The sequence below is a fragment of the Nocardia sp. NPDC059195 genome, from assembly GCF_042754695.1.
In the GTDB taxonomy this organism is placed as follows: domain Bacteria; phylum Actinomycetota; class Actinomycetes; order Mycobacteriales; family Mycobacteriaceae; genus Nocardia.
The window spans coordinates 1-42,206 of sequence record NZ_JBHZBG010000039.1 but is presented as its reverse complement, the minus strand read 5'-3'; the positions used below and the strand labels follow the sequence as shown (position 1 = coordinate 42,206).

Sequence of the window (42,206 nt, the reverse complement as noted above, 5' to 3'; positions counted from 1 at the left end):
CCCGGCGCGGGCTTCGGTGTTTCCGCCGATCTAGTCGTGGGTGAGCGTCGCGCCGTTTCTGAAGAAAGGGGGTCGGCCTTTTGGGGGTGGCCTCAGGATGGGTCGCGGCTCTCATTGACCGCCTTGCCTGTCGAGGCGAGCTCTTCCCCGTGCACCCACGCGCCGCCGCCACGTCGCGGGGCGTGATCCACCCTAGGCCCTTCGGCATCTCGATCACGGGAGCCGCGCCAGCCACGATCGCTTCGAACGAATGGACCCGCCACGGCGCAATGACATCGTTCGACGGGTCTTTCCGCGGGCCGGCCGGTGCGCGACTCGGCGACGAACGATGAGCCGTGTCACAGCCCGCGTGTCGGCCGATCGCCGAGCGTGCTCGCTACGAACAACCAGGAGCTCTCAGATCCATCGAGTTAGGTGATCCATGACAACCACAGTGGGAATATCAGCAGAGTTCGCAGTCATCCGTGGGGTACTGCTGTCCAGCGCGCAGGCGGCACGACCCGAGGTCCTGCTGTCGGTCGAGCAGCGAGTCGACCAGGGCGGGTCGGTCGTCAGCACACTGGACGCCCTCACCGAGGCGGAGCCGTGCATCGCGGACGCCGCCGTGGCCTACCACACGCCGCAGGACCGGAAGAAGCTCGTCTCGCAGCTGGCATCCGGAAGATGGCAGACATCGTCGTTGGTTTCGACCCGATCGGCGATGTTCGCGCTGGTCGGTGGCACGCCGGAGCTGGACGAGTTCAGAACCGTGGTGTTACTGAACTTCGCCGATCGCACCGCGACCGCGGTAGTGGTCGGGGCAGATCGTGGGCAGATCCTGGCGTCGGACTCCTGGACCGCCCCGTTCGGCGTCGGCACCGCGCCCGATGATCCCACCGGGGCGTTCGACGCGGACCCGATGAGCGAGACGATCGGTCGGGTGCGGTCGATGCTCGCCTCGATTCCGACGCATCCCGGCGTGATCGCCCTCTGCGGCTCGGCGGCGGCCGAACCCGACATCGCGGTCTTGCGGGACGAGCTCGCCGCACCCGTTGTCCTCCTGCCGGACTTTGCCGATGCTACGGCGCGGGGAGCGGCGCTGATAGCTGCCGAACAGGCGCGTAACCAGTCCGCCGCACCATTGGCAGAGCCCCGGCACCCCAGACGGCTACCTCTCGCTGCTGCAGTCGCCGCGGCGCTGCTCGTCACGTCCGGATTCGCGGTGACACACGTACTCGACGACAGCCCATCAGCAATGAACGCAGGCTCTGCCGACACGACCAGACCTTCGCCGCCGTCGAATTCAGCAACAGTCATCGAGCCCACGACCGATGCGCAGGTTCCGATCTCGCCTGCGGACTCTGCGCCACCACCGGCTCCCATTCCGACTCCGGCACCACACCCCGACCAGGTGTCGGTCGCCCCCGCTACTGCGGCGCCATCAGCGACCGCCCCGCCCCCTGCTCCGCAGCAGAATGGGGAGGAACCCGCTTGGATTCCCACCCCTACCGCGAACCCGACAGCTCCATCCACACCGCTGGACTCACCGCAACCGACCACACCGAGCGACCCGACGACACCGACAAAGGTCGGCGCCCCCGACTCGAACGGGCTGTTCCCCGGAGAATCCCCGCGCCCGCCTGCGGGCGCGGACCCCGCAGTGGAACGCGCATGGTGGGACAACCACTGGAACCTGAAGCAACGTTGGTTGCACGGCGGCTGAAGTCGACGCCCACAGCACCCATCCATGCCTCCGTGCGCAGCGAACTCCGTCCGCCTTGCCCACCACCCGATGCGAGGCGGGTTCCACCGAGCATGCAGCGCAACACCCGCCCCGCCGCCCAACCCTGACGTGCTGCGCTCGACAACTGCTGCAACACGCGACCGCTGCTCGTCACCCACGACCGGCGACCGCGACAATATTCTTGGAGGATCTGTGAACAGCGAACCCGTCGAGCTAGCTATAGCCAGCACCGTCAAAAACGGCGACCGTGAGTTGCGCATCGAAATCGCCGAACCCCAACAGGACCACACGACGCGAAGCTGGCAGTGCACCTACCGCGTCGAGGGCGCCCGGGCACACATAGCCCACGGCCCGGACCGGCTGGCCGCCATCTACGCCGCGATGATCGACATCCCGAACGCAGCAGCCCGAGCTAGCTCGGGCCGCCCAGCCGAATCGGACCGATCACGAGTACGTGTAGGTCCGCGACAACGCGTCGGCAACTCCACCGGATCCGCGACGAAGGCGCGCGAGTTCGGCCCGCATCTGGCGGCACGGGCCGTCCACACCGCCGAGGGGCCGGTGGTGATCACCCTCGGACGCCCTCGCCAAGACCCCGATCGTCCGCATACCTACCTGTGCCCCTTCCGTATCGATGATCGCACCGAAGCCTTCGGGCAGGGCATGAACGAGGTCCACGCTGTGATGTCGGCGATCCGCGGTGTGGGCGCCATCCTGGGCATACCGCTGGACTGGCCCATGCCGAGCACGCCGGCTACGCGGGCGGCCGATAGGTAACGTCTCTGGCTATCGCTTCGTCGATCTGCTCAGGAGTAAGCAGACCCACGGTGTGCGACACCGCCGCACCAGCAGCCGCGGTGCGAATCGCGAGTGCCGCGGCCGAGACATCGTCCGGGACATCACCGATGACGAATAGGTCGTCGTCGCCGAACGCGAAATAACACGCTTCTACCCGACCACCCACGCTCTCCACCATTTCGGTGATGGCCGCGCGGCGGGCACTGCCGCCCTGGGCCAGCAGGCCTTGTGCCCCCTCTTGGAGATAGCTGACGCGCCACATGTATTTGGGCATACCTAACGGCCTCCTCTGATCCGGGCGATCTGGGCGAGACCGACCCTACGTGCCCGCCACCCCCTGAACGCTCCAGGTCGAACACCGTGGTCGCAATGATGCGGCAACGTAACTGCGGCGATATCGGAAATCACGGCGAGTATCCTCGGCGCGCCGGAAACCCTCCAGAACGCGAGGCACCTGCATCGCGGTCGTGCACCGCATCGTCGATGACGACGACAATGTCGTCAGCGCAGCCGCCGCATCGCTCGTTCTGCGGCATTGGCACCGCACATGCCGTGCGCCCCGGGGCCGGGCGGGGTCGCCGCCGAGCACAGATAGTGTCCGGGTAGGCCGATATCGTAGGGCTGCAAGGTTTTTCGTGGGCCGAATAGCAGCTGCGGGATGTTCTTGGCGCCGGTCATGATGTTGCCGCCGACGTAATTGGGGTTGTAGTCGGCGAATGCTGTTGTGGTGCGGGCGGTCAGGCCGACTACGCGGTCGCGGAAGCCTGGTGCGAAGCGTTCGATCTGGGCGAAGATCGCTGCGGTGGCGTCGCCGGTGTAGCCGTTCGGGACGTGCGCGTAGGTCCATATCGGGTGTATCGAGCCCACCGACCGTTGCGGGTCGGCGAGGTATTGCTGGCCTACCAGTACGAACGGGCGCTGGGGCATCCGTCCCGCGTGGATGTCGCGTTCACCTGCGGCGATCTCGGCGAAGGAGCCGCCGAGGTGTACCGTGCCTGCGCGGTGGGCGGACTCCGTCGTCCATGGGATGCCGCCGTCGACCGCGAAGTCGACCTTGAAAGCGCCTGGCCCGTAGCGGAACCGGAGGTAGGCACGGGCAATCCGCGTGGGGAGCTGATCGCCGAGGATCTCCGCGACCGCTGTCGGTGCGAGATCCCAGATGGTGATATCGGACAGTGGTAAGTCGGCCAGCGAGCGCACCCGGACGGAGGTCTCGACCTTTCCGCCGTGATCGGCCAATACCGCGGCCATGCTGTCGGCGATCTGCTGGGATCCGCCTGCCGCGACCGCCCAGCCGTATCGGTGTCCGGCGGTCAGAATGCCGAGCCCGATGCTGGCACTCAACGGGCGCTCGAGTGGGTGGAAGGCGTGGGCGGCAACGCCGCCGAACAGGGCGCGTCCCGCTTCGGTACGGAAGGCTCGCGCCAGCAACGTGGCGGGCGCGGTCGCCGGAATGCCGAAGCGCGCCAAGCGGATCGGGTGCCGGGGCATCCGCAGCAGGGGGCGCATGATGTCGGCGCCGATCTCGTCGTAGTTCGCGACCGGGCGTTCGAACAGTGTGCGCCACAGCCGTTCGTCGGCGCCGAGGCCCGTGGCGGTCTCGGCGACCGAGCGGTGCAGCACTCCGGCGGTGCCGCCGTCGAGGGGATGGACGCAGTCGAGTTCCGGCCACGCCCAACGCAACCCGTACCGTTGCAGGTCGACGCGCCGCAGGAACGGCGACCCCACGGCCATCGGGTGGATGGCCGAGCAGTGGTCGTGCAGCAGACCGGGCACAATCGCCTCACTCGAGCGGGTGCCGCCGCCGATCGTGCCGGCCGCTTCGAGGACCGTCACCTCCACGCCCGCCAGAGCCAGGGTGATAGCTGCGGCCAGCCCGTTGGGGCCACTGCCGACCACTGTCGCCGTTGTCATCGACTTTCCTTTCCTTGCTCGAGATAACTTGCGGTACCGAGCTATTCGGCCCGGACCACCGCGTCCTGGTGCGGCGCGCCGGTGACGTCTTCACGCCGCCAGGTCACCGTGAGGGGAATGGGCCCGTCCGGCAGCCACGGCATTGCCTCTACCGCGTCGGCGACCTCCCATGTCCCGCGTTCGATGACGCCCAGCGCCGCGTCGACCACCATGTACTCCTGAGTACTCTTGTGGACCGGTTGCGACTCCACCCACACCACGATCCATTCTCCCGGGGCGAACCCGACCCGTGCCTGGACCGCGTCGATCAGGTCGAGGTTGTGCAGGTGGCCGTCGCCGAAGTTGAAGCCGATCAGCGAGTTACAGGCGAACTCGGCCTCGCGCACGGTCCAGCGATCGATGTCGGGAAGATGCTTGTACAGCAGGGAGAACAAACCGCGGCCCTGACTGTGCATGGAACGCCAGGCGATGGTCTGCTGCATGGTGATCTCGGCGACCGCAGGCGGATATCCCATGGCCAGCAGTTGGTCGACCTGGTTGTCGGCGGGGCGGTGGGCGATGGTGTTCAGCTTCGCCTCCGCGCCCGGCGCGAATGCCCACAACGCCGAGGCCCAGTTGCCTGCGTACTGGCGCATGGACGGCAGGAACGACACCAGATCGGGGCGCAGATTGCCCAGCACCGGGAAGAAGGCGAGCCCAGCGGCTATCGCCACCGTCAGCCACGGAGACGACATGTCGAATACGCCGTAGCCGCCCGAATTCGGGAAACCGAGGAAAAGGAAGACTGTGAGGTAGGCGAACAGGATGTTCCACTCCAGCGGCACGGCCAGCGAGAAGGTGGAGGTGATGAACAGGTGGAAGATCACCATCATCGCGACACCGGCCAGGGTCAGCCAGTGGTTCGTCGAGAACAGCAACACGATCGGGGTGAGAACCTCCACGGCGGTACCACCGACGTGGGCCAGGTACGAAGCGACCCGTGAAGGTCGGATATCGCGCGGAAAGTCCCGGTAGTGGGCGCGTTTGATCGACCGGAACGGCATGGCCGGACTGTTGGACACCATCGGCGGCACCACATTGGTGAAATGCTTGCCGAACTTGGAAACTCCCGCGCCGACCCACACGATCACGATCAACAGCTTGGCCGCGACGATCATGTCGGTGAACGGCAGCACCGCGAAGAACAGCAGCGCCGGCAGGTACTGCTCGCCGCGAGCCGACAGGAAGATCGTCTTGTCCCGCAGCCCGCACAGGATGTAGAGCACAATCGGCGCGATCAACAGCGCGGGCCGAACCAGCCCGGATGTGTTGTGCGGCAGTGCTTCCAGTAGCGAGGCAGTCGTTCGGCCCGGTGCTACCAGGGCGACCACCAGCGAGGCGATGAAGCCGAGGTACAGGCCCACATCGACCACGGTGCGCGAGTCACCGTCGGTGAACGGCACCCGATACCACGGCCGCAGACGGATACTTCCCAACCGGGCGAAATACAGGATGCCGCCGGTCATCGGCTTGAACTTGCCCGCCAGCGGCCCCCAGGAGCCCGCGACTCCGACGGCTTCGAGCAGCACTGTCCACAGGACCAGCTTCTGGTACACGACCGGCTGGTTCCACCACTGCGCCACATCCCAGAACGGGCCGGTACCGGAGGTCGCCGTCGCGATCGCGACACCGCCGACGATATAGAGCACGAGCACTTTCGCGAGGTACACGGTGTGGATCATCTTCGGCGTGCCGAATCCGTATTCCGCCCAGTGCAGCGCCAGCGTTCGAATACGTTCGCGCAGTGGCAAATCCAAGAATGTCTCGGTGTCAACCGGCGGGAAATCTCCCGTCTTGAATCCCATGGCTCGATTCCTTTCTCCCTGCTTCCGGGCGCGAGCGACCGCGACCGAAAGGTGGTCCTTCGTTCGAATTGAGTTGCGGTGCAGAACAGCTCAGACGCGTACGGCCATGACCCGCAGCTGCCTCTTGTCGATCTTGCCCACCGGATTACGCGGCATCTCCTCGGTCAACACGATCGCGGCGGGGACCTTGAACGCGGCGAGCTCGGCACGGCAGTGCTGGGTCAGCTCTTCGACGGTGACCGTGGCCTGTGGCGCGGTCACCACGTGGGCGACCGGCACCTCGCCCAGCACGGCATCGGGCACGCCCACCACCGCGGCTTCGTGGACGGCCGGATGCCGGTAGAGCGCGTTCTCGATCTCCTTGGGGTAGAGGTTCTCGCCGGCGCGGATGATCATGTCCTTGATCCGGTCGACCAGGACCAGGTAGCCGTCGTCGTCGAAATAGCCGACGTCGCCGGTGTGCAGCCAGCCGTCCACCACGGTTTCGGCGGTTTCCGTCGGCTTGCCGAGATAGCCGCGCATCACATTCGCCCCGCGAACGACGACCTCACCGGGTTCACCGGGTGCCGACAGCGCGCCGTCGGCACCCATGATCGCCACCGTCTGGCCGGGCAGCGGCAGCCCGACAGTGCCCGGCTTCCGTTGGCCCGCTGGCGGATTGAGAGTCGACGCGCAGGTCCCCTCGGACAGACCGTAACCCTCGACGATCGGCACATCGAAGCGCTGCTCGAACCGGGCGATGAGCTCAGCGGGCATAGGCGCGGCACCGCAGATCGCCAAGCGCAACGAGGAACTGTCGGGGCGGGGACCTTCGGGCTGGGCCACCAGCATCGCGTAGATGGCCGGCACCGCGGAGAAATAGGTGGGCCGGACCCCTTCGACCGTGTCGAAGAACCCGGAGGCGGAGAACTTCCCGGCGATGGTGGCGCGCCCGCCGGCCAGCAGTGGCGACAGCACACTGACCACGATGCCGTTGACGTGGAACAGCGGCAGGATCAGCAGGCTGTGGTCGGTCTCGTGCAGACCGATCGAGTCGATGATCATCGCGCACATGGCGGCGAGATTCTCGTGGCCGAGTAGCACCCCCTTGGGCTTGCCCGTGGTGCCGCTGGTGTAGATGATCAACGCCAGGCCGTCGGCCGATGTGGCCGCGGCGATCATGCCCGCATGCTGCGATAGTGCCGCGACGTCGAGAGTGACTGCGGCCCTGCCGGGTTCGCCGATGACTACTTCGGCGCCCGAGTCCTCGATCTGGAACCGGATGTCGTCGTCGGTGAGCCCGGGATTCACGGGAGTGACCGCGGCGCCGAGCCGCCAGGCCGCGAACAGGGCAACCACGAGGTCAACCCGGTTGGGCAGCATGACCGCGACGACGTCGTCGGGCCGCACCCCCGCGCGGTGCAAGACCGAGGCGGCGGTGTCGACCCGAGCGCGGAACTGCGCGTTCGACAATGAGTCGGTGTCGTCGGCGATGCAGTGACCGTGCGGGTCGGCAGCGGCTCTGGCCTCGGGCAATTCGGCGATGTGTCGCATGATTCCTCACCGGTAGTGAATGTGATCTGAGTTACATCACTCACGGTAGGACGCGGATTCGCCGCCGACTACGGGCCCGCGGCCCAGCGTTGCGGCGCGGTGTTGTGCCACGAGCACAAACACCGCCACACAGCCGAGAGCCGGGGGTACTGTCTGCGGCCATGGCCCACGACAACGATCTACTGGTGCGTGCGGTGGCGGGCCGGATCAAAGCCGACCTGGACCACCTTTCACCACGCATGACCACGATGTTCACCGAGGTCATCCCCGAATTCCGGCACGACGACGAAGTTCGCAGGCTGATGGTGGCCAGCACCGAGTCCAACCTCTCCGCGATCCTGGACATTCTCACCCTGGCCATCGGCCTCGACGACATCACCGTCCCACCGGCCGCCGCCGAGTACGCCCGCCGCTTCGCCCAGCACGACCTGGCGCTCGAGGCGATGCTGCGCGCCTATCGGCTCGGCGAGAACATGTTCGTCCAGTGGACGATGGCGCTGCTGGCCGAGCTGAACCCGGCCACCGACGTCGCGCTGGCCACCGCCGCACGCATCGCCGATCTGGTCAACAGCTATATCGACCAGGTGATCGAGGGCTTGATCGACATCTACGAGAGCGAACGCCGCCGCTGGGACGCGCGCACCGACGCCGCCCGCGCCGCGCAGGTACGCGCTGTCGTCGACGCCGACGACCTGGATGTGAGCTCGGCCGAGCAGATGCTGTCGGCCTCCCTGCGTGGCTGGCACCAGTTCGCGATGCTGTGGACACCGCCCGGAACCCGCGATCCACGGGCGCCCCTGCGCGCGGGCACTGCCCTATTGGCGGCCGCGACCGGCAAGACACCGATGACCGTCGAGGTCGATGATCACAACCGGTGGGTGTGGATCTCGTCGGTGGCACGACCGGTGCTCGACACCGAACAGCTCGCCCGCGACCTGCGTGCCCATCCGAATCTGTCCGTCACCCTGGGTGATCCAGCGACCGGGCTCGAAGGATTTCGCCAGACCTTCCGCGACGCACAGCAGGCCCGTGCCGTCGCGCTGACCGTGCGGGGGCACGGACTGACCGTCTATTCCGACGTGGCATTGGCGGCCTTGTTCGCCGACCGGGTCCCCGAGATACAGAGATGGGCCGGGCGCGTACTCGGCGCGCTGATGGGCACCGACGACACGGCCGTACGGCTACGCGAGACCGTTCGCGCGTTCCTCGACGCCCGCGGCAGCTACACCGACGCCGCCGCCCGGCTGCACGTCCACAAGAACACCGTCCACTACCGGGTGCGCCGAGCCGAGGAGCTACTCGGCCATCCCATCAGTGAGCGCAGGCTCGACATCGAGGTGGCCCTGCTGACCTGCGCCCAACTGGGAATACCTCCTGGCGACCACCGCCGAGTCCCTCGCACCTCGGCCGAGACGAAAGCGGACGACGCAACCTGACATCGCACCCGGCAGAGTGCGGCAGCGCCGCCCTTTCGTGTGGGTCAGGGTTGACCGCTGACTACGGCGGTGACGGCGTCGAGGAAGGGCTGTCCGCCCATGGCATAGCCGCCGGCGATCGCGCCGAGGACCAGTCCGACGGGGCCGGTGACGATGCTGAGGAAGCCGAAGCCGAGCACGGTGCCGATGAGCCCGCCGAGGATGCCACCGGCGACCACGCCGACGACGTTGCGGTTGATCTCGTTCGTCAGCTGGGACATCGGGCTGATGGTCTGTATCTCGCCGATCTCGGTGGCGCTCGCCTGCGGGGCGAGGACGAGGTGGTGACCGTTGTCGGAGATCGTCTGCGCCACCCGCATTGTCGTGCCGGAGACCTGGTAGGTGAGCGGGATACGGGTAACCACGGCGCCGGAGTCGGAGGTGAGGGTGACCGCGGCGTTGTCGTCGGTGGTGGTGAAGGTGCCGCCGGCGACGGTGGTCAGCACGCGGGAGAACTCGGTGAGGGTGGCCTCGTAGTGCACGGACTGGTCGACCCCGGACGCGGTGACGCCCTGGGGAGTCGGCGCCACCGGCTGCGCGGCGGCGGCCCCCGCGCTGATCCAGACGGCGGTACCGACCACAAGCGCGGTGACAGGGAAGTGACCGAGATTCATCAGGGATTTCCTTTACGCATGACGAAGACTGCGCGGCCGATCGGTGTGCCGCTGTCGGGCACGAACCTTGTTGTCCGCGAGTGAGATCGGGCAGACCCTAGCACCCTTTTTCGTCGGATAGTGATCCCTGTCGAATTGGGCGATGGACCAACTTTTCGCTGTAAAAAGATGCGGATTCACAATTCGACACGCCCGTATGCGGGCGTGTAAGAACTGTCAGACAAGTGGGGTGTCGGTCGGGACGTCCAGCGGATGAGTAGGGACAACACAGATGGCGCGTCGGAAGAACTTAGCCGTGGCTGGCGTGTCGGTGGTGGCGGTGTTTGCCCTGGCAGGGACCTTCTACGGTGCGCTTTCCGTCATCGCGGGGTTCAGTGCGCGGGTGTCCGGACCGCCCGACAATGACTCTGCCGCAACAACTTCGCTGACCGAGGTTTCGGCAACCCAGCCGCTGGGTAGTTATACCGAGCTACCCGGCGGTGTCGCATCCACACTGAGTAAGTCGGTGACTCGGATTCCCCGGGTGGATCTCAGTGTCGGCGATTGCGTGAATTTGGGTGCGAGCTCGGCCGACATTCAGCAGGCCGCGTGTGGTGGCACCAATTCTCACTACAAGGTGACGGAATTGGCGTCCGCGGGCGGCCAGTGTCCGGGCGACGTCGACCGCTCACAAACTCGGACGCTTCCTGGCGGCGTGGACGAGACCCTCTGCCTCGACATCGATTGGACAGTCGGCGGCTGCATCGATCTGGCCGGTGGCGGGGTCAGGCACGTGGAATGCACTGCCCCCGTTCCTGGTCGGCTCCGCGTGCTCGAGGTCCGACACGACACCACGGACGTCAACTTCTGCACGGCGGGCGACCGCGGTGTCGTCTACGACCAGCGCCGCTACGTGGTCTGCGTCAGCTCGCGCTGAGTGTCGTAGACCTGCTACGCGCGTGCGGCTGACGCGCCGGGACGGCCCTTCGCACCTGGTTCATCGCGCCATAAACTCGCCGCATGCATCCGATGCTGTTCGCGCTCAGTCAACTGCCGCTGCGATGCGTCAACGCTGCGCTCGACCTGCATGTCGGCGGGCGCCACCGCGAGGTGTTCTTCGACATCGACAAGACCTACCCGGCGCTGCGGGAGATCGACCGCAATGCCGACAGCATTCGCGCCGAGCTCATACCACTGCTGTCGGACTGGCAGGAACTGCCGGAATATCACGAGGTCGACGCCGCGCAGACGCGCATTTCCTCGTCGACGCCGCATCGCTGGAAGGTGTTCCTTCTGTACGCGATGGGCGAGAAGCCGGCAGGCAACCGGCAGCGCTGCCCGCGGACCTGTGTGGTGATCGACGGCATTCCCGGCTTGTTCCAGGCCTTCTTCTCCATCCTGGAAGGTGGCAAATCGATCCCGGCCCATTGCGGGCCCTATCGCGGCTACCTGCGTTATCACCTGCCGCTGGTCGTGCCGGCCCGCAATCCACCGAGTATCCGGGTCAAGGACATCACGCATACCTGGCGCGAGCGGGAAAGCATCCTCTTCGACGACAGCTGGGAGCACGAGGTCCACAACGACGCGGATGATCTGCGCGTGGTCCTCATCGTCGACGTGCTGCGCCCGCTGCCGCTCCCCTTCCAATCCCTGAACCGGCTGGTCAGCGTGTTCATCCGCTACCTGTACGGCCGGGGTCTCGTGAAGAACCTCCGCTGAGGAGCGACATCGTCTGACAGGAAGCTCGACTCGGCGAGCCGACTGGAGGAGACTTTCCTGAATGGTATTCCTCGAAAAATGGTTTGCCTCGAATTCTGAACACCCGCAGCAGCGCGTGCGGCCCAGCTTTCACGCCGAGGAAGTACCGCCCGGAGCTTTTCCGCTCTCGCCGGCCCAATATGGGATCTGGTTCGCCCAGCAACTCGCACCTGAGGTGCCGTTCTGCATGGCCCACTATGTGGAATTGCACGGAGAACTGGATCCCGAGCTCCTTCGCGAGAGATCCGTGGTTGCCGGTCGCGAGTTCCAGTCGGCCTTTCTTCGCCTGATCGAGATTGATGGTCGGCCGTTCCAAATCGTTGACCAATCGCTCGATGCCACGATGGCCTTCATCGATTTCCGCGACGAGCGCGACCCGGTTGCGGCGGCACATCACTGGATGCGGCGGGACTGTGCGGCACCGTTCGACCTTCTTGCTGATCGCTTGGGCGCGATCTCGATCTTGCAGGTCGGCAACTCCGATTACCTGTGGTACGCAAGGGTTCACCACATCGCGTTGGACGGTTTCGGTGCGGCGGCGATGTTCCGTCGAGCCGCCGAGCTCTACACGGCCGCAGTCGAGGGCCGGGACGCCGGGCCGAACAAGGCGATGGATCTGCGTACCCTGTTCGAGCTGAATCGGAAGTACCGCGGCTCCAGCCGGTTCTCCGCCGATCGGGAGTACTGGGCGGAGCGGATCGCGGGCCTGTCGGACTGGGGCACACCGGAACACGAGATGGTTCCTGATGCTGTCCGAAACATCGTCGAGAGCCTGCCGCTGTCAGACACCACAGCCGCGCGTCTCGAGGACTCCGCGAGCCGGTTCGGTGCGACGTCGGCAGCCGTGGCTCTCGCCGGAATCGCCTGTTACCTGTCCCGGATGGCAGGCACCGACGAGATCCTGGTCAGCATCCCGGTCTCCGGGCGAACGACCGCTGCGCTGCGTCGTTCCGGCGGCATGCTCGCCAACATCGTGCCCCTGCGGCTGCACGTGCGGCCCGAGGACTCGGTCGGCGAGCTCGTGCGGCGAGTACAGGGCGAGTTGATCGGCGCGCTGCGTCACCAGGGCTGCAGCATCGAGGATATCCGCCGCAATGCCGGGGTTACCGGCACCGCGGCTCGATTCTCGGTGCCGCAGGTGAACGTGATGCTCTTTCACTCTGAAATCAAGGTCGGCCCGATCGTCGGGCACGTTCACGTCCTCAGCCGGGGTCCGGTCGGAGATCGACTGATCACTGTGTACCAGACTGGGACACCGGCGAAGACCGTCGTCGAAATCCGTGCGAATCCACATCGCTACCGAGACGACGCGGTACGCACTCAGCACACGCAGATCGTCGACCTACTCGAGGAGTTCATCGCGGCGGACGCCGACACCGCGGTAGGGACGATCCACGCAACCACTGCACGCGTGGGAGTACGCCTGCAGAGGCAGGCCTCTGATTTGAACTACTGGCGGCGTGCACTTGCCACTATGCCCGTATCGGCGTTGCCGACCGACCGGCCCCGCTCAGCGCAACGATCGCCGCGGCGTGAGCGGTACGAGTTCTCGATCGGCGCCGACGTGCATCGGCGGATCGAGGCCATGGCGCGGGAGTACCAGGCGAGTGTGTTCATGACCGTGCACGCGGGGTTCGCGGTGCTTTTGTCGCGGTTGTGCGGCAGCTCCGACATCGCGGTCGGCACGGCGGTGCGTAGGGAGGCCATCCTCGACGAGGGGGCGGTTGGGACGTTCGTCAATACGCTGGTATTGCGCACCCCGGTACGCGATGCCACCTCGTTCAGGGAACTGCTCGAGCTGGTCCGCGACGCTGATCTGGGCGCGTTCGCCCATGCGGAAGTGCCGTTCGAACGAGTGGTCTCGGAGCTCGAGCCGGTCCGGTCGACAGCGCACGCACCCTTGTTTCGAGCGGCCATCGACGGCTGGAACACCAGCCGACCGGTCCTGGAGTTACCGGGACTTCAGATCGAGATGGCCGGGGTGGATCCGGGAACCGCACAGATCGATCTGCGGCTGACCCTGGCCGAGCGGTTCGACGAGGATGGTGCACCGGCGGGCATCGCGGCTGGATTCACCTATGCGACAGACTTGTTCGTCCCGGCGACGGTGCGCAGCTTCGCTGACTGCCTTGTGCGGGTCCTCGACACCCTCACCGCCGATCCAGACCTACCTGTCGGTGCCATCGAACTCCTCGATGGCACCGACAGGCAATGGGTACTCGGTGAGTGGAATGCCACCAACCATGCCGTCGGCGACGGTCTGACGTTGGTGTCCATGTTCTCCGCGCAGGTCGTGCGCACGCCGGAAAACATCGCGGTGGTGTTCGAGGACGAACGCTTGTCCTATGCCGAATTCGGTAGGCGGGTCAACCAACTCGCCCGCAGACTGGTTGTCGAAGGTGTGGGACCGGAGACCTTGGTCGCCGTGGGGATGCGGCGGTCGATCGACATGGTTGTCGGCGTGTACGCGGTCCTCGGGGCGGGCGGAGGGTATGTGCCGGTCGACCCGGATCAGCCCGCTGAGCGGTTGTCCTATCTTCTCGACACGGCCGATCCGGTCTGTGTGCTCACCAGCGAACCGGACAGGATCGCGATGGCGGGGAACAGACCTGTCCTGGCCGTCGACACCCTCGATGTCTCGGGGTATTCGACTGCGCCGCTCTCGGATACGGACCGAATCTCGCCACTGCGGCCGGGAAACACCGCGTACGTGATCTTCACCTCCGGCTCCACCGGGGCGCCGAAGGGCGTGGCACTGAGCCACGCCTCGATCGTGAACCGCTTGGTGTGGGCGCAGGCCGAGTATCGGCTCGACCACACCGACGTGGTCTTGCAGAAAACGCCGATCACCTTCGACGTGTCGGTGTGGGAATTGTTCTGGCCACTGCACACCGGAGCGCGATTGGTGATCGCGGCACCGCACGGGCATCGGGACCCGACGTACCTGACGCGGATCATCGACACCGAACGGGTGACGACGGTGCATTTCGTACCGTCGTTGTTGGCTGCGTTCGGCGCCGAGTCGGTCGGGGAGTTGCCGACGCTGCGGTACCTGTTCGCGTCGGGCGAGGCTTTGCCGGCGCCGGTGGCGCAGCAGGTACGGCAGCGGATGCCCGCCGGGGCAGTACACAATCTCTACGGACCCACCGAGGTGGCGGTGGACGTGACGTTCCACGAGGTGACCGCTGCGGATTCCGACGCAGTGCCGATCGGTGTGCCGGTGTGGAACACCCGGGTTTATGTCCTCGATGACCGGTTACGGCCGGTGCCGGTGGGAGTGGTCGGCGAGTTGTATGTGTCGGGAGTGCAATTGGCGCGGGGCTATCACCGGCATCCGGGATCGACGGCGGTCCGGTTCGTGGCGGACCCACGCGGACAGCCCGGTGAGCGAACATATCGGACCGGAGACCGGGTGCGGTGGACCCGGGACGGGCAGCTCCAGTGGGTGGGGCGCACCGATTTCCAAGTGAAGGTCCATGGCTACCGAATCGAGCTCGGCGAGGTCGAGGCGGCATTGCTGCGATGCGACTCGGTCGCGCAGGCGGTGGTGATCGTCCGCGACGACGGGACCGGGGACCGCCTGATCGGGTACGTCGTCCCCGAACTCGGTGCGGTGGTGGCCGTGGATGCGGTGAAAACCTCGCTGAGGCAGTGGTTACCGGATCACATGATGCCTGCGGCGGTGGTGGTGCTCGACGAGTTCCCGCTGTCTCCGGCCGGAAAGCTGGATCGGGGCGCGTTGCCTGCCCCGGATTTCACCGCGGCGGGAACCCGGTTCCGGGCGCCGTCGACACCGGGGGAAGAGATCGTGGCCGGTGTGTTCGCACAGGTCCTCGGGGTGGATCAGGTCGGAGTCGATGACAGCTTCTTCGCTCTGGGCGGGGATTCGATCATGTCGATCCAGGTGGTGACGCGAGCGAAGGCGGCGGGGTTGATGTTCACCGTGCGGGAGGTATTCGAGCATCGGACCGCGGCCGCGCTCGCCAGGGTCGCCGTGCCGGGCGGCGGGGTGTGCCCGGTGCCCGCGGAACTTGCCGGTGGCGGGGTCGGCGAGGTGGCGCTGACCCCGATCCTGGGATGGCTGCTCGACCGCGGCACCGGTTTCGACCGGTTCTCGCAGGCGGTGCTGCTGCACGCGCCGACCGGGCTCGACGGGGACACACTGGCTCGCACGGTGCGGGCGGTGCTCGACCGGCACGACATGCTCCGCGCGACGCTTCGCCCGGACCCGGGAGCCGGGATCGGCTGGGTAGTGCGGGTACGGCCGGCCGGGTCGGTGCCGGCGGACCGATTGATCCGTCGGGTATCGGTCGAATCCGCAACCGGGGCAGCGTTCGCCGCGACCCTCGCCACCGAGCTGGACGCGGCGACGGGCCGACTGGACCCGGCAGGCGGGGTGATGCTGCAGATCGTGTGGTTCGATCCCGAAACCGCTGGTGATGCAGCCACTTCGGGTGGCCGGGTGTTGCTGGTGGCACACCATAGCGTGGTCGACGGGGTGTCGTGGCGGATCCTGATCCCCGCTCTCGCGGCCGCTTGGTCCCGGATCACGGCAGCAGCGGAGCCGGAGTCGGCCCTGGTCGGCACCTCCATGCGCCGATGGGCGCACGGGCTGGTCGAGGCCGCGCACAGCAGGGAGCGGGTCGCGGAACTCGAGCTCTGGACAGGCATGCTCACCGGCCCTGATCCGGTGCTGGGGTCGCGGCGACTGGATCCGGCGGTGGATCTGGCATCGACGGTCGACACGGTCACCATCGATCTGCCGGCCGAGGTGACCGAGACACTGCTGACCACGGTGCCCGGTAAGTTCCACGGCACAGTCAACGACGGGCTGGTGGCGGCGCTGGCGCTGGCGCTGACGACGTGGCGGCTCGATCGGGACGTCGATACCCGCGAGACGCTGATCAGCTTGGAGGGGCACGGCAGGCAGGAGCAGGTGGTTCCGGGCGCGGACCTGTCGCGGACCGTGGGCTGGTTCACCACGATGTGCCCGGTGCGAGTGGACCTGTCCGGGATCGACGTAGTCGATGCCCTGGCTGGGGGCGCGGCCGCCGGGACGGCGATCAAAGCGGTCAAGGAACAACTCCTCGCAATCCCGGATCACGGCATCGGCTTCGGGCTGCTGCGTTACCTCAACACCGACACCGGCCAGACGCTGCGACAACTGCCCGCCCCGCAGATCGGGTTCAACTATCTGGGCCGGATCGCGGAGGTACCCGAGCAGCTGCGCGGGACGGGCTGGACCCCGGCGGACGAGCTCGGTGAACTCACCGCCTCACCGGACCCGGAACTGCCCGCGGCCGCGGTACTCGACATCAACGCGATCGTCACCGACACTCCGGATGGTCTCCGACTGCGGGCGCGCTTCTCGTTCCCGACCGGAATCCTCACCTCCGACGAGGTCGCCGATCTGGCCGGGGTGTGGGGCCGGGCGGCAACCGCGGTGACCGTGCACGCGGCCGCAGCCGGGTCCGGTGGGCACACCCCGTCGGACTTCCCGCTGGTACACCTCGAGCAGTCGGCGATCGAGGCGCTAGAGGCGCGGTTCCCCGGGCTGGTCGAGGTATGGCCGGTGACGCCGCTGCAGGGCGGGTTGCTGTTCCAGGCGCTGCTGGCGGTCCAGTCCGTCGACGCCTATCTGGTACAGCTGGTACTCCACGTTCACGGCCCCCTGGATTCGGGTCGGCTGCGGGCGGCAGTGCAGGCGCTTCTCGAGCGTCACCCGAACCTGCGGGCCGCATTCACCCAGGATCCGGACGGAACATTCGTGCAAGTTGTGCCGGACCGTGTCGAGGTGCCGCTGCACGAGATCGACCTGACCGGGTTCGAGGTAAGTAGCAGGGAGCGGGAACTCGACCGGATTCTCACCGCGGATCGGGGTGTCCGGTTCGACATGGCGACCGCCCCGCTGCTGCGGCTGCGGTTCGTCACCACCGCCCCGGACGAGCACCGACTGATATGGACCAACCATCACATCCTGCTCGATGGCTGGTCCAACCCACTGCTACTGAGGGAGCTACTGAACCTCTACAGCACCGGCGGGGATCCCGCACTGCTGCCGACGGTGTACCCGTACCGGGACTACCTGGCCTGGCTGAACAGGCAGGACCCGGACGCGTCGCGGACCGTGTGGGCGGCGGCCCTGGCCGGACTCGAGGAGCCAACGCTGCTCGCTCCCGCCGACCGGGGCAGACAGTTGTCGGCGATCCCTTGCGACATCCACCTCGCCTTGACCGAACCGCAGACCCACCGGCTCGAGGCGCTCGCCCGCGAGCGGGGAGTCACCGTGAACACCGTCATCCAGACTGCCTGGGGTGTCGTGCTCGCGGCCCTGACCGCACGCCACGACGTGGTGTTCGGTGCCACCGTGTCGGGGCGCCCCCCGCAGATCCGCGGCATCGAGGAGATGATCGGGTTGTTCATCAACACGGTGCCGGTCCGGATCGCCCTCGATTACCGCGAAACCCTCGGCAGATTGCTCGACCGGGTCCAGACCGAGCAGGTCGCGCTGCTCGGACATCACTATCTCGGATTGAGCGAGATCCAACACGCAGCCGGCCCCGCCGCCTTCTTCGACACCCTGACCGTGTTCGAGTCCTACCCGATCGACAGGGTCGGACTGCTCGAGACCACCGACGTCGCCGACATCCAGATTGTCGACGTGACCGGCCACGACGCCACCCACTACCCCCTCAGCCTCACGGTGTTCGTCGACACCCGGCTGCACCTGACCCTCAAATACCTCCCCGACCTGTTCGTCCCGGCGACGGTGCGCAGCTTCGCCGACTGCCTCGTCCGGGTCCTCGACACCCTCACCACTGATCCAGACCTACCCGTCGGTGCCATCGAACTCTTCGACGGCACCGACCGACCTTCAATGCTCGGTAACCGGAACGCGGCCGAGCACGCAGTAGGTCAGGCGGATACCCGGTTCCGGGCGCCGTCGACACCGATGGAAGAGATCGTGGCCGGCGTGTTCGCGCAGATCCTCGGGGCGGACCGGGTCGGGGTCGACGACAGCTTCTTCGCCCTGGGCGGGGATTCGCTGTCCGCGACCCGATCGGTGGCCGCGCTCGAAGCAAAACTCGATCGGGACATCCCCTTACACCTGATGTTCCTGCATCCCACGCCCGCCGGATTGGCCGACCGACTCGACGATCACGGGTCCACGCCGGACTGATTCACTACCTGCACGTTCCTGCCGTGTAACCAGCGCTGAACCTCAGCCGTTCAGGATCAGGTCCGCGCATCGCTCGCCGATCATGATGGTGGGCGCGTTGGTGTTGCCACCTGTCACGCTCGGCATGATCGACGCGTCAGCGACCCGCAGTCCGTCGATTCCGCGCACTCGAAGCTGCGGATCAACGACCGCCCGCTCGTCGACACCCATCCGGACCGACCCGACCGGGTGATAGACGGTGTGGATGCGATTCGGGAGCTCCTCGCGCATTGCTGCTTCGTCGGCGAATTTCGCACCCGGAACGAGTTCGCCCTCGTTGTCGCCGGTTCCCGCCATGATCTCGCGGACCATGTCGATGCCCTCCAGCAGCACCTCGGTGTCCTTGGGCGCCGTCAGATAGGCCGGATCGATGAGTGGTGCGGCCGTCGGATCCGCTGAGGCCAACCGAACAGTCCCCCGGCTCTCCGGGTAGATGAGCGCCGGGAAAACACTTTGACCTGGCTTTTTAGTAGCCGGAACGACTCGCTTGCCGGAGTCCTGATTCGGCGACGGATATACCCAGTACAGGCTGAGTAGTTGCAGGTCGGGGATCTCGCGCGCATGCGAGGTGCGCACGAACGCGACTGATTCGAAGGAGGAACCAGCCGCCCACGACGAACCCGGACGAACCCGTTCAGCCGCCAGTCCACGCATGAAGTACGGCGCCGTCGGCTTGCGCAACGCTGAGTTCATCTTGAACGAGACGGGGACGAAGAGGTGGTCGTGCAGATTGTCGCCAACCGGCAAATCCGCGTTGACGGCGATGCCGTGCTCCTTCAGGTGCGCGGCCGGGCCGATCCCGGACAGCTGCAGAATCTGCGGCGACCCATACGCGCCGGCCGATACGACGACCTCGCGCGACGCTCCGATCACCTGCTTGCCACCGTTGACCAGGATTTCCACACCGGTCGCGCGAGAGCCTTCGATGACGACTTTCGTCACCGTCGTCTCCGTGAGCACGGTGAGATTGGGCAACGGATCTTCGTGCAGGTAGCCCTTGGATGTGGAGTACCGCAGACCTTTCGAGGCGCTCTGCTGAAAAACCGCGACGCCTTCCTGGCTCTGACCGTTGTAGTCGTCGAGCTTCGGCACGCCGAGGCGCGTCGCGGTGGCGTCCATGAACGCACGGGCCGCGTCGGTAATGGTGTGCTGACGAGTGACCTTGATCGGACCGCCGGACCCACGCAATTCGCTCGCGCCGTCCTCCCAGTCCTCCATCCGCTTGAAATACGGCAGGACATCCTCGTAGGCCCACCCCTGACAACCTTCGGCGGCCCAGTCGTCGAAGTTCTTCTTGTTACCCCGGACGAAGAGCATCCCGTTGACCGAGCTCGATCCGCCGAGTATCCGACCGCGCGTCATCGGGATCTCGCGGTCGAGCGCATTGCGCTGCGGCGTCGACCTGTCGCCCCAATCGAACAGCTTCTTCAGCTGCGGCGTCGAGTGGATGACGTTGATCGCACCAGGGATCCGGAAGAGCATCGTGGCCCAGCCCTTGTTGTCCGCTCCACCCGCTTCGAGCAACACCACGGACGCGCCGCTTTCGGCGAGCCTGCGCGCGACCGCACAGCCCGCGCTGCCCGCTCCGACAACGACATAGTCGGCCTCGGCCACGTTGTTCTCCGTTCGGGAGTCGACCCAAACAACACCCGGATTGTATCGCGCCGACTCCGATCACCGGTCGCGACTGCTGATTCAGCTATGGCGTTGATGTCCCGAGTCACCGTGCGGCCCGGCGTCCCCGGCACCCAAATCTGAAATGAAACTGTGTCTGAAATTTCCGGCGAAACCGACGGCGAGTGGCGAGAATTGGCCACGACGGTTCGGCGCGAGTCAGCACCTGCCGCACCGTCGCGACTCCCCTTCGGCAACAAAGGAATTGGACGATGAACAGGTTGTCGAGATCCGCCGCGGCGATGCTGGTTGCCGCTGTCGTCGCGGTCGGGACTGCGGCGGTCGGCGTCGCGCGGGCGGAAACCGCCGGCGCGCAGCCCTGCACCCCGTACACCGCAATTTTCGGGCCGGGGACCTGGGAGACCACGCCGGACGCCGATCCCACGGTGCCCGTCGGCACGCTCCGGCCCGTCGGCGATGGCCTGCAACGCCAGTTCGGCGGTGACCTCACGGCACTCTACGTCCCCTATGCCGCAAGCGCTTTCGACCAGGGCTTGAGCTACGCGGAGTCCCTGAGCACCCTGGAGTCCCGCTTGCGCCAGATGCTGCGTGGCCTGTGCAGCTCGACGCGGGTCGTCCTCGCCGGCTACAGCCAGGGCGCGGACGGCATCGGCGACCTGGCCACCGAGATCGGCAATGGCGACGGACCCATCGATGCCGATCGGGTGGTCGGTGTCGGGCTGCTGGCCGATCCGCATCGCGATCCGAATACCACACTCTCCCTGGGCAATCCGCAGTCGGGCCACGGCATAGCCGGAACGCGAAGCCGGGATTTCGGTGCGTTGACCGACCGGGTTCGCACCCTGTGTGCCGACGGCGACCTGTACTGCTCCCTCGATGCCGCCACCTCCCCGTTCCTCGCCGTGTTGGGCAGGGTCCTGAGTGGTGATCCCACACCGATCGCGAACTTCATCCCCGCTACGGCCGATCCCAGCAGCCTGATCGCTCAAGCCGTCACCATGGGCGCCGGCTGGACCGCCACCGCGGCGAACCTGCCTACCATTCTCGACAACCTCACCCGCCTCCCGGAGTTCATCATGGCGGGTGACATTCGCGGTGCCCACCGGACCGCGCGGGCCCTGAACGTTGCCCTGGCTCCGTTGGTCCAGGCCGCCGCGGGCGTAGACCGAGCCCTGGTCGCCCAGGTCATCCGCGCGGCCGCCGCCGTCGACCCCTCCGGTCGGACGGCGGGCGTCAGCGTCATCGCCGACGCCCTCCTGCACATCGATTTTCTGAACATCGCCGACAGGGTCGGCCGAATTCAGGAAATCCTTTGGCGTGCAGTCGAATCCCTCGATCGCAACGACCCCATCGCGGCCGCCGCCGACCTGGCGACCGTGGCCGCCACCGGCGCCGACCTCACCGGCTCCGTGCTCAGCCCCATCGCCGCAGGCATCCGAGCCGACCTCAACGCGACCACCCGAACCCTGCTCAGCATCACCGACCCCGCCACCGTCGATGAGCTCGTCCAACTGGGCCGCCAAGGCGTGGACATGGCCAACTTCTACGCCTCCGACGCCCACATCGACTACGGCGACGACGTCCGAATCCTCCTGAGCTACCTGAGCTCCCAGGTCGTCTCGTAGCTGTGGAAGGCTGCTGTCACCCCCGATAAATCTCCGGACAAATCGGGGTGACTCAGCCGCGGGCGCGTTGGCCGTTGGCAGCTGCGGTGACGATTTGTGCGATTCGACCTTCCCGTGTCGCGTCTCGAGCGGCGCTGACGATCCACCACAGCATCTGCTTGCGGGCGCTCGGCGGAAAACCGTCCCAGTTGCTTCGAGCTCGCGGGTCCCGGTCCAGCGCCGCCGTCAAGTCAGATGGTTCCTCGAGATCTTCGACTTGGTCCGAAATCGTCCACCAGCCATTGGCTTTCGCGGCAGCAATGACATCGCGACCAGCGTCGGTCATATGGCCATCCTTCTCCATATCGGCTGCGCGTTCGCGGTTGAGCCGGGTCCAGGAACTTTTGGGTCGACGCGGCGTGAACAGCTGCAAGCCGCGCTCTTCGTCGAGAATGGTGTTGGTGGAGTCGATCCACCCAAAGCAGATGGCCTCCTCGACGGCCTCGGGGTACGGGCAGCGTGGTCGGCCGGAGGTGTTGCGCCAGGAGCACAGCCACACGCCTCGGCCTGACGCGTGGTTGTCCGTCAGCCAAGTCCGCCACTGTGTCCGGGTCTCAGCGTGGAAGATCGGGTAGTCGAACTTCCACGTTGGCGGGTGGGCGGAGACCGGTGGCAATGATTCCGAATTGGTCATTTGTTCCCCCAGCTCAGAACGAAAACTTGCACGGTCTGATCGCCCGATTCCCATCTAGTCGCGACGATGGTGCTCCTCCGCTACGGCCCTTCGCGGAAACTGACCATCGGTACTGTGCGTGCATGAAGCAAGAGCCCTCCGGCTACGAACTCTATCTGAAGCGCACCGCTCCTCAGCGGCGCTGGGACGATCGAGACAGGGCGCACAGCAATTCCCGGATTGTCGACCGCTCGACTGCGGCGTTTCGCGAGGCCTACTACGCCGAGGACTCCCGGCGCCGGCAGCGGACACGGGAGGAATTCGATGCGCGGAGTTGGGAATTCATCGTTGATCCGGCGATCGATGAATGGGCCCGAGCATGGGTCGTCGGAGTACCAGCGACACTGCAGCTCCACCAGATTCGGCGGCACAGCCGGGCAAGAAGCCCCGCCGCCGTCGGTGCTGTCAGCCTCCAAAGATCCGCCACCTCCGCAGTGGCACGTCCGCTGCACACGAACAGCGTTGCGACTCAGGCACATTGCCGAGCACCTGCTCGACATGGCTACCGCATCCGCTGTAGCTGGGCTTGCCGCAGGTGCGACAGGTGATCCGTTGACACATCGTATTCTTCCTTTCGGTTGGAGCAGCTAGATCTGGACCGAGACCTACCGATGTTGTTCGGCAGTGGCATCGCGCCAGGTTCGATAGCCACCATCGAGATTCACCGCTTCCCGCCCGAGCTGAGTCAGCAGCCGCGTGGCGCTGCTCCCACGCTGGCCGACCTGGCAGAACACCAGGACAGACCCATCCGGGATCTCGCTCGCGCGATCGCGTAGTTCATCGAGAGGAATGTTGAGCGAGCCGGGGATCGAACCCGCGGCGAACTCTTCTGGGGTTCGTACGTCGACCGCCTGCGCGCCGGTGGCGATCGCGTCGTCGACTTCGTACCACTGCGCCGTGCGAAGCACGCCTGCGCGGAGGTTGTCGGCTATGTAGCCGAGCATGTTCACCGGGTCCTTCGCGGACCCGAAAGCGGGCGCGTACGCCAGCTCCAAATCCATCAGCCTCGACGCCGTGATACCGCCCGCCATCGCGGTGGCCAGCACGTCGATGCGCTTGTCGATACCCTCACCGCCGACAGCCTGGGCGCCCAGAATCCGGTCGGTTTCAGGATCGACCAGTAGTTTCACCGACATCGCCTGAGCGTCCGGATAATACCCCGCGTGTGAGAGCGGATGCGTGTGTATAACCCGGAACGGGCGACCGGCGGCCCGCAGCCGCTTCTCGCTCCAGCCGGTCGTCGCCGCAGTGAGATCGAATACGCCCAGGATCGCCGCGCCTTGGGCCGGCGGGTCCACGACCGGCAGCCCGGCAATCGCGTCGGCCGCGAGCCGACCCTGGCGATTCGCCGCATTGGCCAGCGGCACCACAGTCGACAGACCGGACACCGCGTCCTTCTTCTCGACCACATCGCCGACCGCGTAGATCCGCGGCACCGACGTCCGCAACTGGTCATCGACCACGATGCCACCACCGGAACCGATGTCGATTCCAGCTGCCCGAGCGAGGCCACTTTCGGGGCGAACGCCGATCGCCATCACCACCAGTTCAGCCGGCACGACCCGCCCGTCAGCAAGTGTGACCGTGTCGGCATCGATACTCGCGACCTCCGCCCCCACTTCCAGATCGATCCCGTGCTTGCGCATTTCGGCGGCAACCGGTCCGGCCATCTCGACATCGAGTGGCCCCAGCACCTGCGCGCCACGTTCGATCACCGTGGTCGCGATTCCCCGGCGCACCAGGTTCTCGGCCAGCTCCACGCCGATGAAACCGGCCCCGACGACCACGGCGGAACGCACGCCGGCCACCGCCTCGGCGATCCGGTCGACATCCTCGATATCCCGCAACACCAGTGCGCGTCCCACGCCCGGCACGGGCGGTACGACCGCTGACGCGCCGGTACTCAGCACCAGCTCATCGAACGATTCGACATACTCCCGGCCCGTGTTCGACTCGTGGACGGTCACTGTCCGCCGGACCGGATCCACCGCGACGACCTCGTGCCGCACTCGCACGTCCAGGCGGAACCGCGCGGCGAGCGCTTCCGGGGTTTGCAGCAGCAGCGATTCCCGTTTCGGGATGACGCCGCCGACGTAGTAGGGCAGCCCACAGTTCGCGAACGAGACATGATCGCCACGCTCGAGAACGACGATCTCGGCCGATTCATTCAGTCGGCGCAAGCGGGTAGCTGCCGACATTCCCCCGGCAACCCCACCAACGATCACAACTCTCATCTCGCGCCTCCTAGCAGTCTCGGCACGGCGTGTGCCACATGCCACTCTTCCCGTTTACATACCCCCGGGGGTATCTTGGTCTCGGTAGTCAATATACCCCCAGGGGTATGAAAGGAAAAGTGATGAGTGACTCTCTGACGGTTTCCCCAGGTCGAAGCCCGGAACCGCCGGGCATATCAGGTGGGGCCCTGGGCCAGCTCGGCGCGACAATGGCCGGACGGTCCAGGATTGTGGTCGGAGTCTGGCTCGTGCTGCTGGTCGCCCTCGGCTCCGCCGCACCGAGCGTGTTCGACTCGCTCGCCGGGGCGGGCTGGCAGGCGAACGGTTCGGAATCAGTGCGTGTACGCGAGCTGGCGCAGCAGCACTTCGGCGGAAATTCGTCGGCGGCGGTGCAGGTCGTCGTCCATTCCGACCTCCACACCGTCGACAGTCCACAGGTTCAGCAGGCGCTCGACGAGATCGGCGACGTGTTCGAGGGCGATGCCCGCTTCGGCGAGATGATCGCGCCGCAGCCCGGGATGTCCATCAGCCCGGACGGACACACCGGCATCCTCATCGCCGGCGCGAACGCCTCCACCGACGACATGGTCAAAGCCGTCGACGAGCACAAGGAAGCGCTCGCCGCGATATCCGGCGACGGAATCGATGTCTACCCGACCGGCGCTTCGGCACTGTGGAGCGACTTCAACAAAGCCAACCACGACGCCATGATCAAGGCCGAGATGTTCTCGTGGCCGGTCACTTTGGCGATCATGGTGCTGGCCTTCGGATCTATGGTCGCCGCCGGGCTGCCATTGCTGCTCACCCTTGCCGGACTGGTCGCGTCCGCGGGTGGGTTGGTTCTGCTGAACCAGGTCACCCCGATCTCGGTGTGGGCGATGAACTTCGCCATGATGTTCGCCCTCGCGCTCGGCATCGACTACGCACTGTTCATCGTTGCGCGTTTCCGTGACGCGCTCATCACAGCACCGAGTTCCAGAGCGGCTGTCGCCGAAACCATGGACACCGCGGGTAAGGCCGTTGTGTTGTCGGGGCTGACGGTTCTGGTCAGCCTGTCGGCCGTGCTGATCGTGCCGGCTCCGGCCGTGCGCACCATGGCCGTCGGCATCATGTTCGCGGTGACGTTCGTCCTGCTGGCCACCATGACGCTGCTGCCGGCGGCACTGGGAGCTCTGGGCAGCAAGGTCAACGCGGGCGCGTTGCCATACGCCAAGCGCCAGCAGCATCGTTCACCGCGATTCGAGGCGTGGGGAAAATTACTGCACGACAAGCCGTGGCCGTTCGCTATCGGCGCGCTGCTCGTGTTGATCGCGCTGTCGGTTCCCGTCATCGGGCTGAAGGTGGCAATGCCCTCGATCCAGGTCGTCCCCACGGACGCACCGGTCCGGCAGGGCTACGAACTCGTGCAGGCGCACATGGGTAAAGGCGCGCCGGGCATGATCCAGATCATCGCCCCGGCCGACGAGGCCATACCGGTCGCCGAGGCCGCCCGGAGCATCGACGGCATCATCATGGTCACCCCCGCTCAGCCCGCGGCCGACGGTAGCGGCCTGGTCATGATGCAGGCACTGCCCGATGTCGACCCTTCGGACGAACGGATGGGCGACATTCTCGACGATCTGCGTGACACCATGCCCGCCGACGCCCTGGCGGGTGGTGCACCCGCCGAGAATCTGGATCTGCAGCACGCCTTGGACAAGTACCTGCCGATCATCGTCGGAATAATCCTGGTACTGGGCTTCGCACTGTTGCTGATCGCGCTCCAGGCGCCGTTGATCGCTGTGTTGGGCACTGTGGTCAGCTTGCTGTCGACCGCTGCCGCGTTCGGGGTCGCCCGCCTGATCTTCCAGGACGGCCATGGCGCGGGCATGCTCGGATTCACTCCGCAAGGATTTCTCGACGGCTGGGGGCCGGTGTTCTTCTTCGCGATGATCTTCGCCATCGCGATGGACTACACGGTGTTCCTGCTGGCAACCGCGAAGGAGCACTACGAACGGTCCGGTGACCCCAAGGTCGCGCAGGTCGACGGGATGGCGCATTCCGGCCGGGTGATCTTCGCCGCCGCGGCGGTCATGGTCGCGGTGTTCTTCACCTTCGCATTCGCCGAGCCGCTGCCGCCCAAGGAGATGGGAATCATCCTCGGCGTGGCGGTGCTGCTCGACGCCTTCGCGGTCCGGCTGGTGCTTCTGCCCGTCCTGCTGCGTTTGACCGGCCATGCCGCGTGGTGGTCGCCCGCCTGGCTGCGCAAGGCCCTCCCCTCCATCAGCTTCGCCCACCACTGAGATCACATCCGCGCGCTCACCACCGGCGAGCCCGCGGATACCCCCAGGGGTATACTTGGGTGAACCAGACGAAAGGCACCACCCATGGTCGGCAACGAAGAGACTATCGCCCAAGTCCTCAACCGCCTTCGCCGCGCGAACGGACAGCTCGCCGGCGTCATCTCGATGATCGAGCAGGGCCGTGACTGCAAGGATGTCGTCACGCAGCTCGCCGCCGTCTCCCGCGCCCTCGACCGCGCCGGATTCAAGATCGTCGCAACCGGCTTGCGGGAATGCCTCACCGGCGACACCGCCGACGGCTCGGAACCGATGACCGAAGCCGAGCTGGAAAAGCTCTTCCTCGCCCTCGCCTGATCACGGAATACACAGGCGAGCATCATGATTGGACCGCAATTCTATGCCGAACCTCCCCAGGCACCACGGCTGGTCGATCGAACGCCTCGTGCCGCTACTCGCAGGCACTTTCGTACTCATCAGCGTCATGCTGGCGGCCACATTCTCGCAGTGGTGGCTGATCTTCACAGGTTTCGTCGGCGCGAACCTACTGTTCTACAGCGCCGTCGGCTGGTGCCCCGCGACGCTGCTGCTCCGCCGAGCCGGCGTTGCGACCACGTCGGCAAGCTGCCCGACACCGCGTCGCTGACGCCGAACATCCACGAACAGAAAGGATCGTGACCATGAGCCTCGCACTGTCCACCACTGTCCACACGACCTTCGATGAAGCCATCGAACTGACTCGGGCCGCCTTGTCCGAGCAAGGATTCGGCATCCTCACCGATATCGACATGAAGGCTACCCTGAAGGCCAAGATCGGCGAGGACATCGAGGACTACCGCATCCTCGGTGCCTGCAATCCACCGCTCGCCCACGCCGCCGTCAGCGCCGACCGGCAGATCGGGCTTCTGCTCCCGTGCAATGTCGTTGTTCGGCGCGACCCGACGAATGAGGATGCCGTCATCATCGAGGCCATGAACCCGGCCATCATGGTCCAGGTCACTGGCGAAGCAGATCTCGTCCCGATCGCCACCGAGGCCGCGACCAAACTGCGTGCGGCGATCGACTCACTGAGTGCCCGCTGACCCGGCCGCGGTCCCACCCGATCCGATCACGGTGACGATATTCGTCGGGTCGTCGTTGCTGTCCGTGTGCTGCGCGGTCATTTCGGGGTCACCGGGGCATAGAATCGACTATTCGGTCGATCCATATTTCGGGGGACGGTAACCAGGAAGGTGACCAATGTCCGTTTCTCGGAACGTTCTGGTGTTCTTCTGCACACTGGGTCTGCTGGCGGCGGCCTGTTCATCGAACGAGACTGCGCAGGATTCCCGATCGGCCTCGGACGCGCCCTCTACGTTCACGAGTGAAGACCCGGTGCAGGCCGAAGCGATCATGAAGATCGTCGACGACTACATGGCGGAAGCTCACCTGAAGTCGGTGATCGTGCGCGTGACGGTCGACGGGAAAGAGATCGTCACCGCAGCCAGGGGCGAGTCCATGACGGGTGTGCCCGCCACCACCGCGATGCATTTCCGCAATGGTGCCGTCGCGATCTCCTACGTCTCGACCTTGCTGTTGATCCTGGCCGACGAGCGGAAACTGAGCCTCGACGACAAGCTCTCGAAATACCTGCCCGCCATTCCCAACGCGGACCGGGTGAATCTGCGCCAACTGGCCCAGATGACCTCGGGCTATCACGATTTCGTGCTCGGGAACTCGAAATTCGCGGAGATCGCCTACGCGGATCCGTACAAGGCGTGGACCACCGAGGAACAACTCGCTCTCGCGATCGACGACCCCCTGTGGTTCGAGCCCGGAACCAACTGGGCCTACGCGCACACCAACTATGTACTCCTCGGCCTGGTGCTGGCGAAGGTCACAGGTAAGTCGCTCGCGGATGCCCTGCAGGAGAAGGTTCTCGGCCCGCTCGACTTGAAGAACACCGAGCCGAACCTCACGCCCTACATCCCCGAGCCCGTCCTGCACTCCTTCACCTCGGAACGCCGCGAGTTCTTCGAATTAGCGCCCGACGTTCCGTTCTACGAGGAATCGACCTACTGGAATCCGTCGTGGACGATCAGCCACGGTGCTATCCAGACGAGCAACATCTACGACCTGGAACGAAGTGCCGTCGCCATCGGCAGCGGCGAATTGCTGTCCGGGGAGTCGTACCGGGCGATGACGACGACGGACCTGCGAGGGAAAACGACAGCAGTCCCCGGTTGCGTCAACTGCCGGGCGCTCGACGACTTCCAGACCTATGGACTCGGCCTGTGGCTCACCGGCGACTGGTCCTACCAGAACCCACTGTTCTACGGCGGTGCCGCGGTCAACGCCTATCTGCCGTCGGAGAAGATCGCGATCGCGGTCGCTGTCACCTACCTGCCCCAAGCGTTCAGCGCGTCGGGCGGCTACTCGAACGGCGGTGACGCACTGTTCCGCAAGATCGGCGCGCACCTCGCCCCGGACGAGGCCCCGCCGGTCAAGAAGGATATTCCGTCGCAGGGCGGGTCGTAGATGGCTGACTGGGACGGCGCGGGCTACGCCCACATCAGTGGACTCCAGCGCGCGATGGCGACGGACGCTGTGGAGTCCGTCTCGCTCGCTGGTGCCGAGGACGTCCTCGACGTGGGTTGTGGCGACGGCTATGTGACTCGCCTGATCGCGGCGCGGGTGCCCGCTGGTTCCGTGCTCGGCATCGACCCGTCGCCGCGGATGATCGAGACCGCACGCACGGCCGACGACCAGCTCACGAATGTCGACTTCGGAGTCGGCGATGTCACGACCATGACCTTCCCCCGCGCCTTCGACCTCGTTGTCTCGTTCAACGCACTGCACTGGGTGCTAGACCAGGACGCCGCCTACCGGCACATCGCCGCGGCACTCGCACCCAGCGGACGGGTGCTCGTGCAATATGTCTGCGGCGGGCCTCGCCCGAGCATCGAGAACGTCGCGATGGCGGTTACCGGCGACGCGCGCTGGTCGACAGCGTTCGCCGGGTTCGCGCCCCCTTACGTGCATATCGACCCCGGCGCGCTGCCCTCGATCGCGGCGAGTGCCGACCTCGCGGTCATCGCGCACTCGGTGACCGACCGGGAATGGGACTTCGGCTCACGCGAGGCCTTCGCCCGATGGTGCACGGTCGGGTTCGCGGACTGGACAGCCAGGGTGCCCGCCGCCGACATCCCCGTTTTCGTGGACGAGGTCGTCGACCGCTACGAAGCCGTCGTCGGCCGGCCAGGACTATTCCGATTCCTGCAGCTGCGGGCCGAGCTGATCGGCGGGCAAGGTGCTTGAACCCGGCGCCTATCGCGCTATTTGCTGAGGGGTGGCTGATTGCACCACCGAGGGTGCCTATCTGCACGCGGGATGCACTCCGAAAATTGGTTCGTAGGTGATCCGGCCCGGATCCACCCGACGAAAGGACCAACCCGATGACTGAGTTGAAACAGCCCACCGAGGTCGACATCGACAAGCTGATGGCGTTCGTCTTCCGGTCGGTCGACGAGATCGGGGCAACTCTGAACACCGCTCTGGTCGTGATGGGCGACAAGCTCGGCTATTACCGAGCCATGGCAGCATCAGGGCCAACGACCCCCAAACGACTCGCCGACGACACCGGCACCACCGAACCGTATGCGCGCGAGTGGCTGAACGCCCAGGCTGCGGGCGCGATCGTCGAGTACGACGCGGCCACCGGGCAGTACACGCTTCCCGCCGAGCAGATCGTCGCGTTCACGGACGAGTCCAGCCCGGCGTATCTGCCAGGGTTCTTCCAGCTGGCTTTGGGCACCATGCAGGACTCCGCCAGGATCATCGAACTGGCTCGTAGGGGGGCAGGGTTCGGCTGGGGCGAGCACAATCACGACGTGCACGAGGGCTGTGAGCGATTCTTCCGGCCGGGCTACAACGCACATCTGGTCGCCGAGTGGCTACCGGCGCTCGATGGTGTGGTTCCCAAGCTCGAGACGGCCGGTACGCGGGTGGCCGACATCGGCTGCGGTTACGGAGCCTCGACAATCATGATGGCCCAGGCGTTTCCGACGGCGTCGTTCGTCGGCTACGACTACCACGCCGACTCCATCACCGAGGCTCGCACTCGAGCGCAGGCCGCGGGCCTCGGCGATCGTGTGCGGTTCGAGGTGGCCTCCGCCGACTCGTTCGCCGGGGACGGTTACGACCTGGTCACCACGTTCGACGCGTTGCACGACATGGGCGACCCGGTGGGCGCGGCGCAGCACGTACGTCGCAGTCTTGCCGACACCGGCACATGGATGGTTGTCGAGCCGATGGCCGGTGACCACGTCCAGGACAACCTCAACCCGGTCGGGCGTGCCTACTACGGGTTCTCGACACTGTTGTGTACTCCCGCCTCGCTCTCGCAGGACGTCGGGCTCGCGCTCGGTACCCAGGCCGGCCCCGCCCGAATCCGGGATGTGGTGACACAGGGCGGATTCACCCGGTTCGCCAAGGTCGCCGAGACACCGTTCAACCAGGTGTTCGAAATCAGACCCTGACCGGTACACGGTCCCGGTTGACTAACCGTGAGGAGACCACGACGCCCGGAGGGGCGCTAACCCTTCGATCCCGAATTCTCGCCGTCCCCGCTTCTGATTGAACTAGTTTCGTCGATCGCGCGCGCCAAACGCGGCACTACCTCGCTGTGGCCGTGCACCGACAAGGCTTGGTTGACGATCAGCCAATCCGGGATGTCGTCACCGTGAACGTACTTGCGGAAACAGTTGTAGATCGCGTAGTAGGCGAACTCGACCGGGTCCGGAAAAGCCACATCGTCGTCTTGCAGCGCGGCCATGGGCTCGAGGTAGCGGCTGCTGACATCCGTGAGATCTACACCGGCCCGAGCCGCACGAAGGGCATGGACCGGAAGCTCGACATCGACGTGGTGCCACATCCCGACAACCGAGTCCCGGTAGCGAAGCGGGGCAGGGTTTCCCCGGGCGAAACCGATCCAGGTCGGCAAGGCGTCCTCACACAGCGATAGGTGAACCTGTCGTCGACGATCAGCTCCCAGTTCGAAGAAGACGTGCCTCGGCATCATGAGCAATTCTAGCGAAACGTCAGGACTCGCCGAGCCGCAACGCTCCGCAGACACACACTCCCACGCTCGCCGACCGCATGTCGTCGCAACCCCGGGTCCTGGACACCGACAGGCAGTTTCGGCCGGTTCAGGGTAGGCGCGAGAAGGTAGGGACTGCCCCGAGTTCTTCGGACCACGTGCGTGATCGCCGGTATCGGCGTGAGCGCCGCTTCCGTTCTGCCAGAGTGCCGTTCAATCCGAAGCCGATCCATGATCACGTGTCGGCGGCGCGAACCCCCGCTTCGACGCGCTTGCCCAACTCGGCATCGACATTGCGCCAGTACTCGAAAACCCGACTCAGCACCGGCTCGCGGACACCATCGAGTACGTGCCCGACGATGTTGTCGACCAGTCGTGCGCGGGCCGCGTCGTCGAGGACCTCGCGGACCAGCGTGCCCGCCTGCGTGAAGTCGCCGTCCTCGGCATGCTCGATGTATCCGGCCCGCACCATCGTCGGGTCGAACTCCCACAGTCCGCCGTCGCCGGCCTGTGACGGATCGGCGTGCGGGCCGCCGTAGGAATTCGGCGCGTAGACCGGGACGTCCGCGGGGTTGTACTCGTGACGCATGGCGCCCTCCTTCGAGTAGGAGTTCACCTCGGCGGCCCTGCTCCGGTTCGGCGGCAGCTGCGCGTAGTTGGTGCCGATGCGATAGCGGTGCGCGTCGGCGTAGGCGAAAACGCGACCGAGCAGCATCTTGTCCGGTGAGAATCCGATGCCGGGGACGATATTGGAGGGCTCGAAGGCGGCCTGCTCGATGTCGACGAAGAAGTTGCCGGGGTTGCGGTCCAGCGTCCACTTGCCGACCTCGATCAGCGGATAGTCCTGCTGCGACCAGACTTTGGTCAGATCGAACGGATTGAACCGGTAGTCCGGCGCATCGGCGAGCGGCATGATCTGAACCTTCACCGTCCAGCTCGGGAACTCGCCGCGTTCGATCGCTTCCCACAGGTCTTTGCGGTGGTGATCGGGGTCCGAACCGGCGAGGGTATCTGCCTGCGCCTGAGTCAGGAACTCGATGCCCTGGTCGGTCTTGAAGTGGTACTTCACCCAGAACCGCTCGCCCTGGGCGTTGATCCACTGGTAGGTGTGTGAACCGAAACCATCCATGTGCCGGTAGGTCTTCGGCAGGCCACGGTCGCCCATCAGCCACGTCACCTGATGTGCGGTCTCGGGGCGCAGCGACCAGAAGTCCCACTGCATGTTGTGGTCGCGAAGTCCGCTGCCGGGCAGGCGTTTCTGCGACCGGATGAAGTCGGGGAACTTGATCGCGTCCTTGATGAAGAAGATCGGAGTGTTGTTGCCGACGAGGTCGTAGACGCCGTCCTCCGTGTAGAACTTCATCGCGAATCCACGCGGGTCGCGCCAGGTGTCAGGGCTGCCCTGCTCACCGGCCACGGTCGAGAAACGGACCAGCGACTCGGTGCGGGCGCCAGGCTGGAACAGCTTGGCCAAGGTGTAGCGGCTGACATCGCCGGTGATCTCCAAGCGCCCGAAGGCGCCCGAGCCCTTGGCGTGCACGATGCGCTCCGGCACCCGTTCGCGGTTGAACTGGGCCAGCTTTTCGATCAGGTAGTGGTCGTGCAGCAGCACTGGTCCCTGGATACCGGCGGTGAGCGATTCGTCATCGCTTTCGACGGCGTTTCCGGTGTTCGTGGTGGTCGGCTTGGTCATCTCGAACCTCCTGGAGCGGGTCGTCAGGGGTGTGTCACGAGGAGCGCACGGTTTGCCGGTTCACTCAGAACGTACACGAACGCAACCTAGGATCAGGTCCACCAGCGACATACAGTTGTCCCGCTCGAGTTCGACCACTACGTGCGGGCCGACGTCACCAACGAGCTGACGAGCGACCGCCCTACCCCGAGTCGATGATGCCGTCGCACCGCTACCTGACGGTGGGCGGTGTCAGTTTCGTGACCGTGCCGAGAAAGCTCGTCACGTACAGCGACTGTGCTTCCCAGCCTGGTCCGGCGCCGAATCGTGCCGACGATGACAGCGGGAGGCCGTCGGCGATCGAACAGGTCTGGCCGGTATCGAGGTCCACCTGCTGGATCCGGCCCGCCGCATTCAGGGCAACGTAGGCCTTCCCGTCGGGCCCGACCGTCAGATCGTCGGCCGAGTTCAACGGCCCGTAGCCCGGAATCACCACCCGCGGACCCGTTTCGGCAGGCTCGGCGTAGTCGACGGCGGCGATCACCGTGGCCGGGTCGAACGTTGTCGACACCACGAGTCGAGCGCGCGCCGGATCGAACGCGAGACCGTTGGTGGACGTAACCCACGGCGCGTACGCCGCCGCGCCGCCGTGTGCTGAGACGCGCGTCATGGGGCCCGTGCCGACGTCCCGGCTGACCACGAAATCTCCGTTCGGCAACTGCGCCAGGCCGTTCGGCATGGTCAACCCGGTGGCGATCGTCGTCACCGCGCCGGTGTCGAGGTCCAGCGCCCGGATGGCCCCGTCCGCGCGGCCGGTCAGCCCGGACGCGGCGCTGTTGCCTGTGGTGAAGTACAGGGTGCCACCCGCGACGAGGATGCCTCCGGGGGCATCGATACCGGCGGCCGCAACGGATTTCGTCCCGTCGGCGGCCAGGCGCTGCAGTGAACCGTCCGTACCGGTGGCGGACGTTTGGGACATCAGGAGGTTTCCGCGCCCGTCGAAGCCGAGGTTCTCGAGGACCCCGTAGTCGGAGGCCACAGTGTGCGCAGTCCAGCGTGGACACGAATCTGTCTGCGCAGCAGCAGAATTCGCGGTGGGTACCATGGCCGCAGAGGTGACCGCCAGCGCGCCGAGCACGCGAGACATCGGGCTAGAGATCTTCATCGAATCTTCCTGGTTCGTCGGAAGCCTCAGGCTATGACGCTACCCCGCACCGCGGTTGCTCGACCGCGTAAGTTACGTGCCATGTCAGCCTCCGGCACCTCTGAACCTGTCGAAGACCTCGTCCTGCCGCGCCGTACCGCCAAGCGCATGATCGGTGGCATCGCCCTGATCCTTGTCGCGATGGTTCTGCTGGTCGGCGGAATCCAGGCGATTGTCGATCCGACCGCCGTGGTCGCCGGGTCTTCACGCACCGGGCGCAGTCCGGACACCGACACCGAGGCGAAGATCAGCGGGTTGCTGCTGTGCTTCTTCGGAATCACAGTGTTCGGTTTCGGCGTCGGCCTGTTCACCAGCAAGAAGGCGCCGAAGGGATCAGCCGTCGCGCGAACGCTTGGGCCGCAAGCGGCGCAGGACAGCGCGTAAGGCGTCGGTTTCGTCGTCGGTGATCTGTTCGACGAAATGCGCCAGGACGAGGTCGGATCGGGTTCCGTCGAGTGCTTGGCGCATGAGTTGGGCGCTGTACTCCTCGCGGGTCAGTGTCGGCCAGTACAGGTAGGCCTTGCCGTCACGTTTGCGATCGAGCCAGCCTTTTCGATGCAGGTTGTCCATCGTCGACATCACGGTGGTGTAGGCGATCTCGCGTTCGAGCCGCAAGCTCTCGTAGATGTCCCGGACGGTGAAGTCCTCCTCGGAGGCCCAGCCTCGATCCATGATGACGGCTTCGAGGTCGCCGAACCTGTGCGCCACGACTTCCTCCTCACCAGACAATTCAACCTACGTAGTGACATCGTAGATCAGCCGTCTGGGGGATGTCACTCCGGTGGCGAATCGGACAGACTGCGGATCAGTCCAGGTAGGACAGGACTGCGATCATCCCGGATTCGCCCCAGTTCCCCGAGAGATTGCCGCTGCAGGCATGTGCGCCTGACCACCCGGCTTATACTATGTACGTACCGAGATAGTAGATTGGCTGGAGCGGATGTCAACCAGTCCGGTCCTACATAGGTCGCAGATCCCGAAACCTGTTAGTACCCACTAGATTTGATAAGGAGGACGAATGATGCGTGAACCAGCGGCACAGCATTCGTCCGCCTTGGACCATCAACGAACTAGACCCGTACGTACTTCAACAGTTTTTCGTGTAACTGGCGTGCCGGGATGGCATGTTCCGTTACGGTGCCGTTACCATCGGGCCGCAGTGAAACTCTTCGTTCGGTTGCGACACAGTGGCTGGCCGGCCGCGCTACTGATGGCGGCGCTGCTCATGATCCCCGCAATCGATTGCTCACTGGTCCGCGAGCACACCCACGCCGACGGTCAGCACGCCACGGCCGCATCGCATTCGACAACCGGCAGCCACGACATCCTCGATGCCATCACGGCCGCGCACTGCGATGTAGACACCGCCCACTGCACGACCGCGGCGATCCCACCCGGCGTCGTCTCGCTCACGCTCTCGGCACTGTTGCTCGCCGCGGTCACCGCGGTGACGTCCGCGATACCCACACCGCCCGCCGGCGGAGTCGGAGTCCGTGGACCGCCCGGACGCCCGCGCTCGCCCTACGGGCGCACCATCCTCGCTCTGCACTGCATCGCCCGACGCTGACCGGTCAGCGCCAGGCCGACCATCCGGGTCGGCCGGGGACCGCTGTCCATCGTCGTGGCGCGCCGCCGATCGCGGCCGCTGATGCAGAAAGAGACAACCACCGTGAACAAGGTCCTGCTCACCAAGAAGCCCGACCACTCCCCTCGCCCGCTCGGCGCGCCTGATGCCGCGCGCGCCCCACGTGGGCTGGTCGGCAATACGCCGGTGCTGTGGATCGGCGAGCCGCTCGCCGGCGCGGGTCGCGGATTCTGGGCCAAGCTCGAGGGATTCAACCCCGGCGGCATGAAGGACCGGCCCGCGCTGCACATGGTGCGACGCGCCCGTGAGCGCGGGGACCTGTGTCCGGGTGCCCGCATCGTCGAGTCCACCAGCGGCACACTCGGACTCGGTCTCGCCCTGGCCGGATTGGTGTACCAGCACCCGGTGACCGTGGTGACCGACCCCGGGCTGGAACCGATCGTGGCCAAGATGCTGGCGGCGTACGGCGCTCAGGTCGACCTCGTGTCCGAACCGCACCCGACCGGAGGCTGGCAGCAGGCCCGTCGCGACCGCGTGACACAGCTGCTGGCGATGGAACCTGACGCGTGGTGCCCTGACCAGTACAGCAACCCGGACAATGTCGACGGCTACGAATCGCTGGCACTGGAACTGATCGAACAGCTCGGCGACGTCGATGTGCTGGTGTGCGCGGTCGGCACCGGCGGCCACTCCGCCGGCGTCGCGCGCGTGCTGCGCAGCTTCAACCCGGCGATGAAGCTCGTCGGCGTCGACACTGTCGCCTCGACGATCTTCGGCCAGCCCGCCGGACCACGTTTGATGCGCGGCCTCGGTTCGAGCATCTTCCCCGCCAACGTCGACTACGCCGCCTTCGACGAAGTCCACTGGGTAGCTCCCGCCGAAGCTGTCTGGGCTGCAAGAACATTGGCATCGACACACCACGCCACTGGCGGATGGAGTGTCGGCGCGGTCGCCCTGGTAGCGGGTTGGGTCGCCCGGGTCGGCGCCGCGGGCACCCGCATCGCCGCCGTCTTCCCAGACGGGCCACACCGTTACTTCGACACCATCTACAACGACACCTACTGCGCCGAACACGGGCTGCTCGACACCACGCCACCGATCGAGCCCGATACGATCGCGCACCCAGGCGACCGCGTCGTGCAGCACTGGACGCGATGTGCGGAAGTTCCGTCACCGTTGTCATGGGCGGTCGGGGAGCTCGCTTCATGAGCGTCTTCACCAAGTTCGCCGGTTTCGATCGACCGGCCCAGCTGTTGATGGTCAACCAGTTCGGCATCAACCTCGGCTTCTACATGTTGATGCCCTATCTCGCGGGCTACCTCGCCGGGCCGCTCGGGCTGGCCGCGTGGGCGGTCGGACTGGTGTTGGGCGTGCGCAACTTCTCCCAGCAGGGCATGTTCCTGATCGGCGGCACACTCGCCGACCGGCTCGGCTACAAGCCACTCATCGTCGCGGGATGTCTGCTGCGCACGGGTGGCTTCGCGCTGCTGGTGTTCGCGAATTCGCTACCGGGGGTGCTGATCGCTTCGGCGGCAACCGGTTTCGCCGGTGCGCTGTTCAATCCCGCGGTACGCGCGTATCTGGCCGCCGACGCCGGTGAACGCCGGGTCGAGGCCTTCGCCGTGTTCAACATGTTCTACCAAGCGGGCATCCTGGCGGGCCCGCTGGTGGGACTGGCTTTGATGACGGTCGATTTCCGGGTCACCGCGGGCGTGGCCGCGATCGTGTTCGCCGCGTTGACCGTCGCCCAACTGTTCGCGCTCCCCGCCCGCCGAGCCGACACCTCGACCGGGCAGACCTCGGTGCTCGACGACTGGCGCACCGTGGTGTCCAATCGCCGCTTCCTGGCGTTCTCGGTGGCCATGATCGGGTCCTACGTCCTGTCCTTCCAGGTCTATCTGGCGTTGCCCCTGCAAGCGGAGTTCATCGCGGGCGCGCGATCTCAGGCGCTGGTGTCGGCGTTGTTCGTCGTCTCCGGTGTGGTCGCGGTCGCGGGCCAGCTCCGGATCACCGCCTGGCTGCGGGCCCGGTGGGGACCAGGGCGCAGCCTCGTCGCCGGCATGACAGTTCTCGCGGTGTCGTTCGTCCCGCTGATCGCGGTACCGGGCGCTGCTCGGTTCGGGACGATCGCCGCCGTCGCCGCCTTGCTGATCACCACGACACTGCTGGCGATCGGCACGGCCGCAGTGTTCCCGTTCGAGATGGACACCGTGGTCTCGCTGTCCGGGGACCGACTCGTCGCCACACACTACGGGTTCTACAACACCGTCGTCGGCGTCGGCATCCTCATCGGCAACCTCGCCACCGGGGCCATTGTCGGCGCGGCCCGCGAGGCCGGAATCGACTGGGTGGTCTGGGCAGGACTGACCGCGATCGGTGCGATCTCCGCCTTCGCACTCCTGCGCCTCGCACGCGCCGACGACACGGCGGCACACCGCGACGGGCGACACCGACTCCCACCGGGCCGCCACCGGCTCGAGGAGCGGACGGCTCCAGCACGAAGCACCTAGAGCGTGCATACTCCGAGCCCCGCGGCCGCCGCGAACATGGCGAGCATCGGACCGGCGAAAAACGCGGCGGTGGTCAGTGCCGAGACGGTCACCGACATCGAGCGGGCGGCGGGATAGGGCGCCGACAACCGGAACACCCGGTCGGCGAGCCCGACCTCTGGCGCACCGAACGCGCTCGGGGTGCGCGTCCCGGCCAGCGCCAGCAACGCCTCCCGGACGATCTTCGGTCCGTGCAGCGACGCGGCCGCGTCGTCTGCCGACATCTCGACCAGCCGGGCGACCTGAGCGGCACCGGTCACGAACAGATCGATCCGCGGCAGCACCGCGGCCAGCGCCCGGGTCACCGCGAGAAGAACATAATGGCGACCGGTCAGATGCGCGCGTTCGTGGGCCATGACGGCCTCGAGGTGCTCGTCGTCGAGCGCTGCCACGATGCCCTGCGTGAGCACGATGGTGTCCGGGTTTCCGGCCACCGAGTAGGCCGCGGGTTCGGGGTGATCGATGACGACGGCGTCGTGGCGAGCGTGCGGCCGTCCGATGATCCTCGCCGCGTTCGCGTGGCTGTGCGTGGCCGAACGGGCCCGCGCCAGCGCCGTTCCCAGACGCGAGGCGAGCACGCCGACGGCGACGACGCCGAAACCGATCAACATCAGCAATCCGACCTGCACCACCGCGCCGTGGACACCGATCGCCGCGTCATGGAGCTGAGTGAAGCACCTGCTCAAACTCAGATGCTCGTCGGACAGCAGGTCCCGACCGATATCGACGATGACGAAGGCGGCCGCGGCGACCCATGACACCAGGACCGACCCGATCGCACTGGTCCAAGCGATCAGTCCGAGACGGGGATTGCGTCCGCTACCGGTCGAACCGCTCAGCACCGGTGGTGCGAGGACCAGGACACCCAGGCTGTAGACGAGCAGACAGATCGCGCTGCTCACTGTCGACCCGCTCCCGACGCGAGTTGCGCGATCATCGGCGCCTTGGCTGCGGGCACGGGAGACTCCTCTGCCGAATCCGGATCGGTTGGGGCTGCGGGATTACAGCTCGGCGACATTCTATCGGCGCGCGCCGAGAGCAGATCTTGCTGTGCTGTGCGGTCGCCCCTGGTGGGCGACGGCTCGTGGCGTCGCCCACCCTCCTGCCACCGAGGTCGGTGCCGGATCCCGCGGTCACCGATCAGGCTGGGAGCTCCACGCTCGTGGATCGTGCGGCGATGGCTCGCTTCAGCCGGATCAGATCCTTCGGCGCGTTCACCGCGACGGCACCGACGAGAACGTCGCGGGCGGTGAACGCGACCACGAGTCGGTCGTCAGCCGACTCGTCGACGAGCACGTGTTCATCGTCTGCGAGGGCGGGTAGACCCGCGACCTGAATGCGGGCACCGTGGATATGAGTCGCGAACGAGGGCACTGCGGCATAGGTCGCGGCCTCGGCCGGACCGGCCAGCAGGTTGCGTGCGGCGAGCGCTCCCTGTTCGTTGGCGTTGGCCCAGTGCTCGACTCGAACCAGCGCACCGTCGTAGAGCGGGTGCGCCCACCGGGCGACATCCCCGGCCGCGACGACCGACGATCCGCCCTCGGCGAACAGCGAACCGGTGCACACGACTCCGCTGTCGAGCTTCAGCCCACTCGCGCGCAGCCAGCCGGTATTCGGTTCGACACCGGTGCCCGCGACGACGACCTCGGTCGGAATTCTGCGACCGTCACTCAACAGCACTGCGGTAGCCCGACTTTCACCGTCGAAGCCGAGCGCACGGACTCCGGAAGCGAGTTCGACGCCGTGTCGCGCATGGTGCCCACTCAGCCACCGCGCGCCGGTCATCCCCAAGGTCGCGGCCATGGGGTGGACCCCGGCGTCGACCAGGGTGACCGGGATTCCCTGCCGCCGAGCGGTGGACGCCACTTCGCTGCCGATGAAGCCGCCGCCGATCACGGTGACATGAGCGGGCCCGGCCGCCAGCTCGGCGCGCAAGGCGAGTGCGTCGTCGACTGTTCGAAGGCTGTGCACGCCTGCGGGATGCGTGCTGAAGCGGCGCGGGCTCGCACCGGTTGCCACGACGAGTCCATCGAACGCGACCTCGGAGCCGTCGTCGAGGACGACCACTTGCTCGTCGGCGCGCAGGCCAATGGCTCGCCTATCGCGCAGCCAGTCACTGTCGAGTTGTTCCGCGCCGGGCAGGGTGATGTCGTCGTCGCCGCCGTCCAGGACGCTCTTCGACAGCGGCGGCCGATTGTAAGGGGCGTGGTTCTCCTCGCCGATCAAGGTGATGTCACCGGCGAAGTTCTCAGCGCGCAGCGCCTGTACCGCGCGCAGACCAGCCAGCGAAGCTCCGACGACAACGATCCGATTCAGCTTTGTCATGCCGCCACCATACATACCCATTGGGGGTACCGGTAAATCTAAATACGGATACCCCCTAGGGGTTTACATCGCGTCGCGGTTGTCGTATCGTCTGTTTCTCGGAAAGCCCCTGAGACAACAAGGAGAAACCCGGTCATGAGCACCAACAACAGCACCAGCACCTACGTCGTTTCGGGCATGTCGTGCGGCAGCTGCGTCGGCAAGGTCAAGTCCGAAATCGGCAAGCTCACCGGCATCAACGGCGTGGACATCGAACTCGCCACCGGCCGGATGACCGTCATCGGCGCCGGCCCGATCGACGACGCGCTGATCCAGGACACCGTCGAAAACCTCGGCTACGAGCTCGTCCAGAACTGACTAAGTGGTCACGCCCGTAAGTCGTTCGGGGGTCAGTGTCCGAGGTAGAGATCGCAGGCGCAGTCAAGGGCTTCCTGGGGGCTGCCTGCGGTGAA

Annotated in this window: 33 protein-coding genes; 19 read left to right on the top strand and 14 right to left on the bottom strand. The window is 66.1% G+C overall.

The window, feature by feature from the left end; translation table 11 throughout:
- Positions 1–421 precede the first annotated feature (421 nt).
- The gene (locus ACFXKN_RS30980; RefSeq protein WP_378969102.1) at positions 422–1,702 is read left to right on the top strand and encodes a hypothetical protein; all 1,281 of its coding nucleotides are present in this window, start codon (positions 422–424) and stop codon (positions 1,700–1,702) included.
- Between the two features lie 213 nt (positions 1,703–1,915).
- The gene (locus ACFXKN_RS30975) at positions 1,916–2,500 is read left to right on the top strand and encodes a DUF6968 family protein (protein WP_378969097.1); all 585 of its coding nucleotides are present in this window, start codon (positions 1,916–1,918) and stop codon (positions 2,498–2,500) included.
- On the opposite strand, the gene ACFXKN_RS30970 is transcribed toward ACFXKN_RS30975, so the two are convergent.
- The 4 genes from ACFXKN_RS30970 to ACFXKN_RS30955 all read right to left on the bottom strand — a co-directional run bounded on the left by ACFXKN_RS30970 (position 2,478) and on the right by ACFXKN_RS30955 (position 7,812).
- Positions 2,478–2,795 (bottom strand): GYD domain-containing protein, encoded by a 318-nt coding sequence (locus ACFXKN_RS30970; protein ID WP_378969093.1) that lies wholly within the window; start codon positions 2,793–2,795, stop codon positions 2,478–2,480. The genes ACFXKN_RS30975 and ACFXKN_RS30970 overlap by 23 nt on opposite strands.
- 227 nt (positions 2,796–3,022) lie before the next feature.
- Complete coding sequence (locus ACFXKN_RS30965) at positions 3,023–4,435, bottom strand: phytoene desaturase family protein (protein ID WP_378969089.1); 1,413 nt, start codon at positions 4,433–4,435, stop codon at positions 3,023–3,025.
- Between the two features lie 41 nt (positions 4,436–4,476).
- The gene (locus ACFXKN_RS30960; protein ID WP_378969085.1) at positions 4,477–6,279 is read right to left on the bottom strand and encodes a DUF3556 domain-containing protein; all 1,803 of its coding nucleotides are present in this window, start codon (positions 6,277–6,279) and stop codon (positions 4,477–4,479) included.
- Positions 6,280–6,369: 90 nt separating this feature from the next.
- The gene (locus ACFXKN_RS30955) at positions 6,370–7,812 is read right to left on the bottom strand and encodes a class I adenylate-forming enzyme family protein (RefSeq protein ID WP_378969080.1); all 1,443 of its coding nucleotides are present in this window, start codon (positions 7,810–7,812) and stop codon (positions 6,370–6,372) included.
- A gap of 161 nt (positions 7,813–7,973) precedes the next feature.
- On the opposite strand from ACFXKN_RS30955, the gene ACFXKN_RS30950 reads away from it, so the two are divergent.
- Entirely contained in the window at positions 7,974–9,248 is a 1,275-nt protein-coding gene (locus tag ACFXKN_RS30950; RefSeq protein ID WP_378969073.1) for a PucR family transcriptional regulator, read from the top strand.
- A gap of 44 nt (positions 9,249–9,292) precedes the next feature.
- Here ACFXKN_RS30950 and ACFXKN_RS30945 read toward each other — a convergent pair whose 3' ends face one another.
- Complete coding sequence (locus tag ACFXKN_RS30945; RefSeq protein ID WP_379434373.1) at positions 9,293–9,901, bottom strand: hypothetical protein; 609 nt, start codon at positions 9,899–9,901, stop codon at positions 9,293–9,295.
- A 295-nt stretch (positions 9,902–10,196) separates the two neighbouring features.
- Here ACFXKN_RS30945 and ACFXKN_RS30940 point away from each other — a divergent pair, with 295 nt between their 5' ends.
- The 3 genes from ACFXKN_RS30940 to ACFXKN_RS30930 all read left to right on the top strand — a co-directional run bounded on the left by ACFXKN_RS30940 (position 10,197) and on the right by ACFXKN_RS30930 (position 18,818).
- A complete protein-coding gene (locus ACFXKN_RS30940; protein WP_378969064.1) occupies positions 10,197–10,817 on the top strand; it encodes a hypothetical protein in 621 nt (206 codons plus the stop codon).
- A gap of 83 nt (positions 10,818–10,900) precedes the next feature.
- Complete coding sequence (locus tag ACFXKN_RS30935; protein ID WP_378969059.1) at positions 10,901–11,599, top strand: aspartyl/asparaginyl beta-hydroxylase domain-containing protein; 699 nt, start codon at positions 10,901–10,903, stop codon at positions 11,597–11,599.
- A gap of 61 nt (positions 11,600–11,660) precedes the next feature.
- Positions 11,661–18,818, top strand: a complete 7,158-nt coding sequence (locus ACFXKN_RS30930) for an amino acid adenylation domain-containing protein (protein WP_379434371.1) — start codon at positions 11,661–11,663, stop codon at positions 18,816–18,818.
- 42 nt (positions 18,819–18,860) lie between these two features.
- Here the strand turns inward: ACFXKN_RS30930 and ACFXKN_RS30925 are convergent, their stop codons facing one another.
- Positions 18,861–20,471, bottom strand: a complete 1,611-nt coding sequence (locus ACFXKN_RS30925; protein WP_379434369.1) for a GMC family oxidoreductase — start codon at positions 20,469–20,471, stop codon at positions 18,861–18,863.
- A gap of 272 nt (positions 20,472–20,743) precedes the next feature.
- Between ACFXKN_RS30925 and ACFXKN_RS30920 the strand changes: the two genes are divergently transcribed.
- The gene (locus ACFXKN_RS30920; protein ID WP_378969030.1) at positions 20,744–22,117 is read left to right on the top strand and encodes a cutinase family protein; all 1,374 of its coding nucleotides are present in this window, start codon (positions 20,744–20,746) and stop codon (positions 22,115–22,117) included.
- Positions 22,118–22,169: 52 nt separating this feature from the next.
- Here ACFXKN_RS30920 and ACFXKN_RS30915 read toward each other — a convergent pair whose 3' ends face one another.
- Both ACFXKN_RS30915 and ACFXKN_RS30910 read right to left on the bottom strand, forming a co-directional pair.
- On the bottom strand, positions 22,170–22,790 hold the full coding sequence (locus ACFXKN_RS30915; protein WP_379434366.1) for a YdeI family protein: 621 nt from the start codon (positions 22,788–22,790) through the stop codon (positions 22,170–22,172).
- A 644-nt stretch (positions 22,791–23,434) separates the two neighbouring features.
- On the bottom strand, positions 23,435–25,063 hold the full coding sequence (locus ACFXKN_RS30910) for an FAD-dependent oxidoreductase (RefSeq protein WP_379434365.1): 1,629 nt from the start codon (positions 25,061–25,063) through the stop codon (positions 23,435–23,437).
- Between the two features lie 122 nt (positions 25,064–25,185).
- Between ACFXKN_RS30910 and ACFXKN_RS30905 the strand changes: the two genes are divergently transcribed.
- From ACFXKN_RS30905 to ACFXKN_RS30875, 7 genes are all read left to right on the top strand, one after another.
- A complete protein-coding gene (locus ACFXKN_RS30905; protein WP_379434363.1) occupies positions 25,186–27,345 on the top strand; it encodes an MMPL family transporter in 2,160 nt (719 codons plus the stop codon).
- A gap of 84 nt (positions 27,346–27,429) precedes the next feature.
- Positions 27,430–27,699: a metal-sensitive transcriptional regulator gene (locus ACFXKN_RS30900; protein WP_189027774.1), complete on the top strand. Its 270-nt coding sequence runs from the start codon at positions 27,430–27,432 to the stop codon at positions 27,697–27,699.
- Positions 27,700–27,742: 43 nt separating this feature from the next.
- Positions 27,743–27,988, top strand: coding sequence for a DUF2892 domain-containing protein (locus tag ACFXKN_RS30895; RefSeq protein ID WP_379434361.1), 246 nt, complete (start codon positions 27,743–27,745; stop codon positions 27,986–27,988).
- A 34-nt stretch (positions 27,989–28,022) separates the two neighbouring features.
- Positions 28,023–28,424, top strand: coding sequence for a DUF302 domain-containing protein (locus ACFXKN_RS30890; protein ID WP_378968998.1), 402 nt, complete (start codon positions 28,023–28,025; stop codon positions 28,422–28,424).
- 157 nt (positions 28,425–28,581) lie between these two features.
- Positions 28,582–29,859 (top strand): serine hydrolase domain-containing protein, encoded by a 1,278-nt coding sequence (locus ACFXKN_RS30885; protein WP_379434359.1) that lies wholly within the window; start codon positions 28,582–28,584, stop codon positions 29,857–29,859.
- The gene (locus ACFXKN_RS30880; protein ID WP_379434357.1) at positions 29,860–30,639 is read left to right on the top strand and encodes a class I SAM-dependent methyltransferase; all 780 of its coding nucleotides are present in this window, start codon (positions 29,860–29,862) and stop codon (positions 30,637–30,639) included.
- Between the two features lie 137 nt (positions 30,640–30,776).
- A complete protein-coding gene (locus ACFXKN_RS30875) occupies positions 30,777–31,859 on the top strand; it encodes a class I SAM-dependent methyltransferase (protein WP_379434355.1) in 1,083 nt (360 codons plus the stop codon).
- A 56-nt stretch (positions 31,860–31,915) separates the two neighbouring features.
- Here ACFXKN_RS30875 and ACFXKN_RS30870 read toward each other — a convergent pair whose 3' ends face one another.
- From ACFXKN_RS30870 to ACFXKN_RS30860, 3 genes are all read right to left on the bottom strand, one after another.
- Positions 31,916–32,398: a hypothetical protein gene (locus tag ACFXKN_RS30870; protein WP_379434353.1), complete on the bottom strand. Its 483-nt coding sequence runs from the start codon at positions 32,396–32,398 to the stop codon at positions 31,916–31,918.
- 256 nt (positions 32,399–32,654) lie between these two features.
- The gene (locus ACFXKN_RS30865) at positions 32,655–34,112 is read right to left on the bottom strand and encodes a catalase (protein WP_379434351.1); all 1,458 of its coding nucleotides are present in this window, start codon (positions 34,110–34,112) and stop codon (positions 32,655–32,657) included.
- 211 nt (positions 34,113–34,323) lie between these two features.
- Positions 34,324–35,256, bottom strand: a complete 933-nt coding sequence (locus tag ACFXKN_RS30860; RefSeq protein ID WP_378968959.1) for an SMP-30/gluconolactonase/LRE family protein — start codon at positions 35,254–35,256, stop codon at positions 34,324–34,326.
- Positions 35,257–35,337: 81 nt separating this feature from the next.
- Between ACFXKN_RS30860 and ACFXKN_RS30855 the strand changes: the two genes are divergently transcribed.
- A complete protein-coding gene (locus ACFXKN_RS30855) occupies positions 35,338–35,679 on the top strand; it encodes a hypothetical protein (RefSeq protein ID WP_379434349.1) in 342 nt (113 codons plus the stop codon).
- Here the strand turns inward: ACFXKN_RS30855 and ACFXKN_RS30850 are convergent.
- The gene (locus tag ACFXKN_RS30850; RefSeq protein WP_379434385.1) at positions 35,629–35,967 is read right to left on the bottom strand and encodes a BlaI/MecI/CopY family transcriptional regulator; all 339 of its coding nucleotides are present in this window, start codon (positions 35,965–35,967) and stop codon (positions 35,629–35,631) included. The two genes, ACFXKN_RS30855 and ACFXKN_RS30850, sit on opposite strands and share 51 nt — an antisense overlap.
- A 487-nt stretch (positions 35,968–36,454) precedes the next feature.
- On the opposite strand from ACFXKN_RS30850, the gene ACFXKN_RS30845 reads away from it, so the two are divergent.
- The 3 genes from ACFXKN_RS30845 (at position 36,455) to ACFXKN_RS30835 (ending at position 39,390) form a co-directional block, all read left to right on the top strand.
- Positions 36,455–36,862, top strand: a complete 408-nt coding sequence (locus ACFXKN_RS30845; RefSeq protein ID WP_379434347.1) for a hypothetical protein — start codon at positions 36,455–36,457, stop codon at positions 36,860–36,862.
- Positions 36,863–36,943: 81 nt separating this feature from the next.
- Positions 36,944–38,089 carry a PLP-dependent cysteine synthase family protein gene (locus ACFXKN_RS30840; protein ID WP_378968945.1) on the top strand — a complete coding sequence of 382 codons (1,146 nt, stop codon included), beginning with the start codon at positions 36,944–36,946 and terminating at the stop codon, positions 38,087–38,089.
- On the top strand, positions 38,086–39,390 hold the full coding sequence (locus ACFXKN_RS30835; protein ID WP_379434345.1) for an MFS transporter: 1,305 nt from the start codon (positions 38,086–38,088) through the stop codon (positions 39,388–39,390). The genes ACFXKN_RS30840 and ACFXKN_RS30835 overlap by 4 nt, the downstream gene beginning before the upstream one ends.
- Here the strand turns inward: ACFXKN_RS30835 and ACFXKN_RS30830 are convergent.
- Positions 39,387–40,331 (bottom strand): M56 family metallopeptidase, encoded by a 945-nt coding sequence (locus tag ACFXKN_RS30830; RefSeq protein WP_378968931.1) that lies wholly within the window; start codon positions 40,329–40,331, stop codon positions 39,387–39,389. The genes ACFXKN_RS30835 and ACFXKN_RS30830 overlap by 4 nt on opposite strands.
- A gap of 238 nt (positions 40,332–40,569) precedes the next feature.
- Positions 40,570–41,754 (bottom strand): NAD(P)/FAD-dependent oxidoreductase, encoded by a 1,185-nt coding sequence (locus ACFXKN_RS30825; protein WP_378968922.1) that lies wholly within the window; start codon positions 41,752–41,754, stop codon positions 40,570–40,572.
- Between the two features lie 135 nt (positions 41,755–41,889).
- Between ACFXKN_RS30825 and ACFXKN_RS30820 the strand changes: the two genes are divergently transcribed.
- A complete protein-coding gene (locus tag ACFXKN_RS30820; RefSeq protein ID WP_378968915.1) occupies positions 41,890–42,111 on the top strand; it encodes a heavy-metal-associated domain-containing protein in 222 nt (73 codons plus the stop codon).
- Positions 42,112–42,206 lie beyond the last annotated feature (95 nt).

Coding starts and splice junctions, on each gene's coding strand:
- ACFXKN_RS30980 (WP_378969102.1), top strand. CDS start 422: ATGACAACCACAGTGGGAATATCAGCAGAGTTCGCAGTCATCCGTGGG.
- ACFXKN_RS30970 (WP_378969093.1), bottom strand. CDS start 2,795: ATGCCCAAATACATGTGGCGCGTCAGCTATCTCCAAGAGGGGGCACAA.
- ACFXKN_RS30965 (WP_378969089.1), bottom strand. CDS start 4,435: ATGACAACGGCGACAGTGGTCGGCAGTGGCCCCAACGGGCTGGCCGCA.
- ACFXKN_RS30960 (WP_378969085.1), bottom strand. CDS start 6,279: ATGGGATTCAAGACGGGAGATTTCCCGCCGGTTGACACCGAGACATTC.
- ACFXKN_RS30955 (WP_378969080.1), bottom strand. CDS start 7,812: ATGCGACACATCGCCGAATTGCCCGAGGCCAGAGCCGCTGCCGACCCG.
- ACFXKN_RS30950 (WP_378969073.1), top strand. CDS start 7,974: ATGGCCCACGACAACGATCTACTGGTGCGTGCGGTGGCGGGCCGGATC.
- ACFXKN_RS30945 (WP_379434373.1), bottom strand. CDS start 9,901: ATGAATCTCGGTCACTTCCCTGTCACCGCGCTTGTGGTCGGTACCGCC.
- ACFXKN_RS30935 (WP_378969059.1), top strand. CDS start 10,901: ATGCATCCGATGCTGTTCGCGCTCAGTCAACTGCCGCTGCGATGCGTC.
- ACFXKN_RS30930 (WP_379434371.1), top strand. CDS start 11,661: ATGGTATTCCTCGAAAAATGGTTTGCCTCGAATTCTGAACACCCGCAG.
- ACFXKN_RS30920 (WP_378969030.1), top strand. CDS start 20,744: ATGAACAGGTTGTCGAGATCCGCCGCGGCGATGCTGGTTGCCGCTGTC.
- ACFXKN_RS30915 (WP_379434366.1), bottom strand. CDS start 22,790: ATGACCAATTCGGAATCATTGCCACCGGTCTCCGCCCACCCGCCAACG.
- ACFXKN_RS30910 (WP_379434365.1), bottom strand. CDS start 25,063: ATGAGAGTTGTGATCGTTGGTGGGGTTGCCGGGGGAATGTCGGCAGCT.
- ACFXKN_RS30905 (WP_379434363.1), top strand. CDS start 25,186: ATGAGTGACTCTCTGACGGTTTCCCCAGGTCGAAGCCCGGAACCGCCG.
- ACFXKN_RS30900 (WP_189027774.1), top strand. CDS start 27,430: ATGGTCGGCAACGAAGAGACTATCGCCCAAGTCCTCAACCGCCTTCGC.
- ACFXKN_RS30895 (WP_379434361.1), top strand. CDS start 27,743: ATGCCGAACCTCCCCAGGCACCACGGCTGGTCGATCGAACGCCTCGTG.
- ACFXKN_RS30890 (WP_378968998.1), top strand. CDS start 28,023: ATGAGCCTCGCACTGTCCACCACTGTCCACACGACCTTCGATGAAGCC.
- ACFXKN_RS30885 (WP_379434359.1), top strand. CDS start 28,582: ATGTCCGTTTCTCGGAACGTTCTGGTGTTCTTCTGCACACTGGGTCTG.
- ACFXKN_RS30880 (WP_379434357.1), top strand. CDS start 29,860: ATGGCTGACTGGGACGGCGCGGGCTACGCCCACATCAGTGGACTCCAG.
- ACFXKN_RS30875 (WP_379434355.1), top strand. CDS start 30,777: ATGACTGAGTTGAAACAGCCCACCGAGGTCGACATCGACAAGCTGATG.
- ACFXKN_RS30870 (WP_379434353.1), bottom strand. CDS start 32,398: ATGCCGAGGCACGTCTTCTTCGAACTGGGAGCTGATCGTCGACGACAG.
- ACFXKN_RS30865 (WP_379434351.1), bottom strand. CDS start 34,112: ATGACCAAGCCGACCACCACGAACACCGGAAACGCCGTCGAAAGCGAT.
- ACFXKN_RS30860 (WP_378968959.1), bottom strand. CDS start 35,256: ATGAAGATCTCTAGCCCGATGTCTCGCGTGCTCGGCGCGCTGGCGGTC.
- ACFXKN_RS30855 (WP_379434349.1), top strand. CDS start 35,338: ATGTCAGCCTCCGGCACCTCTGAACCTGTCGAAGACCTCGTCCTGCCG.
- ACFXKN_RS30850 (WP_379434385.1), bottom strand. CDS start 35,967: ATGGATCGAGGCTGGGCCTCCGAGGAGGACTTCACCGTCCGGGACATC.
- ACFXKN_RS30840 (WP_378968945.1), top strand. CDS start 36,944: ATGCAGAAAGAGACAACCACCGTGAACAAGGTCCTGCTCACCAAGAAG.
- ACFXKN_RS30835 (WP_379434345.1), top strand. CDS start 38,086: ATGAGCGTCTTCACCAAGTTCGCCGGTTTCGATCGACCGGCCCAGCTG.
- ACFXKN_RS30825 (WP_378968922.1), bottom strand. CDS start 41,754: ATGACAAAGCTGAATCGGATCGTTGTCGTCGGAGCTTCGCTGGCTGGT.
- ACFXKN_RS30820 (WP_378968915.1), top strand. CDS start 41,890: ATGAGCACCAACAACAGCACCAGCACCTACGTCGTTTCGGGCATGTCG.